Source organism: Desertibaculum subflavum, assembly GCA_003576705.1.
Lineage (GTDB): Bacteria > Pseudomonadota > Alphaproteobacteria > Ferrovibrionales > Ferrovibrionaceae > Desertibaculum > Desertibaculum subflavum.
In genome coordinates, this window is record QOZS01000004.1 from 1 (window position 1) to 53,392 (window position 53,392).

At 69.3% G+C, this 53,392-nt stretch carries 62 protein-coding genes and 2 pseudogenes (1 of these 64 cut by a window edge); 42 read left to right on the forward strand and 22 right to left on the reverse strand.

Features of this window, described 5'->3' with window-relative positions; genetic code table 11:
- Window positions 1-923: D-alanine--D-alanine ligase family protein (locus DT074_RS02940; protein ID WP_162914579.1), on the forward strand; the 923-nt coding region annotated here is incomplete at its 5' end.
- Entirely contained in the window at window positions 920-1,525 is a 606-nt protein-coding gene (locus DT074_RS02945) for a cysteine peptidase family C39 domain-containing protein (protein WP_119418318.1), read from the forward strand. The genes DT074_RS02940 and DT074_RS02945, both read left to right, overlap by 4 nt.
- Here the strand turns inward: DT074_RS02945 and DT074_RS02950 are convergent.
- The 5 genes from DT074_RS02950 to ftsE are packed head-to-tail and all read right to left on the reverse strand — an operon-like array spanning window position 1,516 to window position 4,967.
- The gene (locus tag DT074_RS02950; protein ID WP_119418319.1) at window positions 1,516-2,232 is read right to left on the reverse strand and encodes a lysophospholipid acyltransferase family protein; all 717 of its coding nucleotides are present in this window, start codon (window positions 2,230-2,232) and stop codon (window positions 1,516-1,518) included. The genes DT074_RS02945 and DT074_RS02950 overlap by 10 nt on opposite strands.
- Complete coding sequence (locus DT074_RS02955; RefSeq protein ID WP_119418320.1) at window positions 2,233-2,895, reverse strand: YdcF family protein; 663 nt, start codon at window positions 2,893-2,895, stop codon at window positions 2,233-2,235. It lies immediately after the preceding gene.
- Window positions 2,892-3,431, reverse strand: coding sequence for a D-glycero-alpha-D-manno-heptose-1,7-bisphosphate 7-phosphatase (locus DT074_RS02960; protein WP_119418321.1), 540 nt, complete (start codon window positions 3,429-3,431; stop codon window positions 2,892-2,894). The genes DT074_RS02955 and DT074_RS02960 overlap by 4 nt, the downstream gene beginning before the upstream one ends.
- Window positions 3,432-3,435: 4 nt before the next feature.
- Window positions 3,436-4,296: a cell division protein FtsX gene (locus tag DT074_RS02965; protein ID WP_162914580.1), complete on the reverse strand. Its 861-nt coding sequence runs from the start codon at window positions 4,294-4,296 to the stop codon at window positions 3,436-3,438.
- Entirely contained in the window at window positions 4,296-4,967 is a 672-nt protein-coding gene (gene ftsE, locus DT074_RS02970; RefSeq protein ID WP_119418323.1) for a cell division ATP-binding protein FtsE, read from the reverse strand. The genes DT074_RS02965 and ftsE overlap by 1 nt, the downstream gene beginning before the upstream one ends.
- Before the next feature lie 144 nt (window positions 4,968-5,111).
- On the opposite strand from ftsE, the gene DT074_RS02975 reads away from it, so the two are divergent.
- From DT074_RS02975 to DT074_RS02985, 3 genes are read left to right on the forward strand one after another with little or no spacing between them, the layout of a single operon-like run.
- Window positions 5,112-5,882: a zinc-ribbon domain-containing protein gene (locus tag DT074_RS02975; protein WP_119418469.1), complete on the forward strand. Its 771-nt coding sequence runs from the start codon at window positions 5,112-5,114 to the stop codon at window positions 5,880-5,882.
- 14 nt (window positions 5,883-5,896) lie between these two features.
- Window positions 5,897-6,307 carry a Zn-ribbon domain-containing OB-fold protein gene (locus tag DT074_RS02980; protein WP_119418324.1) on the forward strand — a complete coding sequence of 137 codons (411 nt, stop codon included), beginning with the start codon at window positions 5,897-5,899 and terminating at the stop codon, window positions 6,305-6,307.
- Window positions 6,304-7,470 (forward strand): thiolase family protein, encoded by a 1,167-nt coding sequence (locus tag DT074_RS02985; RefSeq protein ID WP_119418325.1) that lies wholly within the window; start codon window positions 6,304-6,306, stop codon window positions 7,468-7,470. The genes DT074_RS02980 and DT074_RS02985 overlap by 4 nt, the downstream gene beginning before the upstream one ends.
- Before the next feature lies 1 nt (window position 7,471).
- Here the strand turns inward: DT074_RS02985 and DT074_RS02990 are convergent, their stop codons facing one another.
- Window positions 7,472-8,020 carry a phosphonate degradation HD-domain oxygenase gene (locus DT074_RS02990; protein WP_119418470.1) on the reverse strand — a complete coding sequence of 183 codons (549 nt, stop codon included), beginning with the start codon at window positions 8,018-8,020 and terminating at the stop codon, window positions 7,472-7,474.
- A 164-nt stretch (window positions 8,021-8,184) separates the two neighbouring features.
- Between DT074_RS02990 and DT074_RS02995 the strand changes: the two genes are divergently transcribed.
- Window positions 8,185-9,033 (forward strand): choice-of-anchor Z repeating domain-containing protein, encoded by an 849-nt coding sequence (locus DT074_RS02995; protein ID WP_162914581.1) that lies wholly within the window; start codon window positions 8,185-8,187, stop codon window positions 9,031-9,033.
- Here the strand turns inward: DT074_RS02995 and DT074_RS03000 are convergent.
- On the reverse strand, window positions 9,017-10,345 hold the full coding sequence (locus tag DT074_RS03000) for an aspartate aminotransferase family protein (RefSeq protein WP_119418327.1): 1,329 nt from the start codon (window positions 10,343-10,345) through the stop codon (window positions 9,017-9,019). The two genes, DT074_RS02995 and DT074_RS03000, sit on opposite strands and share 17 nt — an antisense overlap.
- Window positions 10,346-10,476: 131 nt before the next feature.
- On the opposite strand from DT074_RS03000, the gene DT074_RS03005 reads away from it, so the two are divergent.
- Window positions 10,477-11,457, forward strand: a complete 981-nt coding sequence (locus DT074_RS03005; protein WP_119418328.1) for a DUF2333 family protein — start codon at window positions 10,477-10,479, stop codon at window positions 11,455-11,457.
- Between the two features lie 8 nt (window positions 11,458-11,465).
- Here DT074_RS03005 and DT074_RS03010 read toward each other — a convergent pair whose 3' ends face one another.
- Window positions 11,466-12,425 carry an L-threonylcarbamoyladenylate synthase gene (locus tag DT074_RS03010; protein ID WP_119418329.1) on the reverse strand — a complete coding sequence of 320 codons (960 nt, stop codon included), beginning with the start codon at window positions 12,423-12,425 and terminating at the stop codon, window positions 11,466-11,468.
- 11 nt (window positions 12,426-12,436) lie between these two features.
- Window positions 12,437-12,697, reverse strand: coding sequence for a hypothetical protein (locus DT074_RS03015; protein ID WP_162914582.1), 261 nt, complete (start codon window positions 12,695-12,697; stop codon window positions 12,437-12,439).
- A 124-nt stretch (window positions 12,698-12,821) separates the two neighbouring features.
- Here DT074_RS03015 and DT074_RS03020 point away from each other — a divergent pair, with 124 nt between their 5' ends.
- Window positions 12,822-14,615, forward strand: coding sequence for an acyl-CoA dehydrogenase (locus DT074_RS03020; RefSeq protein ID WP_119418331.1), 1,794 nt, complete (start codon window positions 12,822-12,824; stop codon window positions 14,613-14,615).
- Between the two features lie 28 nt (window positions 14,616-14,643).
- Here the strand turns inward: DT074_RS03020 and DT074_RS03025 are convergent, their stop codons facing one another.
- Window positions 14,644-15,468 (reverse strand): hypothetical protein, encoded by an 825-nt coding sequence (locus DT074_RS03025; RefSeq protein ID WP_119418332.1) that lies wholly within the window; start codon window positions 15,466-15,468, stop codon window positions 14,644-14,646.
- Window positions 15,465-16,175: a hypothetical protein gene (locus tag DT074_RS03030; protein WP_119418333.1), complete on the reverse strand. Its 711-nt coding sequence runs from the start codon at window positions 16,173-16,175 to the stop codon at window positions 15,465-15,467. Before DT074_RS03030 ends, DT074_RS03025 begins: the two co-directional genes overlap by 4 nt.
- 149 nt (window positions 16,176-16,324) lie before the next feature.
- Between DT074_RS03030 and DT074_RS03035 the strand changes: the two genes are divergently transcribed.
- Both DT074_RS03035 and DT074_RS03040 read left to right on the forward strand, forming a co-directional pair.
- Window positions 16,325-16,657 carry a hypothetical protein gene (locus DT074_RS03035; protein ID WP_119418334.1) on the forward strand — a complete coding sequence of 111 codons (333 nt, stop codon included), beginning with the start codon at window positions 16,325-16,327 and terminating at the stop codon, window positions 16,655-16,657.
- Between the two features lie 27 nt (window positions 16,658-16,684).
- On the forward strand, window positions 16,685-16,993 hold the full coding sequence (locus DT074_RS03040; protein WP_119418335.1) for a hypothetical protein: 309 nt from the start codon (window positions 16,685-16,687) through the stop codon (window positions 16,991-16,993).
- Window positions 16,994-17,232: 239 nt separating this feature from the next.
- Here the strand turns inward: DT074_RS03040 and DT074_RS03045 are convergent, their stop codons facing one another.
- Together DT074_RS03045 and DT074_RS03050 are read right to left on the reverse strand one after the other, a co-directional pair.
- Window positions 17,233-17,622, reverse strand: coding sequence for a VOC family protein (locus tag DT074_RS03045; protein ID WP_119418336.1), 390 nt, complete (start codon window positions 17,620-17,622; stop codon window positions 17,233-17,235).
- A 19-nt stretch (window positions 17,623-17,641) separates the two neighbouring features.
- Complete coding sequence (locus DT074_RS03050; protein ID WP_119418471.1) at window positions 17,642-18,226, reverse strand: AAA family ATPase; 585 nt, start codon at window positions 18,224-18,226, stop codon at window positions 17,642-17,644.
- Window positions 18,227-18,363: 137 nt separating this feature from the next.
- Between DT074_RS03050 and DT074_RS03055 the strand changes: the two genes are divergently transcribed.
- Both DT074_RS03055 and DT074_RS03060 read left to right on the forward strand, forming a co-directional pair.
- Window positions 18,364-18,705 (forward strand): cupredoxin domain-containing protein, encoded by a 342-nt coding sequence (locus tag DT074_RS03055; protein ID WP_119418337.1) that lies wholly within the window; start codon window positions 18,364-18,366, stop codon window positions 18,703-18,705.
- 11 nt (window positions 18,706-18,716) lie between these two features.
- On the forward strand, window positions 18,717-19,256 hold the full coding sequence (locus tag DT074_RS03060; protein ID WP_119418338.1) for a cytochrome P460 family protein: 540 nt from the start codon (window positions 18,717-18,719) through the stop codon (window positions 19,254-19,256).
- Window positions 19,257-19,407: 151 nt separating this feature from the next.
- Here DT074_RS03060 and DT074_RS03065 read toward each other — a convergent pair whose 3' ends face one another.
- Complete coding sequence (locus tag DT074_RS03065; protein WP_119418339.1) at window positions 19,408-20,559, reverse strand: OmpA family protein; 1,152 nt, start codon at window positions 20,557-20,559, stop codon at window positions 19,408-19,410.
- 322 nt (window positions 20,560-20,881) lie between these two features.
- On the opposite strand from DT074_RS03065, the gene DT074_RS03070 reads away from it, so the two are divergent.
- Both DT074_RS03070 and DT074_RS03075 read left to right on the forward strand, forming a co-directional pair.
- Window positions 20,882-21,202 (forward strand): phosphoribosyl-ATP diphosphatase, encoded by a 321-nt coding sequence (locus tag DT074_RS03070; protein ID WP_119418472.1) that lies wholly within the window; start codon window positions 20,882-20,884, stop codon window positions 21,200-21,202.
- 47 nt (window positions 21,203-21,249) lie between these two features.
- On the forward strand, window positions 21,250-21,612 hold the full coding sequence (locus DT074_RS03075) for a histidine triad nucleotide-binding protein (RefSeq protein ID WP_119418340.1): 363 nt from the start codon (window positions 21,250-21,252) through the stop codon (window positions 21,610-21,612).
- Window positions 21,613-21,614: 2 nt separating this feature from the next.
- On the opposite strand, the gene DT074_RS03080 is transcribed toward DT074_RS03075, so the two are convergent.
- The 4 genes and pseudogenes from DT074_RS03080 to DT074_RS03095 form a co-directional block, all read right to left on the reverse strand.
- Window positions 21,615-23,381 carry an adenylate/guanylate cyclase domain-containing protein gene (locus DT074_RS03080; protein WP_119418341.1) on the reverse strand — a complete coding sequence of 589 codons (1,767 nt, stop codon included), beginning with the start codon at window positions 23,379-23,381 and terminating at the stop codon, window positions 21,615-21,617.
- A complete protein-coding gene (locus DT074_RS03085) occupies window positions 23,374-24,369 on the reverse strand; it encodes an adenosine kinase (RefSeq protein ID WP_119418342.1) in 996 nt (331 codons plus the stop codon). The genes DT074_RS03080 and DT074_RS03085 overlap by 8 nt, the downstream gene beginning before the upstream one ends.
- A gap of 158 nt (window positions 24,370-24,527) precedes the next feature.
- Window positions 24,528-24,593: pseudogene (locus DT074_RS28665) on the reverse strand (AraC family transcriptional regulator); the annotation flags it as partial.
- Window positions 24,594-24,639: 46 nt separating this feature from the next.
- Entirely contained in the window at window positions 24,640-25,560 is a 921-nt protein-coding gene (locus DT074_RS03095; protein ID WP_119418343.1) for a LysR substrate-binding domain-containing protein, read from the reverse strand.
- A 108-nt stretch (window positions 25,561-25,668) separates the two neighbouring features.
- On the opposite strand from DT074_RS03095, the gene DT074_RS03100 reads away from it, so the two are divergent.
- The 18 genes from DT074_RS03100 to DT074_RS03185 all read left to right on the forward strand — a co-directional run bounded on the left by DT074_RS03100 (window position 25,669) and on the right by DT074_RS03185 (window position 39,338).
- Window positions 25,669-25,872, forward strand: coding sequence for an HP1242/YdcH family protein (locus DT074_RS03100; RefSeq protein ID WP_119418344.1), 204 nt, complete (start codon window positions 25,669-25,671; stop codon window positions 25,870-25,872).
- A gap of 22 nt (window positions 25,873-25,894) precedes the next feature.
- Window positions 25,895-26,173 carry a TFIIB-type zinc ribbon-containing protein gene (locus DT074_RS03105; protein ID WP_119418345.1) on the forward strand — a complete coding sequence of 93 codons (279 nt, stop codon included), beginning with the start codon at window positions 25,895-25,897 and terminating at the stop codon, window positions 26,171-26,173.
- 26 nt (window positions 26,174-26,199) lie between these two features.
- Complete coding sequence (locus DT074_RS03110) at window positions 26,200-27,153, forward strand: calcium/sodium antiporter (RefSeq protein ID WP_119418346.1); 954 nt, start codon at window positions 26,200-26,202, stop codon at window positions 27,151-27,153.
- Window positions 27,154-27,237: 84 nt separating this feature from the next.
- On the forward strand, window positions 27,238-28,659 hold the full coding sequence (locus DT074_RS03115; RefSeq protein ID WP_119418347.1) for an amidase: 1,422 nt from the start codon (window positions 27,238-27,240) through the stop codon (window positions 28,657-28,659).
- The gene (locus DT074_RS03120; RefSeq protein WP_119418348.1) at window positions 28,659-29,351 is read left to right on the forward strand and encodes an EI24 domain-containing protein; all 693 of its coding nucleotides are present in this window, start codon (window positions 28,659-28,661) and stop codon (window positions 29,349-29,351) included. The genes DT074_RS03115 and DT074_RS03120 overlap by 1 nt, the downstream gene beginning before the upstream one ends.
- A 347-nt stretch (window positions 29,352-29,698) precedes the next feature.
- A complete protein-coding gene (locus DT074_RS03125) occupies window positions 29,699-30,094 on the forward strand; it encodes a bactofilin family protein (RefSeq protein ID WP_162914583.1) in 396 nt (131 codons plus the stop codon).
- Window positions 30,095-30,367: 273 nt separating this feature from the next.
- Complete coding sequence (locus tag DT074_RS03130; protein WP_162914584.1) at window positions 30,368-30,685, forward strand: hypothetical protein; 318 nt, start codon at window positions 30,368-30,370, stop codon at window positions 30,683-30,685.
- 16 nt (window positions 30,686-30,701) lie between these two features.
- Complete coding sequence (locus DT074_RS03135; protein ID WP_119418351.1) at window positions 30,702-31,298, forward strand: Maf family protein; 597 nt, start codon at window positions 30,702-30,704, stop codon at window positions 31,296-31,298.
- The gene (locus DT074_RS03140) at window positions 31,298-32,131 is read left to right on the forward strand and encodes a shikimate dehydrogenase (RefSeq protein ID WP_162914590.1); all 834 of its coding nucleotides are present in this window, start codon (window positions 31,298-31,300) and stop codon (window positions 32,129-32,131) included. The genes DT074_RS03135 and DT074_RS03140 overlap by 1 nt, the downstream gene beginning before the upstream one ends.
- Complete coding sequence (gene coaE / locus DT074_RS03145) at window positions 32,128-32,742, forward strand: dephospho-CoA kinase (RefSeq protein WP_119418353.1); 615 nt, start codon at window positions 32,128-32,130, stop codon at window positions 32,740-32,742. The genes DT074_RS03140 and coaE overlap by 4 nt, the downstream gene beginning before the upstream one ends.
- A 3-nt stretch (window positions 32,743-32,745) precedes the next feature.
- A complete protein-coding gene (gene dnaQ, locus DT074_RS03150; protein ID WP_119418354.1) occupies window positions 32,746-33,417 on the forward strand; it encodes a DNA polymerase III subunit epsilon in 672 nt (223 codons plus the stop codon).
- Between the two features lie 109 nt (window positions 33,418-33,526).
- Window positions 33,527-34,030 carry a protein-export chaperone SecB gene (gene secB / locus DT074_RS03155; RefSeq protein ID WP_119418355.1) on the forward strand — a complete coding sequence of 168 codons (504 nt, stop codon included), beginning with the start codon at window positions 33,527-33,529 and terminating at the stop codon, window positions 34,028-34,030.
- 173 nt (window positions 34,031-34,203) lie between these two features.
- Window positions 34,204-34,881: a Tim44/TimA family putative adaptor protein gene (locus DT074_RS03160; protein WP_119418356.1), complete on the forward strand. Its 678-nt coding sequence runs from the start codon at window positions 34,204-34,206 to the stop codon at window positions 34,879-34,881.
- A complete protein-coding gene (gene mltA / locus DT074_RS03165) occupies window positions 34,878-36,035 on the forward strand; it encodes a murein transglycosylase A (protein WP_368744398.1) in 1,158 nt (385 codons plus the stop codon). Before DT074_RS03160 ends, mltA begins: the two co-directional genes overlap by 4 nt.
- Before the next feature lie 58 nt (window positions 36,036-36,093).
- Window positions 36,094-36,918 (forward strand): amidohydrolase family protein, encoded by an 825-nt coding sequence (locus DT074_RS03170; protein ID WP_119418473.1) that lies wholly within the window; start codon window positions 36,094-36,096, stop codon window positions 36,916-36,918.
- Between the two features lie 10 nt (window positions 36,919-36,928).
- The gene (locus DT074_RS03175) at window positions 36,929-37,303 is read left to right on the forward strand and encodes a hypothetical protein (RefSeq protein ID WP_162914585.1); all 375 of its coding nucleotides are present in this window, start codon (window positions 36,929-36,931) and stop codon (window positions 37,301-37,303) included.
- Window positions 37,300-38,466 (forward strand): cytochrome-c peroxidase, encoded by a 1,167-nt coding sequence (locus tag DT074_RS03180; RefSeq protein ID WP_119418359.1) that lies wholly within the window; start codon window positions 37,300-37,302, stop codon window positions 38,464-38,466. The genes DT074_RS03175 and DT074_RS03180 overlap by 4 nt, the downstream gene beginning before the upstream one ends.
- A gap of 17 nt (window positions 38,467-38,483) precedes the next feature.
- Window positions 38,484-39,338, forward strand: coding sequence for an N-formylglutamate amidohydrolase (locus DT074_RS03185; RefSeq protein WP_119418360.1), 855 nt, complete (start codon window positions 38,484-38,486; stop codon window positions 39,336-39,338).
- A gap of 1 nt (window position 39,339) precedes the next feature.
- Here DT074_RS03185 and DT074_RS03190 read toward each other — a convergent pair whose 3' ends face one another.
- Entirely contained in the window at window positions 39,340-39,873 is a 534-nt protein-coding gene (locus DT074_RS03190; protein WP_162914586.1) for a MarR family winged helix-turn-helix transcriptional regulator, read from the reverse strand.
- A 145-nt stretch (window positions 39,874-40,018) separates the two neighbouring features.
- Here DT074_RS03190 and DT074_RS03195 point away from each other — a divergent pair, with 145 nt between their 5' ends.
- The 3 genes from DT074_RS03195 to DT074_RS03205 all read left to right on the forward strand — a co-directional run bounded on the left by DT074_RS03195 (window position 40,019) and on the right by DT074_RS03205 (window position 42,839).
- The gene (locus DT074_RS03195; RefSeq protein WP_119418362.1) at window positions 40,019-41,251 is read left to right on the forward strand and encodes a thiolase family protein; all 1,233 of its coding nucleotides are present in this window, start codon (window positions 40,019-40,021) and stop codon (window positions 41,249-41,251) included.
- 16 nt (window positions 41,252-41,267) lie between these two features.
- Complete coding sequence (locus tag DT074_RS03200) at window positions 41,268-41,687, forward strand: acyl-CoA thioesterase (protein WP_119418363.1); 420 nt, start codon at window positions 41,268-41,270, stop codon at window positions 41,685-41,687.
- 126 nt (window positions 41,688-41,813) lie between these two features.
- Window positions 41,814-42,839, forward strand: coding sequence for a Fe(3+) ABC transporter substrate-binding protein (locus DT074_RS03205; protein ID WP_119418364.1), 1,026 nt, complete (start codon window positions 41,814-41,816; stop codon window positions 42,837-42,839).
- 43 nt (window positions 42,840-42,882) lie between these two features.
- Here DT074_RS03205 and DT074_RS03210 read toward each other — a convergent pair whose 3' ends face one another.
- Together DT074_RS03210 and DT074_RS03215 are read right to left on the reverse strand one after the other, a co-directional pair.
- Window positions 42,883-44,553, reverse strand: coding sequence for an ABC transporter permease (locus DT074_RS03210; protein ID WP_119418365.1), 1,671 nt, complete (start codon window positions 44,551-44,553; stop codon window positions 42,883-42,885).
- A complete protein-coding gene (locus DT074_RS03215; protein WP_368744399.1) occupies window positions 44,544-44,753 on the reverse strand; it encodes a DUF1289 domain-containing protein in 210 nt (69 codons plus the stop codon). The genes DT074_RS03210 and DT074_RS03215 overlap by 10 nt, the downstream gene beginning before the upstream one ends.
- 163 nt (window positions 44,754-44,916) lie before the next feature.
- Between DT074_RS03215 and DT074_RS03220 the strand changes: the two are divergent.
- The 4 genes and pseudogenes from DT074_RS03220 to DT074_RS03235 form a co-directional block, all read left to right on the forward strand.
- Window positions 44,917-45,567: pseudogene (locus tag DT074_RS03220) on the forward strand (ABC transporter ATP-binding protein); the annotation flags it as partial.
- Window positions 45,568-45,671: 104 nt separating this feature from the next.
- Complete coding sequence (locus DT074_RS03225; protein ID WP_119418366.1) at window positions 45,672-46,406, forward strand: ABC transporter permease subunit; 735 nt, start codon at window positions 45,672-45,674, stop codon at window positions 46,404-46,406.
- A gap of 10 nt (window positions 46,407-46,416) precedes the next feature.
- Complete coding sequence (locus tag DT074_RS03230; RefSeq protein WP_119418367.1) at window positions 46,417-48,387, forward strand: Gldg family protein; 1,971 nt, start codon at window positions 46,417-46,419, stop codon at window positions 48,385-48,387.
- Between the two features lie 13 nt (window positions 48,388-48,400).
- Window positions 48,401-49,486, forward strand: a complete 1,086-nt coding sequence (locus tag DT074_RS03235; protein WP_119418368.1) for a DUF4340 domain-containing protein — start codon at window positions 48,401-48,403, stop codon at window positions 49,484-49,486.
- 10 nt (window positions 49,487-49,496) lie between these two features.
- Here DT074_RS03235 and DT074_RS28415 read toward each other — a convergent pair whose 3' ends face one another.
- Window positions 49,497-50,228: a peptidoglycan-binding domain-containing protein gene (locus DT074_RS28415; RefSeq protein WP_368744401.1), complete on the reverse strand. Its 732-nt coding sequence runs from the start codon at window positions 50,226-50,228 to the stop codon at window positions 49,497-49,499.
- Window positions 50,229-50,521: 293 nt separating this feature from the next.
- Here DT074_RS28415 and dctP point away from each other — a divergent pair, with 293 nt between their 5' ends.
- The 3 genes from dctP to DT074_RS03255 all read left to right on the forward strand — a co-directional run.
- A complete protein-coding gene (gene dctP / locus DT074_RS03245; RefSeq protein WP_119418369.1) occupies window positions 50,522-51,595 on the forward strand; it encodes a TRAP transporter substrate-binding protein DctP in 1,074 nt (357 codons plus the stop codon).
- A 130-nt stretch (window positions 51,596-51,725) separates the two neighbouring features.
- Window positions 51,726-52,268, forward strand: coding sequence for a TRAP transporter small permease subunit (locus DT074_RS03250; RefSeq protein ID WP_119418370.1), 543 nt, complete (start codon window positions 51,726-51,728; stop codon window positions 52,266-52,268).
- Window positions 52,269-52,286: 18 nt separating this feature from the next.
- A protein-coding gene (locus DT074_RS03255) for a TRAP transporter large permease (RefSeq protein WP_119418371.1) crosses the window boundary here: on the forward strand, window positions 52,287-53,392 show its 5' portion. The gene runs 214 nt beyond the window's last position; the window shows 1,106 of its 1,320 coding nt (coding positions 1-1,106); it begins with the start codon at window positions 52,287-52,289; its stop codon lies off the right edge, out of view.

Sequence of the window (53,392 nt, forward strand, 5' to 3'; positions counted from 1 at the left end):
GCCGCGGCGAAAGCGCGCTCGCCATTGCCGAGGACGCGCCGGCGGTGGCGCCGGTGCCGGCCGGCGGCGGGCAGCTGCTCCGCTGCGATGGCGGCGCCGCGCCGGCGCCGTTCGACGTGATGTTCCCGGTGCTGCATGGGCCGAACGGCGAGGACGGCACCGTGCAGGGCGCGCTCGAACTCGCCCAGGTGCCCTATGTCGGGTCGCGGGTGATGGGCTCTGCCGCGGCGATGGACAAGGACATCGCCAAGCGGCTGATGCGCGATGCCGGGCTGCCCATCGTCGCTTTCGTCAGCATGACGCGGGCCAGGCCGCTCGACTGGGCGGCGGCCGCCGCCGCGGTCGGCGAGGACATGTTCGTGAAGCCGGCCAATATGGGCTCCTCGGTCGGCGTGGCGCGGGCGCGATCGGCGGCCGAATTCGCGAGCGCCTGCGAGAACGCCTTCCGCTTCGACGACAAGATCCTGGCCGAGGCGGCGGTCGACCGCGCCCGCGAGGTGGAATGCTCGGTGCTGGAGGAAGCCGACGGCACCCTGCGCGCCTCGCTGCCGGGCGAGATCGTTCCGGCCGAGGGCCACGGCTTCTATTCCTACGACGCCAAGTACATCGATGCAGATGGGGCGGTGTTCCGCATTCCGGCCGCTATGAGCGAGGCGCAGATCGCCAATTGCCAGACGCTCGCCATCGAGGCCTTCCGGCTGCTCGCCTGCGAATCCATGGCGCGGGTCGATTTCTTCCTCGACGCGGGCCGGGACCGCCTGCTGGTCAACGAGGTGAACACGCTGCCGGGCTTCACCTCGATCAGCATGTATCCGAAGCTCTGGGAGGCCAGCGGCCTCGCGCAGCCCGAGCTGATGGACAAGCTGATCGCCCATGCGCTGGCCCGCCACGCGAAACGCGCCGGGCTCGCGCACAACCGATGAAGGTGCCGTATTTCAGCCAGTGGGAAAGCCGCGGGCTGACGCTCGATGTGTTGGAACATGGCGCGGCGGCCCTGGCCCGCGACCCGAACTGGGCCGCCTCCGGCGCGGCGACCATCGATGAATATGTGACTTGGGCCGACCAGGTCTGCGGCATGGCCTGCCTGAAGATGATCCTGGCCGCGCGCGGGGGCCGCGCCCGCCCGATCCTGGAGCTCGCCCGCGCCTGTACGGCCTATGGCGGCTACACGGTCAGCGAGGCGGGCGACATCAAGGGCCTGATCTACGCGCCCTTCGTCGAATTCGTGCGGCGCGAATTCGGCCTGGAGGCCGAGGTGGTGGTCGACATCCGGACCGGCGACATCGCCGAGGTGATGCGGCGGGCGCGCTATTTCATCGCCTCGGTGCATCCCGGCATCCGCTGGCCGGAGCGCGCGCCGCCGTCGAAGGGCGGGCATCTCGTGCTGGTGCTCGAGGCCGATGCGGACGCCATCGTGTTCCACAATCCCTCCGGCCACGACGTCGCCACGCAGGAATATGTCCGGCTGCCGCCGGCTGATTTCGACCGGTTCTTCGCCGGCCGCGGGGTGGCCGTCTACCCCTGAGCGTGGCCGCTGAGCCGGTCGCTGGCGCTCTCGATCGCCCGCTCGACCTGGGCGGAGAACAACTTGCGCGGAATGCCCGGCGGGATCGGCGGCAGGAACTCGACCACGATGGTGCCAGGATGCTTGGCGAAGCTCCGCCGGGGCCAGCACAGGCCGGAATTGGTGGCGACCGGCACCACCGGCACGTCGAGCTGGCTGTACAGCGCGGCAAGGCCCGGCTGATACGGCGCGCTGCTGCCCGGCGCGACACGGGTGCCCTGCGGGAAGATCACGATGGGCCGGCCCTCCGCCACCGCGTCGCGGCCGAGCCGGACCAGGGTCTTCAGCGCGGACGGGCCGCCGGCGCGGTCGACCGGGATCATACGCGCCTTCAGCGAGTGCTGGCCGTAGAACGGGATCCACAGCAGCTCGCGCTTCATCACGATGGCCGGATCGCCCAGCAGCGGGTGATAGACCAGCGTGTCGAAGGCCGATTGATGCTTGGCCGCGACGATGCAGCCGCCCTTCGGCAGGTTCTCGCGCCCGCGCACCTCGACCCGGATGCCGACGATCGCCTTGAGCAGCCAGATGGTGCCGCGGCCGAAGACGCGCATGCCGAGCACCGATCCCTGCCGCGGCCCGAGCAGCGCCGGGACGAACAGGATGACGAGGCCGGCGCCCCAGAGATAGAAGCAGAGCTGGAACAAGGCGGCGCGCAGCACGGCCATCTAGGCGGGATCCTCTTCCAGCCAGCGGTCCAGGCTGCCGCTGATCCAGGCCTCGACCCGGATGCGCGCCCATGCCAGCAGGTACTTCGTGTATTCGCGCGCCAGCAGATCCGCCGTGCCCGGCGACAGCCACCAGTCGTCGAGCCGCACCAGCGGCGGAAAGACCGGATGCGGCACCAGCTGGATGGCCGGCGCCTGGCGGCCGATCTCCAGCAGGCTGCGCGGCATGTGAAAGCTCGCGGTCACCACGCGCAGCGAGTCGATCTCGTGCCGGCGCGCCCATTCGGCGATCTCGATCGCATTGCCGGTCGTGTCGACGGCGGCGAAGCCGAGCTCGGTGCAGCATTCCAGCCATTGCCGCGATTCGGCCGGCGCCTGCGCGATCAGTGTCTTGCCGCTGGCCGGGTTGACGCCGGAGATCAGCATCTGCCGCGCCGCACCCGCCGCCAGCACGCCGATGCCGGCCTCAATCCGCTGCGTGCCCCCGGTCAGCACGACGATGCCGTCGGTGCGGAGCGCCGCCGGCGGCACCTCGCGCGGCAGGATGGTGGTGAACCAGACCAGGCCCGCCGCCCAGGCCAGCGCGGCAACCAAGCCGAGCGCGAGCAGCCAACGCAGCATGCGGAAGCGCGCCGGCTGGCGCCGTGTGTAGATCCGCCTCATGCGCCGAGCAGCGACGCCACCGCCGCCGCCAGATCGTCATGCACGGCGACCGGCAGCACCTCCGCCGGTATGCCGGCGGCCTGAGTTTTCCGGCCCTTGCCGGTGCGCACCAGGATGCGGCGAATGCCGGCCCGCATTGCCGCCTGCAGATCGACCAGATCGTCCCCGATCATCACCGTGTCATGCGGTCCGACGCGGAACTGGCGCATCGCCTCCTGCAGCATGCCGGGGCCGGGCTTGCGCCGGTCGCTCGCCGCCCAGGGCGGATCGGTGCAGGCCAGCAGAAGGTCGATCCGGGCGCCGGCGCGGGCCAGATGCTCGCGCAGCGTCTCGTGGATGCGCTCCAGCATGGCAGGCTGGACGATGCCGCGGCCGACCGCGCTCTGGTTGGTGCAGATTGCGACGTGGTGGCCCGCGCCGTTGAGCCGGGCCACCGCCTGGGCGGCACCCGGCAGCATGACGAGCTCGCCCGGCGACTTGACGTAGTCGTCGCGGTTCTCGTTCAGCACGCCGTCACGGTCGAGCAGCACCAGCATGTGGCTAGACCATACGCCGGAGAGCCAGCATGACGGTCAGCCGCGCGACCCAGCGGGCCAGCAGAATGGCGGCAAGGACGAAGCCCGCGAGCGCGAGCCAGCCCTGCAGCCCGAGGCCGAGCTTCGGCAGCGGCGTGGCGCCGGCGGCGCCGAACAGATCGGCCAGCAGCATGATCGCACCGAGCGCCAGCGCGGTGCCGATCACGCCGCCGATCCCGGCGAAGCGGGTCACGACCTCCTGGAACTCCGCGGCGATGAAGCCGTCCTGCGCGCCGATCAGGTGCAGAAGCTCGATCGTGTCGTGCTCGACCGCGAGCCCCGCCCGGACCGAGACGATGACGACCGCCGCCACCGCGGCGGCGATCAGGCAGACGGCCAGGAAGGCAACGGCCTGCAGGCTGCGGCCGAGCCGCACCGCCTGGTCGATCCAGTCGCGATGCGAATCGAGCCTCGCCCCCTCGGCCATGCGCGCGATCTTGGCGCCGAGCGCGCCCTGGTCGATGGCGATGGCGGGATCGAGGCGGATATCGATCAGCACCGGCAGCGGCAGATCGGCCGCGGCCGCGGCGCTGCCGAGCCAGGGCGCCAGCAAGGTGGCCACTTCCGATTGCGGCACGCGCCGGGCGGCGGCCACACCGGGCGTCGTCCGCAGCATGCCGACCACCGCGTCCACCTTGGCCCCGGCGGTGTCGGGCAGGGTCGCGGTCAGGCCGAGATCGATATTGCGCGACCAGCTTTCCACCGCACGGTCGACCGCCAGCGCCGCGGCCAGCGCCAGTAGGCCGATGAAGATCATGATGCCGATCAGCGCCGGCAGAAGCCGCGCCGCCAGGCTGCGCCGGAGCCCGAGCACCGAACGCCCCATCAGGCGGCCTCCCGCCCCGGCCGGCTGAGCTCGCCGTGGTCGAGCCGCAGCACCGGCCGCTCGGCGCTGCGGATCAGCGCCCGGTCATGCGTCGCCACCAGCACCGTGGTGCCGAGCTTGTTGAGCTCGACGAACAGGCGGAGCAAGCGCAGACCCATCTCGGCATCGACATTGCCGGTCGGTTCGTCGGCCAGCAGCAGGCTCGGCCGGCCGATCACTGCGCGGGCGATGGCGACGCGCTGCTGCTCGCCGCCCGAGAGCGTCGGCGGCCGCGCCTCCATGCGGTCGCCGAGGCCGACCCAGGTGAGGAGCTCGCGCACATGCGCCACGATCTCCTCCTCCCGCCCGCCGGCGATGCGGAGCGGCAGCGCCACGTTCTCCAGCGCGGTCAGATGCGGCAGCAGCCGGAAATCCTGGAACACGACTCCGATTCGCCGGCGCAGCACCGGCAGGCGGCGCCGCGGCAGCAATGTCGGGTCTTCGCCGAGCAGCGAGATCATGCCCCTCGTCGGCCGCTCGGCGAGATAGAGCAGCTTGAGCAGGGTGGACTTGCCGGCGCCGCTCGGCCCGGTGAGGAAATGGAACGAGCCCGGCGGCAGCTCGAACGACACGTCGCGCAGCACTTCCGGCCCCATCCCGTACCGCATGCCGACGTTCTGGAACCGCACCACGTCTCGTGCTCCTCGATGCGCCCGATACAGCGCCCCATGAAGCGCCCCACGAGGCACCCGACGAAGCGCCCTTGCCTCCCACCTGCGCGGTCCCTATACCGCTCATGGCTCCATCGCGAAAGTTGAAAGGAGTCGGGGGACGGCATGATCCTGTCTTGCTCGGCGTGCAGCACGCGTTTCCTGGTACCCGATCAGGCCCTCAGGCCCAGTGGCCGCAAGGTGAAATGCGGCAAATGCGGCAGCACGTGGTTCACGCCGCCGCCCGCGAATGCGCCGAGCCAGGCCGAGCTCGAATCGGTTCCGCCGCCGCCTGCGCCGCCGCCGCCGACCGTGGCAGCGGCGACCGAGTCGCCGCGACTCGAAGCGCCGGTCGGCGCTTCTGTCGGCCAGCCGGTCGACCCGATGAAGGCCGCGCGCGAACGCGTCGCCAACCTTCCCACCGTGAAGGAGCAGCCGGCGCGGCGCAGCTCCGACACCATCGGCTGGCTCGCGCTCGCCGCCTCGGTGATGATCGTCATCGCCGCCGCCTATCTCGGCCGTGACCGGGTGGTCAGCCTGCTGCCGGCGGCGCAGCCCTATTACGCCAAGCTCGGCATTCCGGTCTCGCTGCCGGAGCGGCTGATGGTGCGCGACGTCACCACCAAGCAGATCCGCGAGGGCGGGGACGCCGTGCTCGAAGTCACCGGCCTGATCGCCAATGAAAGCCGGCATGCCCGGCCGATGCCGCGCCTGCGCATCGCGCTGTTGAACGAGAAGCGCGAGCAGATCTTCGAATACACCTTCGCGCCGGAGGGCGTGGAGGTGCCGGGCCGCGGCGAGATCGCCTTCGCCACCAAGCTCGCCAAGCCGCCGGCCGAGGCCAAGCATCTCGACGTGACCCTGATTCCGCAGGGGTCCGAATCGACCACCCGCTAGCGAACGGCACGCCCATGTCGTCCCCAGGGCCGCTGCCGCTACCCGCCCCCAATGCCGACAGCGCCGCCTATTGGGCCGGCGCCAAGGCCGGCAAGCTGCTGCTGCAGCGCTGCCGGGATTGCGGCGCCACCTGGTTCATGTCGCGCCATCTCTGCGCCAGCTGCTGGTCCGAACAGGTCGAATCGGTCGAGGCCTCGGGCCGCGGCCGCGTGCACAGCTTCACCGTGATCCACCGCGCGCCATCGGCCGCCTTCGCCGGCCAGGTGCCCTATGTGGTGGCGCTGATCGACCTCGCCGAGGGCCCGCGCATGCTGGCCAACATCGTCGGGGCCGGCGCGCGGGAGATCGCCATCGGCGAATTGGTTCGCGTCACCTTCGAGCAGCGCGGCGACGGCGCGCTGCCCCAATTCCAGCGCGCGCCATGACCTTGCGCAACAAGGCCTGCATCGTCGGCGTCGGCGAGAGCGAGATCGGCAAGGTGCCGCATATGACCGGCCTCGGCCTCAATGCCCAGGCGGCCAAGCGGGCGCTGGACGAGGCGGGCCTCAAGCCATCCGACATCGACGGCCTGATCACCGCCTACAGCATGACCGAGCCGTATTTCATGCTGGGCAGCGTGCTGGCGGAATATCTCGGCATCCAGCCGACCTATGCCGCCTCGCTCACCGCCGGCGGCGCCTCGCCGGCGCTGATGCTGATGCATGCGGCGGATGCCATCGCCGCGGGCCGGGCGAGCTGCGTGCTGGTCACCGCGGGCGAGAACCGCGCGACGGGGCAGAGCCGCGACCAGGCGGTCGAGGCGCTCGCCGCCGTCGGCCATCCGTATTTCGAGCATCCCTACGGGCCGCTGATCCCGGGCTTCTACGCCATGATCGCCCGTCGCCACATGCATGAATACGGCACGCGGCGCGAGGACATGGCGGCCGTCGCCGTGCAGCAGCGGGCCAACGCGCTGCTGCACCCGAACGCCCATATGAAGAAGCCGATCACCACCGCCGATGTGCTGGGCGCCAAACCGATCGCCGAACCGCTCGGCCTGCTCGATTGCTGCCTGATCTCGGATGCCGGCGGGGCGCTGATCGTGATGTCGCCGGAACGGGCCAAGGACGCGAAATCCAGGCCGGTCTGGCTCTGGGGCGCCGGCGAGATCACCACGCACGAGCACATCCTGGCGGCGCCGAGCCTGACCGAGTTCGGCACCAAGCGCTCGGCGGAGATCGCCTACCGCATGGCCGGCATCGGGCCGAAGGACATCCAGTTCGCCGAGCTGTACGACTGCTTCACCATCGTGCCGATCCTCGAGGCCGAGGATGCCGGCCTGGTGCCGAAGGGCGAAGGCGGCGCCTTCTTCCGCGAGGGCCGCGCCGCGCGGGACGGCGAGCTGCCGGTCAACACCCATGGCGGCATGCTGAGCCATGCCCATGCCGGCGCCGCCGGCGGGTTGTTCGGCATCATCGAGGCGGTGCGCCAGCTGCGCGGCGAGGCCGGCGCCCGGCAGGTGAAGCGCCACGAGGTGGCCCTGGTGCACAACGAAGGCGGCATCCTGTCGCAGCACGGCACGCTGATCCTCGGCCGCGAGCGGCGCTGAGTCAGGTCCGCACGCAGGCATCCGCGTAGCTGAGGAAGTGCTCGAAATCCGGCGTGGTCGCCGTCGGGTCCTTGGCGCCCTCGTCGTAGCGGCGCAGCCGCTTGGCCGCCTCGGCGTAAGGGTCACGGTCGAAGGTGGCGACCTCCTCGGCCGACATCGGGCCGCCCTGCAATGCGAGGCTCCGCACCGAATCCGGCGAGAGCTTGGCGAAGTAGTCGCTCTCCGCTGCGCAGAGATAGCGCTTGGCCGGCACGTGCAGCCGGACCGGCTCGGCCACAGCCGGGCCGAAATGCCGGGCCAGCCAATCGGCGCCGATTTCCTCGTGGCGGTCGTCGATTCCGCGCGCGGCCGGATCCTCGCCGAACTCGTGGATCATGTGTCCGACATCGTGCAGCAGCGCCGCCAGGATCAGGGCCGGCGGCTCGCCCGCCGCCTCGGCCAGCGCCGCCGCCTGCAGGGCGTGCTGCAGCTGGCTGACCGCCGAGAGCCCGTAGCGCCGCGTGGCGCGGCCCGCATAGACCCGCAACAGTTCCTGGTGCAGATCTGTCATGACTTTGTCCCCCGCCATTCCGGTCTAGACATGCTAGGCCGACGAAATGACGGATCGATGGCAAGGTTAATACAACAATAACGAACAAAATTCGTCGGACTTGCCACTTTGGATATTAACCCCCGGCACCTAAAATGGCCCGACACGGTATGGAGGAAACGGCCATGGCTTCGACGGACGCGACCGCCGCCGAGACCCACCCGAACCGGATCGACCCCGCCTCGTGGTTCGTCCGCTGGATGCTCGGCCTGTATCTGCTGGCGCTGTTCCTCCTCCTGTTCCTGGCCTTCACCTGCGTCTGGTACAGCTGCGACGAGGCGATTTCGGGCACGCCCGATGTCCGCGAATGCAGCCTCTACGTGCTCGACTTCCGGGTCGCCGTGCGGCCGACCGTGGCGCTGGCGTTGCTGATGGCGCTGGCCGGCGGCCTCGGCAGCTTCGTGCATGCCGCGACTTCCTTCGCCACCTATGTCGGCAATGCCCGGCTGGACAGCAAATGGGGCTGGTGGTTCGTGGTCCGCACCCCGATCGCCATGGTGCTGGCGCTGCTGTTCTACTTCTTCCTGCGCGCCGGCTTCCTCGGCACCTCGACCGACCTGAACCCCTATGGCTTCATCGCCACCGGCGCCCTGGTCGGCATGTTCTCCAAGCAGGCCGCCGACAAGCTGCGCGAAGTGTTCGACACGCTGTTCCGTAGCCGCGGCGACGAGCAGCGCGCCGGCAAGCTCTCCAACCCGGTGCCCAGCATCGCCGAGACCACGCCGAAGGAGCTGAAGGTCGGCGAAGCCAAGCCGGAGCTGAAGATCCGCGGCGCCGGCTTCACCACCGCCTCCTCGCTCGAAGTCGAAGGCCAGGCCCGCAAGGGCGCCCTGAAATTCGGCGACGCGCACCACGTCACCGCGACCTTCGAGCCCGCCGACGTCGCCGCCGCGCGCAGCCTGAAGATCGTGATCGCGAATCCGGAGCCGGGCGGCGGCCGCTCGGACCCGTTCACGGTCAACGTGGTGCCGTAGTAGGGGCGAGCAGGCCGGCATAGCTCGACAGGAACTCCTCGAAGGCGGCGGCGTAGGTGTCGTAGTCCTTGGCCTCGAGCGGCAGGCAGAGCGCCATGAAGCCGCGGCGGGCGAAGCTGAGCCCGCTCTCCAGCATCTCCAGGTGGAACAGCTTGCGCGCCGCCGGCAGCGAGGTGAGGTCACCCGCACGCGCGATGGCGCCGCGCTGGAAATGCACCGCCAGCATCGAGCCGCGGCCGGTCACCTGCGCCGGCGCGTCGAGCTTCTTCGCGATGGCGTTGAGGCGGTCGCGGAAGGCATCGCCGGTCGCGTTCAGCTGCACGCAGGCCTCGGGCGTGAACACCTGGGCGAGGCCCGTGTAACCCGCCGTCATGGTCAGGACGTTGTTGTTGAAGGTGCCGGCATGCGGCAGCGCGTCGGCGCGCGTCGGGTCGAAGCGGTCCATCAGATCGGCGCGGCCGCCGAAGGCGCCGAACGAGGCGCCGCCGCCGAGATATTTGCCGAAGCTGGTGAGATCCGAATGGATGCCGAGCGCGCCTTGCAGGCCGCCGGGATGCAGGCGCGAGGTCATCACCTCGTCGAAGATCAGCACCGCGCCCGATTTCGTCGCGCCGTCGCGCAGGGCCTGGAGGAATTCCGGCGTCGCCGGGATGCAGCCGGCCGAGCCCTGCATCGGCTCGACCAGGATGGCGGCGAGATCGGCGCCCTCCTTCGCAATGAGATCCGCCGCGTGCTGGGCGTCATTGTAACGGCCGATGATGAAGGGGAACGGCGCGTTCACCGCCGCCGGCTGGCTGACGAAGTAGAAGACGGCGCCGTGATAGCCGCCATGGAACACCATCACCTTCGACCGGCCGGTGGCGACGCGGGCGAGGCTGACCGCCATCAGGTTGGCCTCGGTGCCCGAGTTGCAGAAGCGGACCCGCTCCAGGCTCGGGAAGCGGCTCACCATCAGGTCGGCGAAGCGCACTTCCATCTCGCCCGGCGCGCCGAAGGAGAGGCCGCCGTCGAGCGCCGCCTTCAGCGCGCCGATCAGCACGGGATGCGAGTGGCCGTACAGGCCGGCCGTGTACTCGCCAAGGAAGTCGGCATAGTCGTGGCCGTCGAGATCGGTGATGCGGGCGCCCTGCCCGGACCGGATCGCGAGCGGAAACGGGTCGTAGTGCAGGGTCGTCCGCGTGTTGCCGCCCGGCATGGCGGCGCGCGCCGCCTCGAACCGCGCGCGGCTCAATGGATTGGCGGCGACATACTTCGCTTCCGCCGCCGCCACGGCGTCGTCGAGCGTGGCGTTGCGCTTCAATGCGGCCGACATGGGCGATCTCCCGTTTTCCCCGCCGCGGCTTGAACCTTCGCCGCCGCGTCCCGATTTAGAGGGGTAATGCCATAATCCTGCCCCCGCAGGCCCGTACACGCCATCCCCCGCCATCGCCGAGGTGCCCCGACATGGCCGCAGGCCAGGACCCGCTGCTCGATCCCGCCCCGCCCAAGCGCCGCCTCTGGCTGCCCGGGCGCGCGGCCTGGAAGGGGATCCTGGTCGCCATCCTGGTTCTGGTCGTGATCGGCACCCCGGTCGGCATGCTGGTGACCCACAAGATCGACGACGATCCCGGCTTCGGCGTGGAAGAGGCGAACATGCCGCCGGCGGCGAGCCGCGCCATCGCCATGGCGGCGGCGCTGATCGACCGCGAGGTCAACGTCAACCGCTGGGTCGCCAACGACCCCTGGTTCCTGCCCGGCCATTGGCTGGACAACATGCCGAACTTCCAGATGGGCATGGTCGCCGCCATCGCGCGCTTCACGGTGGAGATGCGCGACCAGGTCGGCCGCGAGCGCGGCACCAGCCAGGACGATGTCGACCTGCGCGAGGCGGCCGGCCGGCTGCAATTCCCCGGCGACAAGTGGATCATCGACCTTGCCACCTCGCCCTGGCCGCAGGCCACCAGCGAGGAGCATTACCGCACCGCGCGCCGCCATCTGCTCAACTACAACGCCCGCCTCAGCGACGGCCGGGCGATCTTCGAGCGGCGCGGCGACAGCCTGCTCGCGCTGATGGATCGCCTCGCGCTCGACCTCGGCTCGTCCTCCGCCGTGCTCGACCAGCGGATCAATGCCGAAAGCGGCAACCCGTTCGACAGCCGCGCCGACGACATCTTCTATTCGATCAAGGGCCAAGCCTATGGCTACCTCCTGATCCTGCGCGAACTGCAGAAGGATTTCGGCCCGCTGATCAAGGACCGCGGCATCGAGCCGATCTGGAACAACATGCTGGCCTCGCTCCGGCATGTCGCCGAGATGGACCCGCTGGTGGTGCTGAACGGCCAGCCAGACGGCATCCTGTTCCCGAGCCACCTCGCATCCCAGGGCTTCTACATCCTGCGCGCCCGCCAGCAGATGCGCGAAGTCAGCAACATCCTGCTGAAGTAGCGGCAGCATCACTCGTGCCTTGGCGCCGCGGCGCGGCGCAGGCGGTCGTTGATGGCGTGGCCGAGGCCGTGCTGGGGGATCGGCATCACGGCGATGGCGGCGATATCGGCGCGGTCGAGCGCGCGGAGATGAGCGTAGAGGTTGGCCGCGGCCTCTTCCAGATTGCCCGAAGCGCTAAGGTTCAGCACCAGCTTCGCACCGGCTGGCACGTCGGGCCCGAAGGCGAGCAGCGCTTCGTCGGCGCGCGGCGCCGTCACGTTCAGCCGCACCGGGCAGTGCGGCGCGTAGTGGCTGGCCAGCATGCCGGGCGCGGCAACGATCCCCGCTGCCGGCTCGTCGAGCGGGCCGATCAGGGCCTCGATCGCCTCGCGCGGCACGCCGCCGGGACGGAGCAGAACAGGCCGTTCGCCGGCAAGGCCGACGATGGTGCTCTCCACGCCCACCTGGGTCGGGCCGCCGTCGAGGATGACCGCGACCTTGTCGCCCAAGGTCTCGGCAACGTGCTGCGCGGTGGTGGCGGAGACGCGGCCGGAGACATTGGCGCTCGGCGCCGCGAGCGGCAGGCCTGAGGCTAGGAGCAACGCCAGCGCCACCGGATGCGAAGGCACACGGAGCGCCACGGTCGGCAGTCCGGCGGTGGCGCGGGGCGACAGCGGCACGGCCTCGGCACGCGGCACCACGAGGGTCAGCGGCCCGGGCCAGAAGGCGCTCGCGAGCCGCTGCGCCCGAGCGTCGAACCGGCCGAAGCGCATCGCCGCCTGGGCGTCCGGCAGATGCACGATCAGCGGGTTGTGCGAGGGGCGGCCCTTCGCCGCGTAGATCGCGGCGACGGCGGCATCCGACCCGGCATCGGCGCCGAGGCCGTAGACAGTCTCGGTCGGGAAGGCGACCAGCCGGCCGGCCCGCAGCGCGTCGGCGGCGGCTTCGATGGCGTCGGGGCGATCGGCGGGGAGGATGGCGGCCGGCATGGCCGCGCAAGCTACCCCGCGCGGCGCTGCTTCGTCTCGGTTTCGATGGCGGCCATGTAGGCGTCGCGCAGCGCGTCGATCTCGCGGCGGATGCCGTCGAGATCCTGCTCGATCCGGCCGGCCAGGGCGGCCCGGTCGGCGGTCGGGGCCAGCCAGTCCTGCATCAGCGGCAGCATGGCCTTGTAGGCGGCGCGGCGGCGCGGGTCGTTGTCGCGGGCAAGCTCTTCCAGCTTGCCGAGCAAGAGGTCCAGCCCGCGATCGATGGTGCCCATATGCCGGTCTCCGGCCAGGCCGCCGCGCATCTTTGGCGGCGTTTCCCGGCAAGGTTGGCAATCTGCGGCCGTCAGCGTAAATCCTCCGTAAACTAGCGCCCTGATCTGACCGGGAGATGACGCGATGGCGGATTACCGCGCACCGCTGAAGGAAATCCGTTTCACCCTGGAGCACGTGGCCGACCTTGGCGGCCTGGCCAAGCTGCCGGGCTGCGAGAGCGCCGAGCCGGACCTGGTCGCCGCGGTTCTGGAGGAAGCGGGGAAATTCGCCGAGGGCGTGCTGGCGCCGACCAACAAGGCGGGCGACCACGAGGGCGCGCGCTTCGAGAACGGCGTGGTGCGCACGGCGCCGGGCTTCGCGGCGGCCTACAAGCAGTTCTCGGAAGGCGGCTGGAACGGCGTGCCGTTCGATCCGGATTTCGGCGGCGGCGGGCTGCCCTGGGCGATCTCCATCGCCGTGCAGGAAATGATGACCTCGGCCAACATGGCGTTCTGCCTCTGCCCGCTGCTCACCCAGGGCGCGGTGGAGATGATCTCGCATCACGGCACGGCGGAACAGAAGGCGACCTATCTCGCCAACATGGTGACCGGCAAGTGGACCGGCACGATGAACCTGACCGAGCCGCAGGCGGGATCGGATGTCGGCGCGTTGCGCAGCAAGGCCGAGCCGAACGGCGACGGCAGCTACCGGATCACCGGGCAGAAGATCTTCATCACCTATGGCGAGCACGACATGGCCGAGAACATCGTCCATCTCGTGCTGGCACGCCTGCCCGGCGCGCCGGGCGGCACGCGCGGCATCTCCTGCTTCATCGTGCCCAAGTTCCTGGTCAATGCGGACGGCAGCCTCGGCGCCCATAACGATCTCCGCTGCGTCTCCATCGAGGAGAAGCTCGGCATCCACGGCAGCCCGACCTGCGTGATGTCGTTCGGCGACCAGGGCGGCGCCACGGGCTGGCTGATCGGCGAAGAGAACAAGGGCATGCGCTCGATGTTCACCATGATGAACAACGCGCGGCTCTCGGTCGGCTTGCAGGGGCTGGCCATCGCCGAGCGCAGCTACCAGCAGGCGGTCGCCTTCGCGCGCGAGCGGCGGCAGGGCTCGCCGCCGCGCGGCGGCGCGAATGCCACCATCGTCGAGCATCCCGACGTGCGGCGCATGCTGCTGCTGATGCGCTCGCAGATCGAGGCGATGCGCGGGCTGATCTATCTGAACGCGGAATCGATCGACCGCGCGCATCACCATCCCGACGAGGCCGAGCGGGCGAAGGCGCAGGCGCTGGTCGAGCTGCTGACGCCGGTCTCCAAGGGCTGGTCGACCGATCTCGGCGTCGAGCTCACCTCGATCGGCGTGCAGGTGCATGGCGGCATGGGCTTCATCGAGGAGACCGGCGCCGCGCAGCATTTCCGCGACAGCCGCATCGCGCCGATCTACGAAGGCACCAACGGCATCCAGGCGCTGGACCTGGTGATGCGCAAGCTGCCGCTGGAAGGCGGGCAGACGGTGCGCCGCTTCATCGGCGAGATGAAGGCGCTCGACGAACAGCTCGGCGAGGCCAAGGGCCCGGCCTTCGCCGCCTTGCGCGGCAATCTGGAGACCGCCATCGCGGCGCTGGAGATGGCGACCGACTGGCTCGCCGAGGCGAGCGCCGGCGACCCCGCCGCCGCGGCGGCCGGTGCGACGCCGTACCTGCGCATGTTCGGCATCACCGCCGGCGGCTATCTGATCGCCAAGGGCGCGCTCGCCGCCGCGAAGCTCAAGGCCGAGGGCCACGACCCCGCCTTCCACGACGCCAAGATCGCCACCGCGCGATTCTATGCCGAGCAGGTGCTGCCCCAGGCCGCGGCGCTCGGCGGCCCGGTGATGGCGGGGACGGAGGCGATCTACGCGATACCCGCGGAGCTTTTGTCGGCGTAGGCACGGCAGCCGGTACGCCACGGCCCCCTCACCCTTCGAGACGCGCTGCGCGCTCCTCAGGATGAGGTGACCGAATGAGACCATCGAAATAGCCCTCGTCCTGAGGAGCAGCCGAAGGCTGCGTCTCGAAGGGCGAGGGCGGCCCCGCCGCGCGCGCCTCTTCCCCCAGCGCCGCCGCGCTCGCGGCGCGGAACTCGGCGAAGAAGGCGAGCAGGCCCTCCTGGTGGTCGGGGTCGAGCAGGAAGAAGTCGCGCAGCATGGGGATGACGAGGTCGTAGAGCATGCCCTTGCGCTCGTGCGGCGGCATCGCGGCGTAATCCGGCGGCACGTAGTCGCCGCGGCGGGGCTTGCGGGCATAGAAACCGAGGGCGCGGCCGATCGCCTGCTGCGCCGAGACCGCCGTGGCGATCAGACCCTCGTCCTCGGCGCGCTGGCGGAGCCGCCAGAGCCGCTCCGCATGGGCGCCGAGCGGGTCGAAGTCCTCGGCTACCGCTGCGCGCGGCAGATCCGTTCCGCGGCAGAGCCGTTCCGCGGCGCGCGCCGGCAGCACGCGGAGATCGCCGCGCGCGGCCTCGACCAGGCCGAGCCCGGCGAGCTCGGCCGTCGCCTTGCGCACGCCGCGGGTGGTGAGGCCGAGGCGGGAGGCCAGACGCGCGCTCCAGGCGAGGTGATGGTCGTCCTCGCCATCCGCCGCGTCCAGCGCGTCCTCGATCTCGTCGAGCAGCAGTTCCAGCATGGTGTGGCGCGAAGCGGGGGCGAGCGCGCGGTCGTCGTTCAGCCGGTCGAGCAGGTCGAGGCGGGCGGCGAACCAGGCATCGTCGCGCGCCGCGTCGCCGGCGGGCCGGGCGCTCATTGCAGCCGCTTCGCCGCTGCCTCGGCGGCGCGGTTCTCGCGGATCAGGGTTTCCGACTTGTCGCAGAAGGCGTTGATGATCGGCGCGTAATGCGGGTCGGCCGCATAGCTGCGCAGCAGCGCGTCGCGCGCAGCTTCGAGATAGCGGCGCTTCTTCTCCTCGGCCGGCCACTCGTCGTAATCCGTCTTCGGCGGGCGCGGCGGCGAAGGTGGACGGGCCAGGCCATAGGCGCGGCCGATGGCGCGCTCGGCCCGCACGGCGGTGGCGATGCGCCCCGCGGCGACGGCGCGGTCGCGCAGCCGGCCCAGCATCTCGACATGCTCCTCGAAGGTGAGCGGCGCGCGGGCAGCATCGAGGAAGGCGCGTTCGCGCGCGAGATCGGGCCGGGCGGCGGGGTCGGTGGGCGGCGGCTGGTTCAGCCGGAACGGCTCGCCGGTCCGGCGGAAGGTGAGGTGGCCGGCGGTGACGAGGTCGGCGATCGCCTGGCGCACCGTGCGCTCGGCCAGGCCAAGCTTGGCCGCCAGCGCCGCCACCGGCGGCGGATCGGGCAGGACGAAGGGATCGTCGGCGGCGAGGCTCAGCGCCACCAGCACCTGCTTGGCGGAGGGCGTGAGGTCGCGGTCACGGATGGCGCGCAGGACGTGGCGGCGGCGGATGCGGAAGGAGTGTTCGGAGAGGTAGGGTTGATAGGGCGTTTCGCGGGACATTAGTCGGGACCGTTCAACAATTTATTGTATTATACAATATTTGCGGAGGATGCGCAAGCCTGACCGCGCTTGCGTGCTCCAAAATCTCCTATATGTTCACGGGAGAAACATGCGTATAGCTCTCGGATCAGGTCCACAGGCAGCAGGGTATGGCCACCACGCCTGTCGATCTCTACCGCCTGGGCAATGCGGCCGGCGCGCGACTCGACAGGCCGCGGCCGGGCAAGGACGTGATCCAGTACCTGCGGAATGACGCGTTCTGGGTCCGGAGTCGCTCCGGCGGCGTCTCTACAACGGCGAACCGGCCCTCCGGGCCGGGAATCTGGTGGCGGCTTCCTGCCGGCGCGGCCTACGACGAAGGCGTGCTCTTCGTCTGGAATGACCACGGCAATCACTGGTCATGGGAGCCAGCCTTCGACATGCCGTGGACCGACTTTGTCGAGGCATTGGTCCAGGCAAACCGCCTTTTTATTCGCGCTTGACGGACCCCTGCCCTATCTTGGTGCACCATGAAGCTTTCGGCGAAGGCACAACGCTACGTTGAAGCGGCGATCGTCAATCAAGGCGACGCGCGCGCCGTGCGGCTCTGGCGCGAATTCGTGGAATCGGGGGCGGCTCGGATCCCGCTTACCTTGCTTCCCCTGGTGATCGCGGCGCTGGAAGCAGAGCTGGCTTCATTGCGCGAACAGATCGCGCAATTCGGACCGGACAGCGACGAACACGCAGATCTCGCCAACGACCTGCATTTCGTGCAGGCGATCGGTGAAGATCTGGCGAAGCAATCCTCGGCAACGACGAGCAAGGCGCAGGCGGTTTAGATCGGCTGGCCGTTGGTGGAGAACCGCAAAAGGGCTGTAGGGGCGCCGGGCAGCAGATGCTAACGCGTTCGTTGCAGGTGTTCCTGCTTCTGGTGCTGCTGACGACCGTCGGCGCGGCGGTCTGGCATTTCTTCCGAGTTGATCGTTGCCTTGATGCCGGTGGCCGATGGAATGACGAGCGGAGCGCATGCGAAGGCGCCCGCGTCGAAAATGAAGCGCCTCGTTCGTAGCGGCGTCCGCTACTCCGCCTTGTGACACACCGCTTCGACATTGTGCCCATCCGGGCTGAGCACGAAGGCGCCGTAATAGTTCGGGTGGTAGTGCGGGCGGAGGCCGGGGGCGCCGTTGTCGGTGCCGCCGGCTGAGAGCGCGGCGCGGTGGAAGGCATCCACCGTCTTGCGGTCGGGCGCGGCGAAGGCGACGTGCAGCGGGCCCTTGAGGGCCGAGCTGCCGGTGCCGATCCAGAAATAGGGCTTGCCGCCGGAGCCGTAGCCGAGCTGGGTCGAGCCGCCGGTCCGTTCCGGCGTCACTTCCATCAGCATGGCGATGCCGAGCGGCGCCAGCGCCTGGTCGTAGAAGGCGCGGCTGCGGGCGAGATCGGTGACGATGAAGCCGATGTGGTCGAGCATGCCGCTTCCCTCCTTCGTCTCAGGCGATTTCCCATAGCGCGAGCAGCCGCTCGAGACGGCGCTCGACGGAATCGAGATCCTCCAGCCGCACCACCGGGCAGGGGACGTGCTTGAGCCAGAGGTCGTGGCGGGCGCGGCTGCGCATGGTGTGGTCGCCATCATCGTACTCGGCGGCCCAGCGCAGAAAGGCCCGGCTGTGCGCGTGCATCGCGCCGCCCGGATCGATCGCGGCGCCGTAGCGGGCGCGCTCGCGCGCCTCCAATCGTCGCAGGCGCTCATCCGTCGGCACGGCGAGGAAGATCACCGTCTGGAAGCGGCGCATCAGCGGATCGCCCCAGCCGGCGAGCGAGCCGGAGAGCACCCAGCCTTGCTTGCGCGCGTCGAGCGCGGCTTCGAGCTGGGTCAGGCGCTCCGGCATCGGCCGCGCCGCCTGATAGGGCGGGTCGGCCGGCAGCCAGTAGAAATCGTCGGTGTCGAGATGGGCGAGGCCGAGCCGTTCGGCCAGCGCGCGGCCGAGCGTCGTCGTGCCCGAGCCGGCGGCGCCGGTCAGATGCAGGCGGCGCGGCGCAGTGGCGCTCGATTGGGCGAAGAGCGGGTTCGGCATGGCCGCGATCATCCCCGGGATGCGGCTGGCGGCGATGCGACTACCTGTCACGTCCGCGTGACGTCACGCAAGCGTGGATTGAGCGGCGGCATGCTTTTCCCCGATAAGGCAAGCGCACCTTTTCGGGGAGGCTGCACATGACCATGAAATTGTGGACGGCGCCGCGCCTCGCGGCGCTGGGCTTGAGCCTGGGCGCCGGCGCGGCGCTGGCGGCGGCGGGCAACGAGATCAAGGTGTCGATGGTCGGCTCGACCTATGCGCCGGGTGAGGTGAAGGCCAAGGTCGGCGACACGCTGGTCTTCTCCAACGACGACTTCACGACGCACTGGGTCTATGTGCCGACGCAAGGCTATCAGGTCAGCCGCGCCGAGCTGAAGGAGGGCGAGACGTTCAAGCTGAGCTTGCGCCGGGCCGGCAGCTTCCGCGTCGCCTGCGGCCTGCACGAGAACATGGTCATGACCGTCACGGTCGCGAATTGAAGGGGGCATCCATGCGCATGCACAGAATGGCTCTGGCGGCCGGCGCGCTCGTGCTTGGCCTCGCGCTTCCGACCCTGGCGGGCCCGGAGCGGATCGTGTTCCCGAAGGATTACGCGAGCGCCTATGTGCCGCTCGGCGCCGTCGACCGCTACGACAGCAAGATGATCCGCAGCGTCTTCATCAACCCCGAGGCCTATAAGAGCTATCAGGCGGGCAAGCCGCTGCCGGACGGCACCGTGCTGGTGCTGGAGCAGCGCCCGGCCAAGCTCGGCGCCGACGGCCAGCCCGAGCTCGACGCGCAAGGGCGGTTCCAGCCGGGCGGCGCGCCCGGCTTCATCGGCATGCAGGCGAAGAAGGCCGGCTGGGGCGCCGACGTGCCGGCGGCGCTGCGCAACGGCGACTGGGAATATGCCGCCTTCAAGCCGGACGGCACGCTCAACCCGGCGGTCAAGCTCGAGCCCTGCTTCGGCTGCCACCAGCCGCGCGGCGCCGAGGACCACACCTTCATCGGCTGGCGGGTGATGAACGACCTTAGGGCGGCGGGGAAGTAACGGGCGTTACTACTCTTACGTCATGGCCGGGCCCAGTTCTGAGTTCGAGATCTGGCCGGCCATCCACGTCTATGGCCAGTGCTGCGGAGAGCCGTGGATGACCGGGACAAGCCCGGTCATGACGCACTTGGTTGCGATTTTCGCCAGGCCCTCAGCGCACGTAGACGTGCACTTCGTTGGTCGGGGTCTGGGTGCTGGTGGTGGAAGAGAGCGAGATGCGGCCGGCCGGCAGGCCCATATCGGTGAGGGTGCGCAGCACGCGCTCGGCGTTGCGGCGCGACTGGTTCTGGTTCAGCGCGGCCTGGCCGGTATTGGCGCCCTGGTTGGAAGCGATGGCGACGAGGTCGAACTGCGCCTGCGGGCGGCGCTCCAGCGCCTTGGCGACGGCGGTGTAGAGCGCCTGCTGATAGGGCGGGTTCGGCTGGTCGAAGCGGATCACCACCAGCGGCTGGCGGCCATCCGGCGCGATCACCGCCGCGCGCCCGCCGCCGACCACGGCCGGGCCGGCGCCCGGATCGCCGACCGCGCGATAGGCGCGGTTGGCGAGGGAGCCGCCATAGAGCTCGCCGTTCTTGATCGAGAGCGACAGCGCGGTGAGGTTGGCGCGCTCGTTGCCGACATAGGTGGTCTGGCGCGAGATGTCTTCCGACAGCTCGTTGAGCTGGCGGTCGATCAGCACCACCGCCTTGTTGACCTGGTCCTCCAGGATGGCGATCTGGCGGTGATCCTCGTCGATCGCGCCGGAGAGCGTGTAGGTCGCCCGCGCGGCGTCGAGCAGATAGGCGGCGAGCGCCGAATCGGCGGCCACTTCGTTCGCCAGGCTGTTCATCGCCGCGATGTCGGTGGAGATGCGGTCGAGATCGGCCTGGGCCTGGTTCCATTGCTGCACCAGCACCGGGTTGCCCGGCGTGGTGCCGAGCTGCAGCCGGGTGGTGATGGCGGCGACGGTGCCGTGATAGCGCTGCGAGTTCTCGGTGGTCGCGTTGCGGATCAGCTGCAGCTGGGCCGAGCGCTGGTTGACCACGCCTTCGAGCTGGCCGAGCTCGCTCCTGAGCTGCTGCACCTTCTGGCCGACATAGGTGCCGGTCGGCTGCAGGCCGGCGGCCGGCGAAGGCGCGGGCGGCGGCGCGGCGACCTGCGCGGTCTGTACCGGTGCCGAAGCGGGCGGCGGGGCGGCCTGGGCAGGCGGCGCCGGCGGCGCATCGCCGGAGACACTCGGCCACAGCACGTCGGAAGCGAAGGAACAGCCCCCGAGCAGCACCGCAATCAGGAAGAGAGAAGCCGTGGAGCCGCGTAGAGCCATGCGCAACCGTTCTGTCCTATCTCGCTCCCGGGACGCGGCGCGCGCGAGGCGACGCCACGGCCGCGCCGGCCCAACGCGATTACGTCCGAGCCCCCCTTTGCGAGGCGCGCATATTAGCCACACCGGCGAAGCAGCCACAAGGTAGTTCGCGCGTTCATAAGATGTCGTTAATGGCGATTTCCCCGCCCCTGTCGCATGTTGGTGACAAGTTAACCAATTTGATCGACATTCTGACAACACAGTCGATTCGCCCCGAGTCGCGGCCCGAGTCGCCGGGCGGCCAGAACGGGCGAGCAGGAGGAGTCCGAAGCCGATGCAGCCGATGAACGGGGCCGTGGTGCAGCGCCTGTACGATCTGATCGTCAGCCGCCGCGGCGTCGATCCGGAGCGGTCTTACGTCGCCCGCCTGTTCCAGAAGGGCCGGCCGAAAATGGCCCAGAAGGTGGGCGAAGAGGCCGTCGAGGTCTCGATCGCGGCCATGCAGCACGACCACGACCACATGGTGAGCGAGAGCGCCGACCTGCTGTTCCATCTGCTGGTGCTGTGGGCCGATGCCGGCATCCGCCCGTCCGAGGTCTGGGCCGAGCTCGAGCGCCGCGAAGGCACGTCGGGCGTCGACGAGAAGAAGCAGCGCGTCGCCTAGAGGCGCCTCTCGATCTAGACTGGCCGGGACAAGTCCCGGAGCGGTTCATGGCCTACGATTCGAACAATGTCTTCGCGCGCATCCTGCGCGGCGAGCTGCCGTGCAAGAAGGTGCATGAGACGGCGCACAGCCTCGCCTTCCACGACATCAATCCGCTGGCGCCGACCCATGTGCTGGTGATCCCGAAGGGCGCCTACGAAAGCCTGGCGGACTTCACCGCCAAGGCGACCGATGCCGAGCTTGCCGACTTCACCCGCGCCATCGGCGAGGTGGCGCGCATGGTGGGCGCCGAGCCGGGCGGCTATCGCATCCTGGCCAATAGCGGGACGGATGCGAACCAGGAAGTGCCGCACCTGCATGTGCACGTATTCGCCGGCCGCAATCTGGGGCCGATGCTGAAGCGGGCCTGACTTCAGGCTTTGGCCCCGCCCTCTTCGGCCACCGCCGCCGCCGCGGAGAGCACGCGGTCGAGGTCCTGGGCGTCGGCGATGATGTAGGCGGCGAGCACCTCGCTGCGGCCGCGCACGTCGAGATCCATGCGCGGGAACACCTTGAGGTTGACGCCGGCGCGCTTGCCGACCCGCTTCGACACCACGAGCTGGGCGCCGAATTCCTTGGTGATGGTCTCGAGCCGGCTCGCCGTGTTGACGGCATCGCCGATTGCCGTCACCGACATCACCCGGCCATGCCCCATCTCGCCGACGATCACCGTGCCGGCATGGATGCCGATGCCGATGCGGAGCGGCTCCGACAGGTCGTTCGCCAGGTTCTGGTTGAGCTGGCGCAGCGCGATCGACATGTCGCGCGCGGCGACCAGCGCCTGGGCGCAGCCGCGGCCGCTGTCGGTATCGAGGCCGAACAGCGCCATCACGCCGTCGCCGATGAACTTGTCGACCGTGCCGCCGGCATGCTCGATCGCCTCGCCCATGGCGCGGAAATACTGGTTCATCACGAAGACGACGTCATAGGGCAGCTTCTTTTCGGAGAAGCGGGTGAAGGCGCGCAGATCGGCGAACAGGATGGCGATCTCGCGCTCGCTGCCCTGGTGGTCGGCCGGGCGCTGGAAGCCGTCGCGCGCCGAGGCGGTGGGCGGCAAGAGCGGCGTCACCTGCAGGTCGTGGGTCGGCCGGACCTGGCAGGCGAGGCGCACGCCTTCCGGCGCGCCGATGCGGGCCAGCACCGTGAGCTCGTCCTCGCCGGCCGGCTCGACCTCCGCCTTGCCGTCGCCGAGCCGGATGCGGCAGGTCGAGCAGCGGCCGCGGCCGCCACAGACCGAGGCATGCGGGATGCCGGAGAGCCGGCTTGCCTCCAGCACCGAGGTGCCGCGGCGCACGTTGACGCGGCGCTCGCCCGGATAGCTCAAGACGATGAAGTCGCGCCGCCGCTCGAAGGCGCCGCGGGCCAGCCGGGCGGCGAACAGCACGCCGAGCAGCGCGGCGAAGCCGATCTGCGCCCGGTCGGTCATCTCCTGCACCCAGACCGGCGCGGCGGGCGGCAGCGCGCGCAGCGGCGCCACCAGGCGCGCGCGATAGATCGGGTCGGCGAGGCGCGCCTCGAGCTGGCGGCCGCCATCGACGAAGCCGACGATGGCGAGCACCGGCAGCAGCAGCGCCGCCGGATAGAGGAAGCGGCGCAAGGTCGGGTAGTAGGGCTTGAGCCGCAGCCAGAAATGCACGCCCATCGAGCCATGCGTCCAGGCGATCAGGATCAGCAGGCACTGGGTGAGGCCGAGCTCCGGCTTCTGCACCCAGAGCGCGAGCAGCACCAGCGCGTAGCTGTCGTCGAGCCCGAACATCTCGTGCGCGCCGCGATTGGCGATGGCGTGCTGCGCCACCAGGAGCGGCACGCAGAGGCCGAGCGCGATCTGCAGGTATTCCGGCCAGCCGACCGCGCGCCAGCCGCGCTTCCTGAAGATCGAGGTGAGCACCAGCGAGAGATGCAGGATGGCGGCGCCATACAGCGCGATCGTGCCGATCCAGCCGCGCCAGAGCCAGGTGAAGACCTCGCGGCCGAGCTCCATCGCGTCGAGCCCGAACAGCCCGAGCGCGTGATTCAGGAGATGCGTGCCGACGAAGGTGAAGAGCGTGAGCCCGCTCGCCAGCCGGAGCCGGCCGAACCAGTCGATCGAGCGCCAGTCGAACCGGAGCGCGCGCGCCCGCAGGGCCGATGCGTTATCCAAGCTGGCCCTGCAGCGCCTCGCGCAGCGCGACCTGCGGCCGGGCGCCCATCTGCTGGATGATCGCGCCGGCGCAAAGCCCGCCGAGCCGGGCGCATTCGGCGAGCGCGCGGCCGCGAGTGAAGCCGAACAGGAAGCCTGCGGCGTAGAGATCGCCGGCGCCGGTGGTGTCGATCAGCTGCTTGATCGGCGCCGCATCGACGACATGCACCTCGTCGCCCTTGGCGTTGACCACGACGGAGCCTTTCTCGGAGCGGGTCAGCGCAACGATGCCGGGCAGCTTGCGCGCTTCCTGCAGCGCCTCGTCGAAGCTCTTGGCCTCGAACAGCGACAGGATCTCCGCCTCGTTGGCGAACAGGATGTCGATCTCGCCGTTCGCGAGTTCCAGGAACTCGCGCCGGTAGCGGTCGACGCAGAAGCCGTCGGAGAGCGAGAGCGAGGTCTTCCGCCCGGCCGCCTTGGCGGCGCGGATCGCCTTGCGGAACGCCTCCTTCGCGCGCGGCGGATCCCAGAGATAACCTTCGAGATAGGTGACTTGCGCCTGCGCCACCTGGTCGGGATCGACGTCGTCCGGCCCGAGCTCGACGCAGGCGCCGAGATAGGTGTGCATGGTGCGCTGGCCGTCCGGCGTGACATGGACCAGGCAGCGCGCGGTGGACGGCCCGCTCTTCGCCGGCGGCGTGGTGAAGGCGACGCCGAGCGCGCGGATGTCGTGCGCGAAGACCTGGCCGAGCTGGTCGTCGCGCACCTTCCCCACATAGCCGGCCTTGGCGCCGAGCGAGGCGAGGCCGGCGATGGTGTTGGCGGCCGAGCCGCCGGAGCATTCGACCCCCGGCCCCATATCGCGGTACAGGCTGTCGGCGCGGGCGGCGTCGATCAGGTTCATCGAGCCCTTGGCCGCCTTGTGCCGCGCGAGGAAAGCATCGTCGGCCCGCGCCAGCACATCGACGATCGCATTGCCGATGCCGAGCACGTCGAGCGCAGCCGCCATGTGAATCACCCTGTGAATCGGAAAAGTCGGCCGGAGTATAGGCGGCGAAGGCTCGCCCACAACCTCACAGGCCAGTCAGGAGCCTGCTGGGTGCCTCAGGCGGCGGCCTCGTCCCGCGCGCCCGGATCAGCGCCCAGGAAGGGCTCGACGCTGGCGTGGATGCCAGCGGCAATGAAGGAATCGAGCTCGTTGAACCCGTCGAAGGTCAAAACGGCGATCTGCATCGGGCGCGCCTCTCGGCGGCGCTCCGGCCGCCGGCCCGGGGCCCGATCAAAGCCGCGATCGGCCCTCGTCCAGCAAGCTCCCTGCCCTGGCCCGGATATGCTCGGCGATACGGCGATACGATGCCGCGAGCGCGGCGCCCTTACGCCAGCCGGCGGCGATACTGCGGGTGGCGTGCAAATCCACGACGTCGAGAACGACGATGCCGGTCATCCCGCCGGCTTCCGAGCGGAGATAGAGCTCCGGCAGCATCGCCAAACCCAGGCCTGACGCCGCCATCTGGCGCAGGCTGTCGAGGCTGGTGCCCTCGTAGTCGTGCAGCAGCTCCGCGCCGATCTCGCGGCAGAGCGCCGCCACCTGACGGTGGAAATGGTGCCGGCGGTCAAGGCTGAGCATCTCGATGCCGCGCAGGTCGGCCTTGCGCAGCGCCTCGCGCCGGGTCAACGGATGATCGGCCGCGCTGACCAGCAGCATCCGCTCGCGGAACAGCGGCTCGACCTGCAGGTCGGGCGCGTCCATCGGCAGGGGACCAAGCAGCATGTCGAGCGTGCCGCGCGAGAGGTCGCGGACCTGATCGTCGGGAATGCCCTCCCTGATATAGAGCCGCAGGTCGGGATATTCGCGGTGCAGCTCGGCAATGATCGGCGGCATCAGATAGGGCCCGAGCGTCGGCGACGCACCGAAGTGCAAAGTCCCGGCCAGCTTTTCGGCGGCCCGCGATGCGAGTTCGCGCATGTCGCGCACGGCGAGCAGGACCTTGCGCGCCCGCGCAGCCATCTCCCGCCCCAGGGGAGTCATCGCCATGCCGCCGGAGGATCGTTCGACCAACGTCACCCCCAGCTTCTTCTCCAGCGCGCGCAACTGATGGCTGAGCGTCGGCTGCGAGGTATGCGCCGCCGCCGCGGCCCGGCCGAAATGCTGCAGGTCGGCCAGTGCAACCAGGTATTCGAGTTGGCGCAACGTCGGCACCGGCGGCCTCGTTGATAGATCCTATCTATCAGAATATCTCTTCTGTTTCGATTTGATCAATGGACGTGGATCACCAGATTGCCAATCAGTCAGGCAAGGAGGTCATCCATGCAACCGGAACTGAGAAGCCTTATCGAGCGGCACCGCCGCCTGGATATCGAGATCACGCGCGTGGCCGGCCAGCCCGTCATTCCGTGGCTGACAATCCAGCGCCTGAAGCGGCTGCGGCTGGCCCTCAAGGACCGGATCGCCGCGATCACGGCGCGCGTGGCCGGCGCCCGGCATGAGCGCGCAGCTGAGCCCTCACGATGAACTCGAAAGAAGGAGTCGAAACATGACACGAAGCGCTGAAGCCGTTGCGGCGATGCTCTGCCCCGTCTGCAAGAGCGGCCTTGCCATGTCCGAGCGCCAGGGCATCGAGATCGACTATTGCCCCGGCTGTCGTGGCGTGTGGCTCGACCGGGGCGAGCTCGACAAGATCGTCGAGCGCAGCGTGGCGGAAACGGCACCGCGCCCGGGGGCGACCCCGCCGACGACCAAGGCCTATCGGCGAGACGATGATGCGTATCCGCCCCGGCGGCGGAAATCGTTCCTGTCCGATTTGTTCGACTGAGCAGCGCGAATCGAACGGACAGCGCAATGGAGCTGGGTCTGATTCTGACCGGCCTCGTCCTGCTCGCGGCGGGCGGCGAGATGCTGGTGCGCGGTGCCGTCGGCACCGCGCGGGTCGCGGGCGTTTCCCCGCTTCTGGTCGGACTCACCATTGTGGGCTTCGGCACCTCGACGCCGGAACTGGTCACCAGCATTCTGGCGGCATTCGAGGAGGCCCCCGGCATCGCCGTCGGCAACGTCGTTGGATCGAATATTGCCAACATCCTGTTGATCCTCGGCATCGCGGCCCTGATTGCCCCGCTCGCCGTGCAGCCCGCGGCGTTTCGCCGCGACGGCCTGGCACTGGTTGGATCCACGGTCGCCTGCACCGCCGCCGTCCTGCTCGGCTATCTCGATCGCGCGGTCGGCATCGCGCTGCTGGCCCTGCTCGTCGTTTATGTCGGCTGGGCGTATTGGAACGAGAGGAAACGGCCCGACGCGGAATCGGCCATGCACGAGCACGTGGCCGAGGACGCGGCACCGCGCGGCCGCGGTCTGGCGCGCTCGCTTTTCCTGGCCGGCATCGGCATCGCCGCGACAATTCTCGGCGCCCGCCTGCTGGTCGACGGCGCGATCGGCCTGGCGCGCGGCTGGGGCGTCTCCGAGACGGTGATCGGCCTGACCATCGTCGCCGTCGGCACCTCGTTGCCGGAACTGGTCGCGTCCGTCATCGCGGCCTGGCGGCGCCATGCCGATGTCGCCCTGGGCAATGTCATCGGGTCCAACATCTACAACGTTCTCGGCATCCTGGGCCTGACCGCCGTGGTGCATCCGATCTCCATCCCGCCGGAGATCGCACGGTTCGATATCTGGGTTCTGGTCGCCACGACCGCCCTGCTGATGCTGTTCCTGCACACGGGCTGGACCCTGAAGCGATGGGAGGCGGCGCTGTTCGTCCTGGCCTACGCGGTCTATGTCGGATTTCTGGCGACGGCGCCGTAGAGCGGCGCCGCCCCTGGCCGGCGCGCACAGATTGCATCGGCTCAACTGTACAAACCTCCGCGCCTTCGCCACTCTCCCGCCGCCATGGAAGAGCTCGTCCGTCTGACCGCGCGGGAAGCGGTCCACCGCCTTGCCACCCGGCAGGTTTCGCCGCTGGATCTGATCGATGCTGCGGAGCGGCGCATCAATGAGACCGACGGCGTCCTGAACGCCGTGCCGACGCGCTGCTTCGACCGGGCGCGGGCGCATGCCAGGCGGCTGCTGGCCGAAGGGCCGCCGAGCGACCCGCCGCCCGGCTATCTCTACGGCCTGCCGATCGCGGTGAAGGACCTGGTGGATGTCGAGGGCGTGCGCACCACGCGCGGCTCGCGCATCTTCAAGGACAACATCTCGGCCCATTCCGACATCTCGGTGCGCAACCTGGAGCAGCGCGGCGCCATCGTGATCGGCAAGTCGAACACCCCCGAATTCGGCGCCGGGGCGCAGACCTTCAACGAGGTGCTGGGCACCACCACCAATCCCTGGGACACGCGCAAGACCTGCGCCGGATCGTCCGGCGGCGCCGCGGTGGCGCTGGCCGCGGGCCAGGTGTGGCTGGCGACGGGCAGCGATCTCGGCGGGTCGCTGCGCACGCCGGCGAGCTTCTGCTCGGTGGTGGGCTTGCGCCCCTCGCCCGGCCGCGTCGCGCATGGGCCGAACGTGACGCCGTTCGACACCATGTCGGTGGACGGGCCGATGGGCCGCAACGTCGCCGACACGGCGCTTTTCCTCGACGCCATGGCGGGCCAGTTCCCGGAGGACCCGATCTCGCAACCGGCGCCGGCGGTGCCGTTCCTCGACGCGGCGCTGCGCCCGACCGCGCCGAAGCGCGTCGCCTGGACCGACTTCTCCCGCTTCGGGCCGATCGCGCCGGAAGTGCGCGAGATCTGCGCGAAGGCGGCGCGGCGCTTCGAGAGCCTGGGCGTCGACGTCGCCGAGGACAGCATCGATTTCGGCGATCCGGAGGAGATGTTCCGCGTCATCCGCGCGTCCAGCTTCCTGGCCCGCCAGCGCGCCAATTACGAGACGCATCGCGAGCTGATGAAGCCCGAGGTGCAGTGGAACGTCGAGGAGGGCCTGCGCGTCCAGGTCGACGACATCGCGCGCGCGGAGCGGGCGCGCGGCGAGCTCTACCAGCGCGCCTCGGCCTTCTTCCGCAAGTACGACATCCTGGCGCTGCCGGCGGCGCCGATCCCGCCGTTCGACCACAGCATCCGCTATCCGGAGACGGTCGAGGGCGTGACGATGCCGACCTATATCTCCTGGGTGCGCGTCACCTTCGCCGTCACCTTGACCAGCCTGCCGGCCATCTCGATTCCCTGCGGTTTCACCAAAGACGGCCTGCCGGTCGGCCTGCAGCTGGTCGGGCCGCCACGCGGCGAGGCCCGGCTGCTCTCCGCCGCGGCAATGCTGGAAGCGGCGCTGGGCCTGAAGGACGCGACGCCGATCGATCCGCGCGTGACGTGATGGCCACCTCGCAGCCGATCTCCGTGCTCGGCGCCTATGCGCGCGGTGTCCGCGACCTGGCCGAGCCCGCCATGCGCGGCGTGGTGGCGCGCACGCTGGCGATCACGCTCGGCGCCTATGTGGTGGCAATCGCGCTGGCGCTGCAGCTGCCGCGGCTGATCCCCGATACCGGCTACGAATGGCTGAACGCCGCCGCGGCCATCCTCTCCGGCATCGGCGCGATCTTCCTGCTGGCCGTGCTGTTCCCGGTGGTGGTGAGCGCCGTGGTCGGCCTGTTCCTGGACGATGTCGCCGAGGCGGTGGAGCGGCGGCACTATCCGGCCGACCCGCCGGGCAGGGCGCTGGGCCTGGTGCCGGCGGTGCTGATGGGCCTGCGCTTCGCCGGCCTGGTGCTGCTGGTCAACCTGATCGCCCTGCCCTTCTACATCCTGCTGCTGTTCCTGCCGCCGTTCGGGCTGGTGCTGTTCTATCTGATCAACGGCTATCTGGTCGGGCGCGAGTATTTCGACCTGATCGCCACCCGGCACCTGCCGGCCGACCGGGCGGCCGAGCTGCGCGGCGCCTATGGCTTCCGGGTGGTGCTGGCGGGCGCCCTCGGCGCCTTCCTGTTCACCCTGCCGCTGGCCGCCCTGCTGGCCCCCTTGGTGACCACCGCGGCCTTCGTTCATCTGTACAAACGAACCGGCCTTTAACCCCGCAACCCGTTTTTCCGAGTGACACTTTTGGGTTAACGCTTGACCCGAATCGGCGACTCGGTCAGTGTGCGACGTCATCGGTGGCGATACAGAGGATTGGCCCCATGTTCGGCCGGAAGAAACCGCCCCCGGGGACCAATATCCCCAAGTCGACATCGGAGCCTGTGGACGATATCCCGCCGATGCCCGCCCAGCTTGCGCCGCTGAAACCGGCCACGCCGCCGCGACCCGTCACTCCCGCTGCCTCGCAAGGAAGCGCCATGCCCAGCCCTGATCTTCCCACCGCTTCCACCCCGCCGCTGCGTCCCGGCGCGCCGCCTCCCGGTTCGCCGATGGGCCGGCCGATGACGCCGCCGACCGTGGCCTCGCCGCCGAAGAGCGATGCCAGCGACCGCACCCTGACCGTCGGCCGCGGCATCAGCCTGAACGGCGAGATCAACGCCTGCGACCGGCTGGTCGTGGAAGGCAAGGTCGAAGCGGCGCTGAGCGACTGCAAGAGCATCGAGATCGCCGAGAGCGGCCTGTTCAAGGGCTCGGCCGAAATCCAGGACGCCGATATCAGCGGCCGGTTCGAAGGCAAGCTGACGGTGCGCGGCCGGCTGATGATCCGCTCCAAGGGCAAGGTCTCCGGCGAGGTTCGCTACGGCCAGCTGGAGATCGAGCTGGGCGGCCAGATCGTCGGCCATATCGAGGCGACCACGGCCGACGGGGCCCGCCATGTCGACGCTGCCGCCGATTGAAAATTAACTCCCCGGTAAGACCGGGGTCTTAAGAAGAAGAACGTGTTGCGCAACAACGATATAGGCGACCCGCTGCGGGTCGCGACGGAAACACGGAAGGGGGCGTGGTCACTGGCCGCGCCCCTAAATTTTGTGTCCTTCGCGCTTTTGATCGCCATTGCTGGTTGCACGGCCCATCAGCAACAGGCCGCCCAGCCGCCAATCCAGGCCACGACTAAGGCTCCGGCCGCGGTAAGCACAGCCGCGCTGGCCGTGACTCTGCCGGCGCCGCCGGTGGCCGATGACCGGCCGCCGGTGATCCCGGCCAGCACGGCCACGGCACGGCCCAAGCTGACCGGACTCGACCGCGCCGCGGTGATCGAGGCGCTCGGCCGGCCGCGGCTCAGCCGGCGCGAGGCGACGGCCGAGGTGCTGACCTTCGGCGGCCTCGAATGCTCGCTGTTCGTGTTCCTGTATGACGGGCCGGACGGCATCGGCGTGGTGCGCCATGTCGAGGCCCGCGCCCGCCAGGGCTTCGCCCTGGTCTCGGATGGCCGCTGCATCGACAGCGTGCTGGGCCGCAAGGCCGCGGCAGGCGCCAGCCCGGTTTGAACCCGACGTGACGGCGATGCCGTCGCTGGTTCTCGCCTCGGCCAGCATTGCCCGGGCGCGGCTGCTGCGCGAGGCCGGCATCGAGATCACCGTCGCGCCGGTCGGCATCGACGAAAGCGCGGTCAAGCAATCGCTGGCCGCCGAGAAGGCCTCGGCCGACGACGTCGCCACCATCCTGGCCGAGACCAAGGCCGCGCGCGGCTCGCTCAGCGCACCCGGCGCGCTCGTGCTCGGCGCCGACCAGATGCTCAGCTGCGGCGATGCCTGGTTCGACAAGCCGCCGGATCTCGACCATGCCCGGGCGCAGCTGAAGGCGCTGCGCGGCAAGGCGCACCGGTTGCATTGCGCGGCGGCGCTGGCTCGCGACGGGCAGGTGATCTGGCGCCATGTCGAGCGCGCAAGCCTGCACATGCGCGACTTCACCGACGGCTTCCTCGACGGCTATGTTGCCGCCGAAGGCGAGGCGCTGCTGACATCGGTCGGCGCCTATCGGCTGGAGGGGCCGGGCGTGCAATTGTTCAGCCGGATCGACGGCGACCATTTCGTGATCCAGGGCCTGCCCCTGCTGGCGCTGCTGGAGCAGCTGCGCGCACTGCAGGTGCTGGCCAGATGATCCTGACCGGCAAGGCCATGGTGGCAGGCCTGATGGGCTGGCCGGTATCGCATTCGCGCTCGCCCCGGCTGCACGGCTTCTGGATCGACAAGCACCGGCTCGACGCCGCCTATATCCCGATGGCGGTCCGGCCGGAGGATTTCTCAGCCGCGCTGCGGGCACTGCCGAAGCTCGGCTTCCGCGGCTGCAACCTGACCCTGCCGCACAAGGAGGCGGCACTCGCTTTGCTCGACCGCATCGATCCGGCGGCGCGCCGCATCGGCGCGGTTAACACCGTGGTGGTGGCGGAGGACGGCACGCTGGAAGGCCGCAACACCGACGTGATCGGCTTCGTCGAGAATCTGAGAGCCGCCGCGCCGCGCTTCGACTGCCGCGCCGGGCCGGCGCTGGTGCTCGGCGCCGGCGGCGGCGCGCGCGCCGTCATCGCCGGACTGATCGACCAGGGCGCGCCGGCCGTGCATGTGATCAACCGCGATCTTGCGCGGGCGGAGCGGCTGGCGCGCGAGCTCGGCCCCGCGGTGCGGCCGGCCGGCTGGGACCGCGTGCCCGCCCTGCTCGCCGAGGCACATATCCTGGTCAACACGACGAGCCTCGGCATGACCGGCGCGCCGCCGCTCGCGATCGACCTCGCGCCGCTCAAGCCTGGCGCGGTGGTGAACGACATCGTCTACACGCCGCTGGAGACGCCGCTGCTGGCCGCTGCGCACGAGCGCCAGCATGTCGCGGTCGACGGCCTCGGCATGCTGCTCCACCAGGGCGTCGCCGGGTTCGAGGCCTGGTTCGGCGTGCGCCCGGAAGTGACGGAGGAATTGCGCCGGTGGGTGCTGGGTTGATCATCCTCGGCCTCACCGGCTCGATCGGCATGGGCAAGAGCGAGACGGCGCGGATGTTCCGCCGGCTCGGCGTGCCGGTCTACGACGCCGATGCCACCGTGCACCGCGTCTACGCCAAGGGCGGCGACGCGGTCGAACCGATCGGCAAGGCCTTCCCCGGCACCATTCGGAACGGCGCGGTCGACCGCGCGGCGCTGAGCAAGGCGGTGGTCGGCAACGACGCCGAGATGCGACGGCTGGAGCGCATCACCCATCCGCTGCTGCGCCGTTATCAGAAGCGCTTCCTGCAGGCCGCGCTGGCCAAGCGACTGCCGCTCGTCGTGCTCGATATCCCGCTCCTGTTCGAGACCGGCGGCACCAAGCGGGTCGACCGCGTGGCGGTGGTGAGCGCGCCGCATGTCGTGCAGCGCGCCCGCGTGCTGCGCCGGCCCGACATGACGCCGGAGAAGTTCGCCTATATCAACCGCCGCCAGACGCCCGACAAGGTGAAGCGCGCCCGCGCCGACTTCCTGATCCCGACCGGCCTCGGCAAGCGCTTCGCCCTCGACGCCGTCCGCCGTACCATTCGGAAAGCGAAGCGAGTCGCGCCGAAGCGGCGGAGGGTGATTTAGGGCATGCGCGAGATCGTTCTCGATACCGAGACCACCGGGCTCGACCCGCTGACCGGCGACCGGATCGTCGAGATCGGCTGCGTCGAGCTGATCAACCACATCCCGACCGGCGAGAGCTTCCACACCTACCTGAACCCGGAACGGCCGATGGCCGAGGCGGCGTTCCAGGTGCACGGCCTCTCCGATGCTTTCCTGGCCGACAAGCCGCGCTTCGCCGAGGTGGTCGACGGCTTCCTCGGCTTCATCGGCGACGCGCCGCTGATCATCCACAATGCCGAATTCGACATGCGGTTCATCAATGCGGAGCTCTCGCGCCTCGAGCGCGCACCGCTGCCGCCGGGCCGCGCGATCGACACGCTGAGACTGGCCCGCCAGCGCTTCCCCGGCGCCCAGGCGAGCCTGGACGCCCTGTGCCGCCGCTTCGGCATCGACAATTCCAAGCGCGACAAGCACGGCGCACTGCTCGATGCCGACCTGCTGGCCGCGGTCTATCTGGAGCTGATCGGCGGCCGGCAGCCGGGCCTGGTGCTGGGCGTCGAGGTCAGCGCCACCGTGCTGCAGGTGCAGCGCATCGCCCGGCCGCCACGGCCGCATGCGGCCTCGCCCGATGAGCTGGCGGCGCACCGCGCCTTCCTCGACAAGGCGGTCAAAGGCGCGCTGTGGGACCGCGGCTGAGGGCCGGGAAACCCGCCGCGAAATCCACTGGGAAATCCGAGGGTGACGGCATCCCCGCGGGCGTGCTAGGGCGTCGCCACACATTGCAACGCCCGAGGACCAGCCGCCGATGAGCGACGCGCCGAAGCCCGGCGCGGGCCCGACCCCGCCCCAGGGAGAGGTTCCGCCCCAGTTCCTGCTCAACTCGCAATACGTGAAGGATCTCTCGTTCGAGAATCCGAACGCGCCGCAGGCGTTGCAGGGTGACCAGCGCCCGAACATCACGGTGAACGTGAATGTCGAGGCCAAGGGCCTGGGCCCGGATGTCTATGAGGTCGAGCTCAAGCTCGCCGCCAATGCCAAGCGCGACGACACGACGCTGTTCGTGGCCGAGCTGGTCTATGGCGGCGTGTTCACCATCCGCGGCTTTCCGCAGGAGCATCTGCAGCTCGCCGTGCTGGTGCAGTGCCCGACCCTGCTGTTCCCCTTCGCCCGGCGGGTGCTGGCCGACGTGATCCGCGATGGCGGTTTCCCGCCGCTTCTGCTGGAGCCGATCAACTTCCTGGAGCTGCTGCAGCGCCAGCAGCAGGCCGCCCAGCAGCAGGCCGGGAACCGCCCGGCGGGAACGGCCTGAGCCGGCAGGGGTTTCTGGTAACGATCTTGCAACCTCGGCCCGAGCACTTATCTCAGGGTTGCCGCCAAACAGTGAGGCGACGGGCCAGCTTGCTGGATTCGGCCTGCCCCGCGCGCTAGGCTTCCAGCCGGTGTACCCGGAGGCGGGGCGGCGCGCCGTTAGAAAGGCTCCGCATGGGCGACGGTTTCAACGTGCTTGAGATACTGCTGCTGGCGATGGTCGCGGGCTTCATTGTCCTGCGGCTGCGCAGCGTGCTCGGCCGTCGCACCGGGGCGGAGCCGCGGCGTCCCCCCGTGAACGGGCCCGGCGGCAACCAGCCGGCGGGCGAGCGTGCGCCCGGCAATGTCATTCCGCTGCCCGGCCGGCCGACGCCGGCGCCGGAGAGCTTCGAGGGCCCGGCCGCGGCCGGCCTGACCAAGATCCGCGGCGCCGATCCGGCGTTCAACCCGGGCGAGTTCCTGAACGGCGCCAAGGGCGCCTACGAGATGATCGTCACCGCCTTTGCCAAGGGCGATATCGGCACCTTGCGTGCGCTGCTCGGCGACGAGGTCTATCGCAGCTTCGCCGCCGCCATCGAGGACCGCCAGAAGCGCGGCGAGACGCACGAGACGACCCTGGTCGGCATCAAGGAGGCGGAGATCGTTGAGGCCGACGTGACCGGCAGCCGCATGGCCGAGGTGACGGTGCGGTTCGTCTCCGAACTGGTCAACGCGACGCGCGACAAGGATGGCCAGCTGATCGGCGGCAACCCGAACGCGGTGGAAGAGACCATCGACATCTGGACCTTCGCGCGCAACCTGCGCTCGTCGGATCCGAACTGGCAGCTGATCGCCACCGCCACGCCGGCGTGATCCGGCCGCTCCACATCATCGTCGCCGGCGCGCTGGCGCTCGCCGCTTGCGCACCCAAGGTTTCGCCGGAAGACGCCAAGCTGGCGCTCGAGCCCGCCGACTACGCCGAGCTGCCGGGCTGGCAGGACGATGCGGTGGGCGAGGCCTGGCCGGCGCTGGCGCGCTCCTGCGCCGCCATCGCCAAGCAGCCGGCCGACCGCGTGCTGACACAGGAGATCACGGCCGGCGACTGGGCCAAGGCCTGCGCGGCGATCGGCGCCGAGGGCCCCGCCCCCGACCCGGCAACGGCGCGCGGCCGGATCGAAGCCGCCTTCCGCCCGTTCCGCGCCACCGCCGAGGGCAACCCGACCGGCCTCTTCACCGGCTATTACGAGATCGAGCTGAAGGGCAGCCGCAGCGAGGATGCGGCGAACCGCTATCCGCTGTATCGCCGGCCGCCGGACCTTGTGAATGTCGATCTGGGCGAGTTCCGCGACAGCCTGAAGGGCCAGCGCATCGCCGGCCGCGTGGTGGGCGAGACGCTCAAGCCCTATCCCGACCGGGGGCAGATCGACCGCGGCGCGCTGGCCGGCAAGGGGCTGGAGATCGCCTTCGTGGCCGATCCGGTCGATGCCTTCTTCCTGCACATCCAGGGATCGGGCCGGGTGCGCCTCGCCGACGGATCGCATGTGCGGGTCGGCTATGCGGCGCAGAACGGCCATCCCTATCTCGCCATCGGCCGGCCGCTGATCGAGCGCGGCGCGATCCCGAAGGACCGTGTCTCCATGCAGTCGATCCGCGCCTGGCTCGCCGCCAATCCGGGCGAGGCGGAGCGGGTGATGTGGCTCAACGCCTCCTACGTGTTCTTCCGCGAGCTCACGGGCGAGGGCCCGATCGGCGCCCAGGGCGTGGCGCTGACCCCCGGCCGCTCGCTCGCCGTCGACCGCCGGCACATTCCGATGGGTGCCCCGATCTGGCTCGCCACCACGACGCCGGATGCGGCGCCGCTGCGCCGGCTGATGGTGGCGCAGGATACCGGCGGTGCGATCAAGGGCCCGGTCAGGGGCGACGTCTATTTCGGCTTCGGGGCGGAAGCCGGCGAGCTGGCCGGGCAGATGAAGCAGCCGGGCCGCTGGTGGCTGCTGCTGCCCCGCGCCGGCCTCCGGGGATCGTGAAGCGCTGCCAAGCGGCGCCCGCGCTATGATGCGGCGGATTTCGGGGGAGAGCTTCGCCATGCGCCTGGTGCTTGCGCTGACCGCCGCCCTGCTGCTCGTCCGCCCTGCCGCGGCAGCGGAAGAGCTGCCGATCTTCGATGCGCATATCCATTACAGCCACGATGCCTGGGACATGCTGCCGCCGGACGAGGCGATCGCGGTGCTGCGCAAGGCGGGCCTGCGCAAGGCCTTGGTCTCGAGCTCGAGCGACGACGGCACGCAGAAGCTCTACGACGCAGCGCCCGACCTGATCGTGCCGGAGCTGCGCCCCTACCGGACGCGCGGCGAGCTTTCCACCTGGCTGCGCGACCCGACGGTAATCCAGCACCTGGAGAGCCGGCTCGCCCGCTACAAATATGTCGGCATCGGCGAGTTCCACGTGTTCGGCGCCGATGCCGACCTTCCCGTCATGCGCCGCGTGGTGGAGCTGGCGAAGCAATACGGCCTGGTGCTGCACCTGCATGGCGATGCCGAGGCGATCGACCGCGTCTTCGCGCAGGACCCGGCGGCGCGCATCCTGTGGGCGCATTCCGGCTTCGACCGGCCGGACAAGCTGAGGCCCATGCTGAGCAAATACGCCAATCTCTGGGCCGATCTCGCGGTCAGGAGCGAGCACGGCTCGGGCGGCAAGGTCGACCCGGAATGGCGCCGGCTGTTCATGGATTTCCCGGACCGGTTCATGGTCGGCACCGACACCTACACGCCGGAGCGCTGGTACTACGTGGCCGAGCATGCGGCCTGGTCGCGCGCCTGGCTCAACGACCTGCCGCGCGACCTGGCGGAGAAGCTCGCCTATCGCAATGCGGAAGCGCTGCTGCTCGGCGAGCGTGCCCCGTCGCGCTGAATTGCGCATCGTGGTCCTGGCCCTGGCGGTGCTGTCGCCGGCGGCGGCCGTCGCCTGCGACCTCGCCGGCCTGCCGCAGCGCATCGAGAGCGCCACCGCGACGCTTGCCTATCGGGCCGAGCCGGCGCTGACCGTCGGCGTGCCGCATGTGCTGGAGATCGGCGCCTGCGCGCGGAACGGCAGCGCGCGGCTTGTCGCCGTCGATGCCTTCATGCCGGCGCATGGCCATGGCACCAACTACCGCACCGAGATCGCGGCCACCGGGTCCGGACGCTTCCGCGCCGAGGGCCTGCTGCTGCACATGCCGGGGGCCTGGGAGCTGCGTTTCGATGTCGAGACGCCGGCCGGCCGCGAGCGGCTGGTGCAGGAGATCGAGGTCGAATGAGGGCGGCGCTCGCAGGCCTGATCGCAGCGCTGCTTGCCGCCGCGGCGGTGGCGGCGCCGGTGCGCTTCGACGAGGCCGAGACGCGGCGCATCCTGCGCCACGGCCCCTGGCCGCCCGCGGTGCCGGCCGATCCGAGCAACCGCGTGGCGGAGAACCCGGCGGCGATCGAGCTCGGCCGGCGGCTGTTCTTCGACAAGCGATTATCGGCCGACGGCACCGTCGCCTGCGCCACCTGCCACGCGCCGGCGCTGGCCTGGACCGACGGCAAGCCGCGCGCGGCGACCTATCAGCCGCTGCACCGCAACACCCCGACCGTACTAAATGCGGGGCTCGGCCGCTGGTTCGGCTGGGATGGCGGCGCCGACAGCCTGTGGGCGCAATCGATCCGCCCGATCCTGAGCCCGCAGGAGATGGGCGGCAGCGCGGCGCAGACGGCGCGCCGGGTGGCCGGCGATCCCGCCCTCACCTGCCTCGCCCGCGCGAGCTTCGGCGCGCCGGCCGAGAGCGACGAGGCGGCACTGGTGCGGGCGGCCAAGGCGATCGCCGCCTTCGTCGCCACCATGGTCTCGCCCCGCACGCCGTTCGACGCGTTCCGCGACGCGCTGGCGGAAGGCGACGCCAAGGCGATGGCGCGCTATCCGCAGGCGGCGCAGCGCGGCCTCAAGCTGTTCGTCGGCAAGGGCTGCCCGGATTGCCATTTCGGGCCGGCTTTCACCAACGGCGAGTTCCACGATGTCGGCGTGCCGCATATGCCGGCGCCGGGGATGGTGGATTTCGGGCGGCATGGCGGGCTGAAGATCCTCGCCGCCGACCGCTTCAACCGGCTGGGGCCGTGGAGCGACGACGCGGAGGGCGAGGCGGCGGCGCTGACCCGGCGGGTGCGCGCGACGCATACCGATTTCGGCCGCTTCAAGGTGCCGAGCTTGCGCGAGGCCGCGCGCACCGCGCCCTATATGCATGACGGCCGCTATGCCAGCCTGCGCGACGCGGTGCGGCATTACTCCGAGCTCGACATGAACCGGCTGCACGTTCACGGCGAGCAGCTGCTGCGACCGCTGCGCCTCAAGGGGAGCGAGATCGACGACCTTGTCGCCTTCCTCGAATCGCTCAGCGCGCCGAAGCTGCCGGAATTCGCGCCGGCGCGTTATTCTGCCTGTCCTTGAACCGAAGTGAGTTCGTCATGCGGCATGAGATTCCCGGCGTCCTCTATCGCATCGCCCCGATCAGCCCGCCGATCCCGCTAGTGCTGGATTCGCCGCATAGCGGCACGCATTATCCGGCGGATTTCCGCCATGCCGCGCCGCTCGCGCTGGTGCGGAGAGCGGAGGACAGCCATATCGACGACATCTTCGGCGCCGCGCCGGAGCTTGGCGCCACGCTGATCGCCGCGCACTTCCCGCGCGCCTATCTCGACCCGAACCGCGCGCTCAGCGACATCGACCCGTCGCTACTGGACGAGCCCTGGCCCGAGCCGCTCGCCCCCGGCGAGAAGACCAAGAGCGGCATCGGCCTGATCTGGCGCGTCGCCGCGCCCGGCGTGCCGATGTACGACCGCAAGCTCTCCATCGCCGAAACCAGGTCGCGCATCGACCGCTACTGGCGGCCCTATCACGCCGAGATCGAGGCGGCGATCGAGCGGGCCTACGGCGCGCATGGCGCGGTCTGGCACATCAACTGCCATTCGATGAAATCGGTCGGCGACGGCCGCGGCAAGGAGAAGGGCCGGCGGCGCGCCGATTTCGTGCTGGGCGACCGCGACGGCACCACCTGCGACCGCGGCTTCACCGATTTCGTCGCCGAGCGCCTGCGCGCCAAGGGCTATGGCGTCGCTGTCAACGATCCCTACAAGGGCGTCGAGCTGGTACGCCTGCATGGTCGGCCGAACGAACGCCGCCACAGCCTGCAGATCGAGATCAACCGCGGCCTGTACATGGACGAGGACACCGCCGAGCGCAGCGCCAATTACGGCCGGCTCAGGTTCGACGTTTCCGAATTGCTGCGCGAAGTCGCCGAGTGGGTGCGCGGGCAGGTCTGATCTAATCGACCAGCCGGCGGAGCAGGTCCATCAGCCGGGCCTTGTCCTCGGGTCCGAGCTTGGCCGACATGCGGCGCTCGTGCTCGCCGATGGACAGGTTCAGCTGGGCGAGCAGGCGCTCGCCCTTCGGCGTCAGGTGCAGCGCGTGCGAGCGGCGGTCGATATCGGAGGCGGCGCGGCGGGCGAGGCCGCGCTTCTCCAGCTCGTTCAGCACCAGCACGAGGCGGCCGCGCTCGATGCCGAGCGCCCGGCTGACATCGGCCTGCTTGAGGCCGGGATTGGCGGCGATCACCGTCAGGATGGAGAATTGCGCCGGGCGGATCCCGGTATTCGCCACCGAGCGCAGGAAATCCTGGAACACGGCCACCTGGGCGCGGCGCACCGCATAGCCGACATGGGTGTCGAGACCGCCGAAATCGATGGCGCGTTGGCGCCTGGCCCGCTGGCGCGGACGCGCGGCGCGATCGGCGGCGCTTCCGGCACGGTCGAACTCGTCCGCGTCGACCTCGACGCTGCTGTCATCCGTTGCGGCCATCGACGGCGACCCGGGCCTCCCTGCTGCCATGTTCGACTTAGAGCGTATCCGCGCCGCGCCTGACAAGCGATCCGCACGGTTTCAGAACTGTTGTTGACGACAACAATCTGCGCGTGGGATAAGCTGCGCGCAAGGGAGGACGCCGATGCGACGGTTCCAGAACGTCCACATCCCCTACGGCGCCTACTGGTCGACGCCCTTCGCGCGCTGGCAGGGCAGCTTCGCGCATCTGCACGCGGTGCAGTTCGGCGCCCATGTGACGAGGCAGGAGCTGGCCCGGCGCGGCATCGCGGCCACCGCCTTCGACGGCGCGCTGCTCGGGTTGACCACGCCGCAGCGCTCCTCCTTCCACGGGCTGCCCTGGTTCATGAACATGATCGGCGCGCCGGAGGTGGGCGGGCCGCAGGTGGCGCAGGCCTGCGCGACCGGCACCCGGCTGCTGCAGCTCGCCGCGCAGGAGGTCGAGCTCGGCAGCGCCGAGGCGATGCTGGCGGTCTGCTGCGACAAGACCTCGAACGGGCCGATGGTGCTGTATCCCGATGCCGGCTCGGCCGGCGGCGGCCGGCCGGAGACCGAGCACTGGGTGCTCGACAACTTCAACGGCGTGACCGCCGGAGTCGATTTCGCCGACGAGCCGATCGTGGCGACGGCGGAGAACTGCGTGCGCGAGTGGCAGATCAGCCGCGCCGAGATGGATGACGTCACTGCCCATCGCTATGCGCAGTACAAGGACGCGACGGCCGACGACCACGCCTTCCAGAAGCGCTACATGACCTTGCCGTTCGAGGTGCCGGATGCGAAGTTCAAGCGCGTCAAGACGACGCTCGCGGGCGACGAGGGCGTGCACGACACGACGCGCGACAAGCTCGCCGCCCTGAAGCCGGCGCAGCCGGGCGGCACGCTGACCTTCGGCAACCAGACGCATCCCGCCGATGGCAGCGCCGCGGTGATCGTGACCGGCAAGGCGCGCGCCGCCGAGTTTTCCAGGGATCCGAGTATCGAGATCACGCTCCGCGGCTTCGGCACGGCGCGCTCCAAGCTGAAATTCATGCCGGCGGCGCCGGTACCGGCGGCGAAGAAGGCGCTGGAGCAGGCCGGCATCGGTATCGGCCAGGTCGATGCGGTGAAGTCGCACAACCCGTTCGTGGTCAACGACATCGTGTTCGCGCGCGAGACCGGCTTCGACGTGATGAAGATGAACAATTACGGCTCCTCGCTGGTCTTCGGCCATCCGCACGGGCCGACGCCGATGCGGAGCACGATCGAGCTGATCGAGGAGCTGGTGCTACGCGGCGGCGGCGTGGGCCTGTTCGAAGGCTGCGCCGCCGGCGACACCGGCATGGCCCTGGTGGTCGAGGTGACGGACCGGCGGCGCTAAGAATTGGGACGGTGAGATGATCAGCCGGCGCGAGCACGTCATCGAATGGGGCCAGTGCGACGCGGCCGGCATCGTGTTCTATCCGCAGTACTACGTGATGTTCGATGCCTGCACGTCGCTGTTGTTCGAGCGCGCCGGCTGGCCGCGCGCCACCATGTTCCGCGATTTCGACATCCACGGCCTGCCGCTGGTCGAGACGGGGGCGAAGTACGCCTTCCCGCTGCGTTTCGGCGACCACGTGACGATCGAGACGCGGGTCGCCGAATGGAAGCGCACGAGCTTCGTCGTGCGGCACGACATCTCGAAGGACAGCAAGGTCGCGGTCGAGGGCACCGAGGTCAGGGTCTGGGCCGGCCGGCACCCGGACGACCCCGCCCGGATGAAGTCCGCGCCGATCCCCGAAGAGGTAATCCGGCGGCTTTCCACGCCCGATTGACCCTGGTCAAAGCGGTCTGCTCGAATTTGTGAATGCTTCGCAGTTGCGCTGGACCGGTCTTGCGGCTATCAAATGCGCAGGAGAATGCGACCTATTCGCACTAGCAACAAACAGAGGGAACCCCTCATGCTGACCCGCCTGCTCGCCGCCACCACGCTGGCCGCCGGCATCCTGATCGCCGGCGTCGCCGGCGCTGCCGAGCTCAATCTCTATACCGGCCGGCACTACCAGACCGACGAGCTGCTCTATTCGAACTTCACCAAGAAGACCGGCATCAAGATCAACCGGATCGAGGGCAAGGAAGACGACATCATCGAGCGGGTGAAGCGCGAAGGCGCCTCCAGCCCGGCCGACGTGCTGATCACGGTGGATGCCGGCCGCATCTGGCGGGCCGACGATGCCGGGTTGTTCGCCCCGGTGAAGTCGAAGGTTCTGGAGGAGCGCATTCCGGCCGAGTTCCGCCAGCCGGAGGGCCGCTGGTTCGGGTTCTCCACCCGCGCCCGCGTGATCTATTACGACAAGGCGAAGGTGAAGCCCGGCGTCGACATCAAATCCTACGAGGATCTCGCCGATCCGAAGTGGAAGGGCAAGGTCTGCATCCGCTCCGGCACCAACATGTACAACCTGTCGCTGATGAGCACCTTGATCCACCATCTCGGCGAAGCGAAGGCGGAGGCCTGGGCCAAGGGCGTGGTCGCCAACATGGCGCGGCCGCCGCAGGGCGGCGATACCGACCAGGCCAAGGCGATCGCCGCGGGCGAGTGCGAGATCGGCGTCGGCAACACCTACTACCTCGTGCGCCTGATGCGCTCGGAGAAGCCGGCCGACCAGGAGGTCGCGAAGAAGGTCGGCGCCATGTTCCCGAACCAGGACGGCCGCGGCGCGCATGTGAACGTCGCCGGCGGCGGCATGGTGAAGACGGCGCCGAACAAGGAAGCGGCGGTGAAGTTCCTCGAGTACCTCGCCTCCGACGAAGCGCAGCAATATTTCGCCGACGGCAACAACGAATATGCCGTGGTGCAGAGCGTGAAGCTGGAGAACCCGGCGCTGCACCAGCTGGGCGGCTTCAAGGCCGACAAGGTGAATATCGAGGTGCTGGGCAAGAACCAGCCGCTGGCGCAGAAGATCTTCGAGCGCGCCGGGTGGAAGTAAGATCGTAAGTCCTCTCCGTCCTCACGGGCGGAGAGGTCTTTCACTACGCCCCCGGCCGCGAGGCGGCGATCAGGCGGGACAGGATCAGGACGGGGATCAGGCCCGCAGCGACAATCGACAGCGCGGCCGGCGCGGCTTCGGCGAGGCGCTCGTCGGCGACCAGGTTGAAGACCTGCACCGCCAAGGTATCGAGATTGAGCGGGCGCACGATCAGGGTCGCCGGCAGTTCCTTCATCACGTCGACGAAGACGATCAGACCGGCGGTGAGCAGGCCGCCGGAGACCAGCGGGCGGTGCACGCGCCAGAGCACGCCGCGCGGGCTTTCGCCGAGCGAGCGCGCCGCATCGTCCATCGACATGGTCACCTTGGCGAGCGCGCCTTCGACCGATTGCAGCGCGATGGCGAGGAAGCGGACGCAATAGGCATAGACCAGGCCGAACAGGCCCCCGGTCAGCAGCAGGCCGGTGGCGATGCCGAAGGCCTGGCGCGACCAGCCGTCCACCAGGTGGTCCACCGCGGTCAGCGGTATCAGCACGCCGACGGCGACGATCGAGCCGGGTATGGCATAGCCCATGGCGGCGAAGCGGTTGATCGCCTCGGCCAGCCGCGCCGGGCGCAGCCGCACCGCATAGGCGAGCAGCGCCGCGATCAGCACGGCGACCACCGCCGCGACGCTGGCAAGCAGCAGGGAGTTGCGGGCGAATTCGACATAGCGCGGCGGATAGGGCAGCTGCGTCGCGTCGATCAGGTGCCCGAACAGCACGCCGGCCGGGAGCAGGAAACCGAGCACGATCGGCACCAGGCAGACGGCGAAGGCCGCAGCGGCGCGCCAGCCCGTGAGCGGGTAGTCGGGCAATGGCCGGTAGCGGCGCGAAGTGTGGTGGAAGCGGCGGTCGCCGCGCGCCCAGCGTTCGGTCGCCAGCAGGCCGAAGGCGAGCACCAGCAAAATCAGCGACAGCTGCGCCGCCGCCACCGGATTGCCGTAGGCGAACCAGGCGCGATAGATGCCGGTGGTGAAGGTCGGCACGCCGAAAAAGGCGACGGTGCCGAAATCGGCCAGCGTCTCCATCAGCGCCAGCGCCGCGCCGGCCACGATGGCGGGCCGGGCCAGCGGCAGGGCGACGCGGAAGAACACCGCCCAGGGGCCGCAGCCGAGCGTGCGGCCGACATCGATCACGCAGATCGATTGCGCCAGGAAGGCGCTGCGCGCCAGCAGGTAGACGTAAGGGTAGAGCACCATGGTCAGCATCAGCACGGCGCCGCCGATCGAGTGGATGCGCGGGAACCAGTAATCGCCGTGCTGCCAGCCGGTGGCGGCGCGCAACGCGCTCTGCACCGGGCCGGCGAACTGCAGCAAGTCGGTATAGACATAAGCCATGACATAGGCCGGCATGGCGAGCGGCAGGATCAGCGCCCATTCGAACAGGCCGCGCCCCGGAAACCGGCACATGGTGACCAGCCAGGCGGCGGCGACGCCGCCGACGATGGTGCCGGCGCCGACCCCGGCGAGCAGGATCAGCGTGTTGCTCACCGTTTCCGGCAGCACGTTGGTCAGCGCGTGGCCCCAGTAATCGCCGGCGCTGTGGAACAGGTAGGGGAACAGCGCGGCGAGCGGCGCCGCCACCGCGAGCGCGATGGCAAGCTGCAGCAGGCGCCAGCCGAATGCCGGCCGGCGCCGCGCCACGGGCCAGGCGGCCGGTTCCGTTACCGCCATTTCCGCTTCGCCGCTTCGCCCTGCCCGACCGGCCGCGGGCGCCGCGCCTTGGCCGCCTCGACCACGGCGCGCCGCCCGGGCGGGCCGAGCCGGGTCCAATCGGCGATCTCGTCGATGGTACGGAAACAGCCTTTGCACCAGCCGGTAGCCGGGTCGAGCACGCAGATGCCGATGCAGGGCGAGGATACGTCGTCGGTCACGCCTAGGGCCTTGCCTCGCTCCCCAATCTGCTTAAGGTCCGCCGCTTGTTCCAGGGTCGTCACAGGGGTCTTGCATCCTCGGCGGGCCCCGCCTATCTAGCGCGCCGGGGATAGGCTAGCCAGCGGCGCGAGACATCGGAAAAAAGGGCTTCAGGGAATGAGCCTGCTGGAAATTCGTGGTCTGTCGAAACGGTTCGGTCCCATCACTGCGGTCGACAACGTGTCGTTCAAGGTCGACCAGGGCGAGGTCCTGGGCTTCCTCGGCCCCAACGGCGCCGGCAAGTCCACCACCATGAAGATGATCGCCGGTTTCATCAGCCCGAGCGCCGGCGGCGTCAGCGTGCTGGGCGAGGACGTGGCCGAGGCGCCGCTGAAGACCAAGGCCGCCATCGGCTATCTGCCGGAAGGCGCGCCGACCTATCCGGACATGACGCCGCGCGGCTTCCTCGAATTCGTCGCCGATGCGCGCGGGCTGAAGGGCCCGGAGCGCAAGGCGCGCATCGACTATGCGGTGGAGCACGTCGATATCGGCCATGTGCTGGACCAGTCGATTGACACGCTGTCCAAGGGCTACAAGCGCCGCGTCGGCCTGGCCCAGGCGATCCTGCACGACCCGCCGGTGCTGATCCTGGACGAGCCGACCGACGGCCTGGACCCGAACCAGAAGCACGAGGTGCGCGAACTGATCCGGCGCATGGCGCCGGGCAAGGCGATCGTGATCTCCACCCACATCCTGGAAGAGGTCGAGGCCGTGTGCACCCGCGCCATCGTGATCGCGCGCGGGCGCCTGCTGGCCGAGGGCCATCCGGTGGAAGGCGGCTGGCAGCTGGGCGAGCATTTCGCCGAACCGGGCAGGCTCGACGCCGTGTTCCGCGCCATCACCATGGGTGCGCCGTCGAGCGCGCAGGAGGCCGCGTGATGCAGGGCACGGGCGCGGTCTTCAAGCGGGAGTTCCAGGGCTATTTCGCGACGCCGGTGGCCTATGTCTTCATCTGCATCTTCCTGTTCTGCACCGGCATCTTCACCTTCTACGTGGGCAATTTCTTCGCCCGCGGCCAGGCCGATCTGAAGGCCTTCTTCACCTTCCATCCCTGGCTCTATCTGTTCCTGATCCCCGCCATCTCGATGCGGCTATGGGCGGAGGAGCGCAAGTCCGGCACCATCGAGCTGCTGATGTCGCTGCCGGTCAGCCTGGCCGGCGTTGTGCTGGGCAAGTTCCTGGCCGCCTGGCTGTTCACCGGCGTGGCGCTGGTGCTGACCTTCCCGATGTGGATCACCGTCGCCTATCTCGGCGATCCGGATCACGGCGTGATACTGGCCGGCTATATCGGCAGCTTCTTCATGGCCGGCGGCTATCTCGCCATCGGCGCCTGCATGTCGGCGCTGACCCGCAACCAGGTGATCGCGTTCGTGCTGAGCGTCGTCGTCTGTTTCCTGTTCACCGTGTCGGGCGCGCCGATCGTGCTCGACTTCTTTGCCGGCTGGGCGCCGCAGATCCTGGTCGAGGCGATCGCCTCGTTCAGCTTCCTGCGCCATTTCAACGCCATCACCGAAGGCGTCATCGATCTGCGCGATGTCGTCTTCTTCGTCTCGCTGATCGCGCTCTGGCTGTTCGCCAACGCGATCGCGGTCGAGATGCGGAAAGCCGGCTGAGGACCATCCGATGAACCGCACGCTGATCTCCGTCACCGGTCTGGTGATCGCCGCCATCCTCTTCCTGGCGGTCAACATCCTGGCCAATCTGGGCCTGCGCACCGCGCCCCGGATCGACCTCACCGAGCAGAAGCTCTACACGCTGTCCGAAGGCACCCGGAACGTGCTCGCCTCGATCCAGGAGCCGATCACGCTGCGCCTGTTCTATTCGGCCAAGCTCGCCAACGACCTGCCGCAGATCAAGGCCTATGGCCAGCGCGTGCGCGACCTGCTGGAAGCCTATGCGAGCCGCGCCGGCGGCAAGATCCGCCTCGAGGTGATCGACCCCGAGCCCTATACCGAGGCCGAGGACCGCGCGGTGGCGGCCGGCGTGCAAGGCGCGCCGCTCGACGCCAACCAGGCGACGCAGTTCTATTTCGGCCTGGTCGGCACCAACACCGCCGACAAGCAGGAGGTGATCCCCTTCCTGCAGCAGGACCGCGAGCAGTTCCTGGAATACGACCTGACGCGGCTCGTCTACACGCTGACCGACCCGAAGAAGCCGGTGCTGGGCCTGCTCACCGACATCCAGATGCAGTACGGGCCGGGCGGCGTGATGGCGGCGATGCGCGGCCAGGGCGCGCCCTACATCCTGTACAACCAGCTGAAGGACGTGTTCCAGGTCAAGACTATCGCCACCGACGTCAAGGCGATCGACGACGACGTCACCGTGCTGATGATCGTGCACCCGAAAGCCTTGAGCGAGCAGACGCAATACGCGATCGACCAGTTCGTTATGCGCGGCGGCCGCGTCGTGCTGATGGTCGATCCGCATTACGAGAGCGAGCAGCCGCCGCAGGGCATGATGGGCATGCAGATGATGGAGCCGAAGAGCTCCAACCTGCCCAAGCTGATGCAGGCCTGGGGCGTCGCCATGGACGAGAAGCTTTTCGTCGGCGATCGCTCGGTGGCGATCCGGGTCAATGCCGGCGAAGGCTCGCGCCGCGGCGCGGTCGATTACGTGGCCTGGATGCAGCTCGGCCCGGCGAACCGCAATCCGGACGACGTGACCACCGGCGAGCTCGGCACCATCAACCTGATCTCGGCCGGCGCGCTGAAGCCGGTGGAGGGCGCCGGCACCACGGTGACTCCGCTGCTCTACAGCTCGAAGGACCAGGCGGCGCTGATCGACGTCGCCAAGATCGCGGTGCGCCCGCAGCCGGACGTGCTGCTGGCGGAGTTCAAGCCTTCCGGCGAGCGCTACACGCTGGCCGCGCGCATCTCGGGCCCCGCCAAGTCGGCCTTCCCCGACGGCCCGCCGCCGCCGCCGAAGAAGGAGGGCGAGGAAGCCAAGGAAGGCGAGGCGAAGCCGGAAGCAAAGGCCGACGAGAAGCCGGCCGAAGCCGCGAAGCCGCATCTGGCCGAGAGCAAGGGCCCGATCAACGTCGTCGTCGTCGCCGATGTCGACATGATCGAGGACCGCTTTTGGGTGCGGGTGCAGGATTTCTTCGGCCAGCGCATGGCGGTGCCCTTCGCCGGCAATGCCGACCTGCTGGTCAACGCAGTGGACAGCCTGTCCGGTTCGAACGACCTGATCACGCTCCGAAGCCGCGGCCGCTCGAACCGGCCGTTCGAGGCGATCGACCAGCTGCGCCGCGAGGCGGGGCAGGAATTCGTGAGCCGCGAGCAGGAGCTGCAGAAGAAGCTGCAGGAGACCGAGAAGCAGATCGCCGAGCTGCAATCCAAGCGCAAGGCCGGGGCCGGCGGCGCGCTGCTCTCGGCCGAGGAGCAGGCCGCGATCGACAATTTCCGCAAGGAGCTGATCCGCGTGCGCCGCGAGCTGCGCGACGTGCAGTACAATCTGAACCGCAGCGTCGAGCGGCTCGCCGGTTGGATCAAGTTCGCCAATATCGGCCTGGTGCCGATCGTCGTGGCGGGCGTCGCCATCGGCCTCGGCGCCGTGCGGCGCCAGCGCCGCTCCGCCGGGCACGGCAAGGTGTGACGGGAGAGCCACGATGCGCGCCAAAGGATTGACCATCATGGCCGGCGCCGCGGTCGTCGCGGTGGCGGCGGCCGCCTGGATCGTCATCCGCCAGGCGGAACAGACCGCCAGCAGCATCGGCGACCAGGGCCCGCTGTTCCCGGCGCTGGCCCAGCAGATCAACGATGTCGGCACCCTGATGATCGCCGACGCCAAGCAGAGCTTCACCATCCAGCGCCAGGGCGAGGACCGCTGGGTGCTGAAGGAGAAGGCGGATTACCGCGTGCGCGACGACGCGGTGAAGAAGGCGGTGGTGGGGATCGCCGAGCTGCAGATCCTGGAGCCGCGCTCGGAGAACCCGGAGCTGCACCAGAAGATGGGCGTCGGCGATCTCGACAAGCCGGGCTCCGAGGCGGTGCGCATCACGCTGAAGGACAAGGCTTCGAAGGACCTGGCGAGCCTGCTGATCGGCAAGACCAAGGCCTCCGAGACGACGATGCGGCCGGCCGAGATCTTCGTGCGCAAGGCCTCCGACACCAAGGCCTGGCTGGTGCACGGCCGGCTGGAGGTGAAGGCCGACCCGATGAGCTGGGTCGACAAGGAGACCTTCAAGGTCGTGCGCGGCCGTATCATGTCGGTCGAGATCGCGCAGCCGGACGGCGCCAAAGCGGAGATCCGCCGCACCGATCCGGCCAAGGAGGAGTTCGAACTGGTCGGCCTGCCGAAGGACAAGAAGGCCAAGGTCTCCGACGTCAACGGCATCGCCGGGGGCCTGGAATTCGTCAATTTCGACGACGTGGCCAAGGCCGATGCGGTGGACTTCAGCAAGGCCGTGGTGGCGACCTACCGCACCTATGACGGCCTGGTGCTGGAGATCCGCACGGTGAAGAAGGACGGCAAGCCTTGGGTAAACTTCAAGGCCAGCGTGGATGCCGCCCAGGTGGCCAAGGACCTGGCCAAGACCGACGAGAAGAAGATCCTGCTCTCCGCCGAAGAGGTGGAGAAGGAAGCCAAGGGCATCAACGACCGGCTCGGCGCCTGGGCGCACCAGGTGCCGGACTATCGCTCCGACAACTTCACCCGCAAGCCGGACGACCTGATCATCAAGGACGCGTCGTAGGGACCGGCGGCTACTTGATCAGCGCGACATAGGTCGGTTCGTCGAGCTGGCCGGTGACTTCCAGGCCATAGGCCTTCTGGAAGCTCGATACCGCCCGCGCGGTGCCCTGGCCGAACACGCCGTCGATGGCACCGGCATAGAGACCGAGCTCGGTCAGCCGGCGCTGGGCATTGGCGGTGCGGATCTCCACCGAAAGCGCGGCCGTGTCGCCGCCGGCGGCCGGGGCGAGCTTGTCGATCTGCGCCATCAGGTTGGCTTCGCGCCAGTCGAGCACGAACTCGTCCAGCATGCGCCGCACCAGGGCGGCGACCTGCTGGGAATGGGTGGCCGTGTCGGAGGTGAGCATGCCGGACTTGTTGACCAGCACGACCTCGCCGAGCCGCTCCTGCCTGGTCGCCGGATCGGTGTAGTAGAAGGCAAACAGGCCGATGCGAAGCGTCACCGAGGTGACGCAGACCTGGCCTCGCTCGAAGGCCAACGTCACCGCCTGGGCGTTGGCGGCGATCGGCGCGCCCTCGGCGATTTTCAGTCCGGCCTGGCCGAGCCGGCCGGCCACCGCCGACCGCACCAGCGCGGCCGTGCTGCCGCATTCCGTCGGGCCGCCGGGGCCGACGCTGGCATTGACGGTGATGCTGTCGACGCCTTCCAGTGCCTGCTTGTCGGGCACGCTGGCAGCCTCGCCGCGCGCCGCCAGCAACACGGCGACGAGCGCGGCGCACGGCGCCCAAACCCCACGCTTCATGCCGCCCTCCGATCTCCCCCAAGACAATCGGGCCTGCCCGGCAATGACAATAGGCCAGGCGGCAGAGGCGGGCCAGTCCGCCAGGCCCGCCGGCGCGAGATTCCGCGCTATCCTGCAATCGGCAGAGACCCGTGCCGATGCCGGAGCGCGCGCCGTTTCCATCCAGGGCTTGATCGATCGCCGCCGCGGCGGCCCAACGGATTGACGCTGGGCGTATGCATGTGTTGTATCGCCCCATCGTCAAACCATCCCGCACCATGCAGTGCGGGAGATATTCCAAGGAGGATACGGTCATGCCAAACGGGCAGAAGCCTGCGAGCCCCCGCGTCAACCGGCGCAGCCTGATCAAGACGTCGCTCGGCCTTGCCGCCGTGCCGGCCGCCCTCGCCGCGGCCCCCGCCATCATCGGCTCGGCCAGGGCGCAGAGCAAAGTGACCTGGAAGGTCCAGTCGCATTGGCCGAAGGCGTCCGCCTCGTTCAAGGACAGCCTGGAATGGTTCAATACCGAGCTGGGCAAGCGCTCGGACGGCCGCTTCAAGCTGCAGATGTTCGGCGCCGGCGAGCTCGCCAAGGGCGGTGAGATCTTCAACATCGTGCGCAAGGGCGTGGTCGAGATGGGCACGCTGTCGGCGGCCTACATCCTCGGCGAGGCGCAGGCCATGGGTCTCGCCTATGGCGTGCCCGGCTCGCTGCTCGAGCCCTGGGAGATGACGCATTACCTGAAGAACCTGGGCGGCGAGAACCTCGTCAACGAGGAGCTCGAGCCCAAGGGCGTCATCTACCGCACCGAGAAGGCCTATACGACCGAGCTGGTGCTGAACAAGAAGATCGCCACGATGGACGACTTCAAGACGCTCAAGCTGCGCTCGGCCGGCACGCTGATGGATTACCTGTCGATGGCCGGCGCCTCGCCGACCCATATCGCCGGGCCCGAGCTGTACCAGTCGCTCTCCACCGGCGTGGTCGACGGGGCGCATTGGGGCGCCGCGCAGGGCGCGCTGACCATGAAGCTGTGGGAAGTGGCGCGCTTCCACATGAAGCCGGCGCTGGGCATCACCACCGATGCCTATGTGTTCAACAAGGCCGCCGTCGAGAAGCTGCCGGCCGACCTGCGGCTGATCCTGATGACGCTGGCGGACGAGCGGTTCTTCAGCCGTACTGCCGAGTACCAGCACAAGGAGGCGGTCGCGCTGACCAGGGGCAAGAAGGAAAACAACGTCGAGGTGGTGCAGTTCCCCAAGGCCGTGCAGGAAAAGTTCGCGGCCGCCTCGAAGGAAATCCTGGCCAAGGAAACGGTCAAGGGAGATCGGGCCGCCAAGGGCGCCGAGATCCTGACGTCGTTCATGAAGGATCTGGGCTACGTCTGAGGCCGTCCGGGGAAACCCGCGCAATCGGTGCGGATGAACTGAAGGCCCGTTTCCGAGCACCGGCGCAGGGACCGCAGCGCGGCACCTGCGACGGGCTCGGACGCGGGCTTCTGTCGAAGAGAAAGCCGACATGCTCAATATTGCCAGGGGGATTACCCGCCTGAACCGGTGGATCGGCCGCACCGTCGCCTGGATCATCCTGCCGATTTTCGTGCTGCTGATCATCGATGTCGCCATGCGCTACCTCGTCGGGCGCCCGGCGATCTGGACCTCGGAGCTGGCGCAGCTGGTCTTCGGCGTCTACGGCGTGATCGCCGGCGGATACCTGCTCGCCGAGCGCGCACATGTGAACGTCGACATCTTCTACGGAAAGATGCCGCGCAAGCGGAAGGCGCTGGTCGACGTCGCCACCTCGATCCTGTTCTTCATGTTCATGGCGGTGCTGATGTACCAGGGCACCGACTTGGCCTGGGACTCCATCGAGAAGCTGGAGACCTCCCAGAGCATCTGGAATCCGCCGGTCTGGCCGGTGAAGCTGATGATCCCGGTCGCCGGCCTGCTGCTGCTGCTGCAGGGCATCGTGCGGCTGGTCGCGGATATCCGCGTCCTGATGGGCCTGCCGGCCGACGACGAAACTTTCGGTGCCCAAGCCACCGACGAACCCTCTCACTAGAAAGCCGGCGGCCGCATCATGGGTGTCGAACTACTCACCTTCCTGTTCTTCGGCTCGCTGCTGCTGTTCCTGCTGCTCGGCGTGCCGCTCGCCTTCGTGCTCGGCGGCGTCTCCGTCGTCTTCCTCTACTTCTCGATGGGGCCGGTGGCGTTCTACCTGGTCGCGTCGAAGTTCTGGGATTCGATGGAGAACTTCACGCTCGTCGCCATCCCGCTCTACGTCTTCATGGCGATGATCCTGGAGAAATCCGGCGTCGCGCATGCGCTGTACCGGATGATGCATCTGTGGTTCGGCGGCCTGCGCGGCGGGCTCGCCATCGGCACGGTGGCGATCTGCGCCCTGTTCGCGGCGATGAGCGGCATCAGCGGCGCCGCCGTGGTGACCATGGGCACCATCGCACTGCCGCGCATGCTGGAGCGCGGCTACGACACCAAGCTGGCGCTCGGCGCCATCAACACCGGCGGCGGCTGGGGCATCCTGATCCCGCCCTCGATCCCGATGGTGCTCTATGCGTTGATCAGCGAGGTGTCGGTCGGCCGGCTGTTCGCCTCCGGCATCGGCCCCGGCATCCTGCTGTTCATCCTGGTCACGATCTATATCGGCGTGCGCGGCTGGTTGCAGCCATCCATCGCGCCGGCGCTGCCGCCGGAGGAACGCGGCAGCTGGCCGGAGAAGCTGCGCGCGCTGCGCGCCGTGCTGCTGCCGATCATGATCGTGGTGATGGTGCTGGGCTCGATCTTCGGCGGCCTCGCCACGCCGACCGAGGCGGCGGCGATCGGCGTGCTCGGCGCCATGGTCGCGGCGGCGGTGAACCGCCAGCTGACCATCGAGAACCTGCGCAACGGCGCCATCCAGACCTTGCGCCTGACGGCGCTGATCATGTGGATCCTGTTCGCCGCGCACGCCTTCTCCACCGCCTATACCACGCTCGGCGCGCACGACTTCATCCAGGACCTGATGCGCTACATCCCCGGCGGCAAGTGGGGCGCGCTCGCCTTCATGATCTTCGTGCTGTTCCTGCTCGGCATGGTGCTCGACCCGGTCGGCATCATGCTGATCACGCTCCCGGTCTTTCTGCCGGTGATCGACGCGGCGGGCTTCGACCAGATCTGGTTCGGGGTGAT

Coding starts and splice junctions, on each gene's coding strand:
- dnaQ (WP_119418354.1), top strand. CDS start 32,746: ATGCGCGAGATCGTTCTCGATACCGAGACCACCGGGCTCGACCCGCTG.
- DT074_RS03045 (WP_119418336.1), bottom strand. CDS start 17,622: ATGCTCGACCACATCGGCTTCATCGTCACCGATCTCGCCCGCAGCCGC.
- DT074_RS03025 (WP_119418332.1), bottom strand. CDS start 15,468: ATGAGCGCCCGGCCCGCCGGCGACGCGGCGCGCGACGATGCCTGGTTC.
- DT074_RS03005 (WP_119418328.1), top strand. CDS start 10,477: ATGGCCGCAGGCCAGGACCCGCTGCTCGATCCCGCCCCGCCCAAGCGC.
- DT074_RS02980 (WP_119418324.1), top strand. CDS start 5,897: ATGTCGTCCCCAGGGCCGCTGCCGCTACCCGCCCCCAATGCCGACAGC.
- DT074_RS03235 (WP_119418368.1), top strand. CDS start 48,401: ATGCGCGCCAAAGGATTGACCATCATGGCCGGCGCCGCGGTCGTCGCG.
- secB (WP_119418355.1), top strand. CDS start 33,527: ATGAGCGACGCGCCGAAGCCCGGCGCGGGCCCGACCCCGCCCCAGGGA.
- DT074_RS03040 (WP_119418335.1), top strand. CDS start 16,685: ATGAAGCTTTCGGCGAAGGCACAACGCTACGTTGAAGCGGCGATCGTC.
- DT074_RS03230 (WP_119418367.1), top strand. CDS start 46,417: ATGAACCGCACGCTGATCTCCGTCACCGGTCTGGTGATCGCCGCCATC.
- DT074_RS03055 (WP_119418337.1), top strand. CDS start 18,364: ATGACCATGAAATTGTGGACGGCGCCGCGCCTCGCGGCGCTGGGCTTG.
- DT074_RS03075 (WP_119418340.1), top strand. CDS start 21,250: ATGGCCTACGATTCGAACAATGTCTTCGCGCGCATCCTGCGCGGCGAG.
- DT074_RS03190 (WP_162914586.1), bottom strand. CDS start 39,873: ATGGCCGCAACGGATGACAGCAGCGTCGAGGTCGACGCGGACGAGTTC.
- DT074_RS02965 (WP_162914580.1), bottom strand. CDS start 4,296: ATGGGGCGTTCGGTGCTCGGGCTCCGGCGCAGCCTGGCGGCGCGGCTT.
- DT074_RS03225 (WP_119418366.1), top strand. CDS start 45,672: ATGCAGGGCACGGGCGCGGTCTTCAAGCGGGAGTTCCAGGGCTATTTC.
- DT074_RS02985 (WP_119418325.1), top strand. CDS start 6,304: ATGACCTTGCGCAACAAGGCCTGCATCGTCGGCGTCGGCGAGAGCGAG.
- DT074_RS02990 (WP_119418470.1), bottom strand. CDS start 8,020: ATGACAGATCTGCACCAGGAACTGTTGCGGGTCTATGCGGGCCGCGCC.
- DT074_RS03100 (WP_119418344.1), top strand. CDS start 25,669: ATGCAACCGGAACTGAGAAGCCTTATCGAGCGGCACCGCCGCCTGGAT.
- DT074_RS03160 (WP_119418356.1), top strand. CDS start 34,204: ATGGGCGACGGTTTCAACGTGCTTGAGATACTGCTGCTGGCGATGGTC.
- DT074_RS03135 (WP_119418351.1), top strand. CDS start 30,702: ATGCCGTCGCTGGTTCTCGCCTCGGCCAGCATTGCCCGGGCGCGGCTG.
- DT074_RS03020 (WP_119418331.1), top strand. CDS start 12,822: ATGGCGGATTACCGCGCACCGCTGAAGGAAATCCGTTTCACCCTGGAG.
- DT074_RS03115 (WP_119418347.1), top strand. CDS start 27,238: ATGGAAGAGCTCGTCCGTCTGACCGCGCGGGAAGCGGTCCACCGCCTT.
- DT074_RS03200 (WP_119418363.1), top strand. CDS start 41,268: ATGATCAGCCGGCGCGAGCACGTCATCGAATGGGGCCAGTGCGACGCG.
- DT074_RS02955 (WP_119418320.1), bottom strand. CDS start 2,895: ATGAGGCGGATCTACACACGGCGCCAGCCGGCGCGCTTCCGCATGCTG.
- DT074_RS03000 (WP_119418327.1), bottom strand. CDS start 10,345: ATGTCGGCCGCATTGAAGCGCAACGCCACGCTCGACGACGCCGTGGCG.
- DT074_RS03180 (WP_119418359.1), top strand. CDS start 37,300: ATGAGGGCGGCGCTCGCAGGCCTGATCGCAGCGCTGCTTGCCGCCGCG.
- DT074_RS03250 (WP_119418370.1), top strand. CDS start 51,726: ATGCTCAATATTGCCAGGGGGATTACCCGCCTGAACCGGTGGATCGGC.
- DT074_RS03210 (WP_119418365.1), bottom strand. CDS start 44,553: ATGGCGGTAACGGAACCGGCCGCCTGGCCCGTGGCGCGGCGCCGGCCG.
- DT074_RS03195 (WP_119418362.1), top strand. CDS start 40,019: ATGCGACGGTTCCAGAACGTCCACATCCCCTACGGCGCCTACTGGTCG.
- DT074_RS02945 (WP_119418318.1), top strand. CDS start 920: ATGAAGGTGCCGTATTTCAGCCAGTGGGAAAGCCGCGGGCTGACGCTC.
- dctP (WP_119418369.1), top strand. CDS start 50,522: ATGCCAAACGGGCAGAAGCCTGCGAGCCCCCGCGTCAACCGGCGCAGC.
- DT074_RS03060 (WP_119418338.1), top strand. CDS start 18,717: ATGCGCATGCACAGAATGGCTCTGGCGGCCGGCGCGCTCGTGCTTGGC.
- DT074_RS03120 (WP_119418348.1), top strand. CDS start 28,659: ATGGCCACCTCGCAGCCGATCTCCGTGCTCGGCGCCTATGCGCGCGGT.
- DT074_RS03185 (WP_119418360.1), top strand. CDS start 38,484: ATGCGGCATGAGATTCCCGGCGTCCTCTATCGCATCGCCCCGATCAGC.
- DT074_RS02995 (WP_162914581.1), top strand. CDS start 8,185: ATGGCTTCGACGGACGCGACCGCCGCCGAGACCCACCCGAACCGGATC.
- DT074_RS03050 (WP_119418471.1), bottom strand. CDS start 18,226: ATGCCGAACCCGCTCTTCGCCCAATCGAGCGCCACTGCGCCGCGCCGC.
- DT074_RS02950 (WP_119418319.1), bottom strand. CDS start 2,232: ATGGCCGTGCTGCGCGCCGCCTTGTTCCAGCTCTGCTTCTATCTCTGG.
- DT074_RS28415 (WP_368744401.1), bottom strand. CDS start 50,228: ATGAAGCGTGGGGTTTGGGCGCCGTGCGCCGCGCTCGTCGCCGTGTTG.
- DT074_RS03110 (WP_119418346.1), top strand. CDS start 26,200: ATGGAGCTGGGTCTGATTCTGACCGGCCTCGTCCTGCTCGCGGCGGGC.
- DT074_RS03065 (WP_119418339.1), bottom strand. CDS start 20,559: ATGGCTCTACGCGGCTCCACGGCTTCTCTCTTCCTGATTGCGGTGCTG.
- DT074_RS03030 (WP_119418333.1), bottom strand. CDS start 16,175: ATGTCCCGCGAAACGCCCTATCAACCCTACCTCTCCGAACACTCCTTC.
- DT074_RS03205 (WP_119418364.1), top strand. CDS start 41,814: ATGCTGACCCGCCTGCTCGCCGCCACCACGCTGGCCGCCGGCATCCTG.
- DT074_RS02975 (WP_119418469.1), top strand. CDS start 5,112: ATGATCCTGTCTTGCTCGGCGTGCAGCACGCGTTTCCTGGTACCCGAT.
- DT074_RS03170 (WP_119418473.1), top strand. CDS start 36,094: ATGCGCCTGGTGCTTGCGCTGACCGCCGCCCTGCTGCTCGTCCGCCCT.
- DT074_RS03015 (WP_162914582.1), bottom strand. CDS start 12,697: ATGGGCACCATCGATCGCGGGCTGGACCTCTTGCTCGGCAAGCTGGAA.
- DT074_RS03070 (WP_119418472.1), top strand. CDS start 20,882: ATGAACGGGGCCGTGGTGCAGCGCCTGTACGATCTGATCGTCAGCCGC.
- DT074_RS03035 (WP_119418334.1), top strand. CDS start 16,325: ATGGCCACCACGCCTGTCGATCTCTACCGCCTGGGCAATGCGGCCGGC.
- DT074_RS03105 (WP_119418345.1), top strand. CDS start 25,895: ATGACACGAAGCGCTGAAGCCGTTGCGGCGATGCTCTGCCCCGTCTGC.
- DT074_RS03125 (WP_162914583.1), top strand. CDS start 29,699: ATGACGCCGCCGACCGTGGCCTCGCCGCCGAAGAGCGATGCCAGCGAC.
- DT074_RS03085 (WP_119418342.1), bottom strand. CDS start 24,369: ATGGCGGCTGCGCTCGACGTGCTCGGCATCGGCAATGCGATCGTCGAT.
- DT074_RS02960 (WP_119418321.1), bottom strand. CDS start 3,431: ATGCTGGTGCTGCTCGACCGTGACGGCGTGCTGAACGAGAACCGCGAC.
- DT074_RS03010 (WP_119418329.1), bottom strand. CDS start 12,425: ATGCCGGCCGCCATCCTCCCCGCCGATCGCCCCGACGCCATCGAAGCC.